The sequence below is a fragment of the Marinobacter sp. PE14 genome, assembly GCF_053566155.1.
Genome location: NZ_JBQXNY010000003.1, coordinates 283,066 through 337,796 on the forward strand (window position 1 = coordinate 283,066; position 54,731 = coordinate 337,796).

59 protein-coding genes (1 of these 59 running past the window's edge) are annotated in these 54,731 nt (G+C 57.1%); 41 read left to right on the forward strand and 18 right to left on the reverse strand.

What is annotated here, in order from left to right; genetic code table 11:
* Positions 1 to 24 precede the first annotated feature (24 nt).
* The gene (locus ACWJ62_RS11980; protein WP_449286386.1) at positions 25 to 906 is read right to left on the reverse strand and encodes a LysR family transcriptional regulator ArgP; all 882 of its coding nucleotides are present in this window, start codon (positions 904 to 906) and stop codon (positions 25 to 27) included.
* Positions 907 to 994: 88 nt separating this feature from the next.
* On the opposite strand from ACWJ62_RS11980, the gene ACWJ62_RS11985 reads away from it, so the two are divergent.
* Together ACWJ62_RS11985 and ACWJ62_RS11990 are read left to right on the forward strand one after the other, a co-directional pair.
* Positions 995 to 1,600, forward strand: coding sequence for a LysE/ArgO family amino acid transporter (locus ACWJ62_RS11985; protein WP_449286387.1), 606 nt, complete (start codon positions 995 to 997; stop codon positions 1,598 to 1,600).
* Positions 1,601 to 1,699: 99 nt separating this feature from the next.
* Positions 1,700 to 2,173, forward strand: a complete 474-nt coding sequence (locus ACWJ62_RS11990; protein WP_449286388.1) for a DUF4442 domain-containing protein — start codon at positions 1,700 to 1,702, stop codon at positions 2,171 to 2,173.
* 20 nt (positions 2,174 to 2,193) lie between these two features.
* On the opposite strand, the gene ACWJ62_RS11995 is transcribed toward ACWJ62_RS11990, so the two are convergent.
* The gene (locus ACWJ62_RS11995; protein WP_449286389.1) at positions 2,194 to 2,694 is read right to left on the reverse strand and encodes a C40 family peptidase; all 501 of its coding nucleotides are present in this window, start codon (positions 2,692 to 2,694) and stop codon (positions 2,194 to 2,196) included.
* 174 nt (positions 2,695 to 2,868) lie between these two features.
* On the opposite strand from ACWJ62_RS11995, the gene ACWJ62_RS12000 reads away from it, so the two are divergent.
* A complete protein-coding gene (locus tag ACWJ62_RS12000) occupies positions 2,869 to 3,897 on the forward strand; it encodes an Acg family FMN-binding oxidoreductase (RefSeq protein WP_449286390.1) in 1,029 nt (342 codons plus the stop codon).
* 14 nt (positions 3,898 to 3,911) lie between these two features.
* Here the strand turns inward: ACWJ62_RS12000 and ACWJ62_RS12005 are convergent, their stop codons facing one another.
* From ACWJ62_RS12005 to ACWJ62_RS12015, 3 genes are all read right to left on the reverse strand, one after another.
* Positions 3,912 to 4,292, reverse strand: coding sequence for a ribbon-helix-helix domain-containing protein (locus ACWJ62_RS12005; RefSeq protein WP_449286391.1), 381 nt, complete (start codon positions 4,290 to 4,292; stop codon positions 3,912 to 3,914).
* 50 nt (positions 4,293 to 4,342) lie between these two features.
* Positions 4,343 to 4,912 (reverse strand): DJ-1/PfpI family protein, encoded by a 570-nt coding sequence (locus ACWJ62_RS12010; RefSeq protein WP_449286392.1) that lies wholly within the window; start codon positions 4,910 to 4,912, stop codon positions 4,343 to 4,345.
* A 77-nt stretch (positions 4,913 to 4,989) separates the two neighbouring features.
* The gene (locus ACWJ62_RS12015) at positions 4,990 to 5,667 is read right to left on the reverse strand and encodes an SOS response-associated peptidase (RefSeq protein ID WP_449286393.1); all 678 of its coding nucleotides are present in this window, start codon (positions 5,665 to 5,667) and stop codon (positions 4,990 to 4,992) included.
* A 72-nt stretch (positions 5,668 to 5,739) separates the two neighbouring features.
* On the opposite strand from ACWJ62_RS12015, the gene arfB reads away from it, so the two are divergent.
* Positions 5,740 to 6,153, forward strand: a complete 414-nt coding sequence (gene arfB / locus ACWJ62_RS12020; protein ID WP_449286394.1) for an alternative ribosome rescue aminoacyl-tRNA hydrolase ArfB — start codon at positions 5,740 to 5,742, stop codon at positions 6,151 to 6,153.
* Here arfB and ACWJ62_RS12025 read toward each other — a convergent pair.
* A complete protein-coding gene (locus ACWJ62_RS12025) occupies positions 6,150 to 7,220 on the reverse strand; it encodes an alpha/beta hydrolase (RefSeq protein WP_449286395.1) in 1,071 nt (356 codons plus the stop codon). The genes arfB and ACWJ62_RS12025 overlap by 4 nt on opposite strands.
* A 106-nt stretch (positions 7,221 to 7,326) precedes the next feature.
* Here ACWJ62_RS12025 and ACWJ62_RS12030 point away from each other — a divergent pair, with 106 nt between their 5' ends.
* From ACWJ62_RS12030 to ACWJ62_RS12065, 8 genes are all read left to right on the forward strand, one after another.
* Complete coding sequence (locus ACWJ62_RS12030) at positions 7,327 to 7,653, forward strand: putative signal transducing protein (protein WP_449286396.1); 327 nt, start codon at positions 7,327 to 7,329, stop codon at positions 7,651 to 7,653.
* Between the two features lie 66 nt (positions 7,654 to 7,719).
* A complete protein-coding gene (locus ACWJ62_RS12035) occupies positions 7,720 to 8,412 on the forward strand; it encodes an SDR family oxidoreductase (protein WP_449286397.1) in 693 nt (230 codons plus the stop codon).
* Between the two features lie 30 nt (positions 8,413 to 8,442).
* A complete protein-coding gene (locus ACWJ62_RS12040) occupies positions 8,443 to 9,201 on the forward strand; it encodes an SDR family oxidoreductase (protein WP_449286398.1) in 759 nt (252 codons plus the stop codon).
* A gap of 4 nt (positions 9,202 to 9,205) precedes the next feature.
* Positions 9,206 to 9,748, forward strand: a complete 543-nt coding sequence (gene thpR, locus ACWJ62_RS12045; RefSeq protein WP_449286399.1) for an RNA 2',3'-cyclic phosphodiesterase — start codon at positions 9,206 to 9,208, stop codon at positions 9,746 to 9,748.
* Positions 9,749 to 9,820: 72 nt separating this feature from the next.
* Positions 9,821 to 11,389 (forward strand): GNAT family N-acetyltransferase, encoded by a 1,569-nt coding sequence (locus ACWJ62_RS12050; protein ID WP_449286400.1) that lies wholly within the window; start codon positions 9,821 to 9,823, stop codon positions 11,387 to 11,389.
* A 23-nt stretch (positions 11,390 to 11,412) separates the two neighbouring features.
* Entirely contained in the window at positions 11,413 to 12,933 is a 1,521-nt protein-coding gene (locus ACWJ62_RS12055) for a YdbH domain-containing protein (protein WP_449286401.1), read from the forward strand.
* A 38-nt stretch (positions 12,934 to 12,971) separates the two neighbouring features.
* Positions 12,972 to 13,154: a YnbE family lipoprotein gene (locus tag ACWJ62_RS12060; RefSeq protein ID WP_014576371.1), complete on the forward strand. Its 183-nt coding sequence runs from the start codon at positions 12,972 to 12,974 to the stop codon at positions 13,152 to 13,154.
* A gap of 29 nt (positions 13,155 to 13,183) precedes the next feature.
* A complete protein-coding gene (locus tag ACWJ62_RS12065; protein ID WP_449286402.1) occupies positions 13,184 to 13,528 on the forward strand; it encodes a YdbL family protein in 345 nt (114 codons plus the stop codon).
* A gap of 27 nt (positions 13,529 to 13,555) precedes the next feature.
* On the opposite strand, the gene rluF is transcribed toward ACWJ62_RS12065, so the two are convergent.
* Positions 13,556 to 14,494, reverse strand: a complete 939-nt coding sequence (gene rluF, locus ACWJ62_RS12070) for a 23S rRNA pseudouridine(2604) synthase RluF (RefSeq protein WP_449286403.1) — start codon at positions 14,492 to 14,494, stop codon at positions 13,556 to 13,558.
* Positions 14,495 to 14,628: 134 nt separating this feature from the next.
* Between rluF and ACWJ62_RS12075 the strand changes: the two genes are divergently transcribed.
* The 3 genes from ACWJ62_RS12075 to ACWJ62_RS12085 all read left to right on the forward strand — a co-directional run bounded on the left by ACWJ62_RS12075 (position 14,629) and on the right by ACWJ62_RS12085 (position 16,702).
* Entirely contained in the window at positions 14,629 to 15,024 is a 396-nt protein-coding gene (locus ACWJ62_RS12075; protein WP_449286404.1) for a hypothetical protein, read from the forward strand.
* Positions 15,025 to 15,072: 48 nt separating this feature from the next.
* Positions 15,073 to 16,059: a CobW family GTP-binding protein gene (locus ACWJ62_RS12080; protein WP_449286405.1), complete on the forward strand. Its 987-nt coding sequence runs from the start codon at positions 15,073 to 15,075 to the stop codon at positions 16,057 to 16,059.
* A 103-nt stretch (positions 16,060 to 16,162) separates the two neighbouring features.
* Positions 16,163 to 16,702, forward strand: a complete 540-nt coding sequence (locus ACWJ62_RS12085; RefSeq protein WP_449286656.1) for a class I SAM-dependent methyltransferase — start codon at positions 16,163 to 16,165, stop codon at positions 16,700 to 16,702.
* On the opposite strand, the gene ACWJ62_RS12090 is transcribed toward ACWJ62_RS12085, so the two are convergent.
* From ACWJ62_RS12090 to ACWJ62_RS12105, 4 genes are all read right to left on the reverse strand, one after another.
* Positions 16,699 to 17,649: a PA2778 family cysteine peptidase gene (locus tag ACWJ62_RS12090; RefSeq protein WP_449286406.1), complete on the reverse strand. Its 951-nt coding sequence runs from the start codon at positions 17,647 to 17,649 to the stop codon at positions 16,699 to 16,701. The two genes, ACWJ62_RS12085 and ACWJ62_RS12090, sit on opposite strands and share 4 nt — an antisense overlap.
* A 59-nt stretch (positions 17,650 to 17,708) precedes the next feature.
* Entirely contained in the window at positions 17,709 to 18,110 is a 402-nt protein-coding gene (locus tag ACWJ62_RS12095; RefSeq protein ID WP_041645035.1) for a PA2779 family protein, read from the reverse strand.
* Positions 18,111 to 18,216: 106 nt separating this feature from the next.
* Positions 18,217 to 19,281 carry a hypothetical protein gene (locus tag ACWJ62_RS12100; protein ID WP_449286407.1) on the reverse strand — a complete coding sequence of 355 codons (1,065 nt, stop codon included), beginning with the start codon at positions 19,279 to 19,281 and terminating at the stop codon, positions 18,217 to 18,219.
* Between the two features lie 19 nt (positions 19,282 to 19,300).
* Positions 19,301 to 20,749 (reverse strand): phospholipase D family protein, encoded by a 1,449-nt coding sequence (locus ACWJ62_RS12105; protein WP_449286408.1) that lies wholly within the window; start codon positions 20,747 to 20,749, stop codon positions 19,301 to 19,303.
* 159 nt (positions 20,750 to 20,908) lie between these two features.
* Between ACWJ62_RS12105 and ACWJ62_RS12110 the strand changes: the two genes are divergently transcribed.
* From ACWJ62_RS12110 to ACWJ62_RS12120, 3 genes are read left to right on the forward strand one after another with little or no spacing between them, the layout of a single operon-like run.
* Positions 20,909 to 22,558, forward strand: coding sequence for a protein kinase domain-containing protein (locus ACWJ62_RS12110; RefSeq protein WP_449286409.1), 1,650 nt, complete (start codon positions 20,909 to 20,911; stop codon positions 22,556 to 22,558).
* Entirely contained in the window at positions 22,558 to 23,313 is a 756-nt protein-coding gene (locus tag ACWJ62_RS12115; protein WP_449286410.1) for a Stp1/IreP family PP2C-type Ser/Thr phosphatase, read from the forward strand. The genes ACWJ62_RS12110 and ACWJ62_RS12115 overlap by 1 nt, the downstream gene beginning before the upstream one ends.
* 10 nt (positions 23,314 to 23,323) lie before the next feature.
* Entirely contained in the window at positions 23,324 to 23,674 is a 351-nt protein-coding gene (locus tag ACWJ62_RS12120) for an FHA domain-containing protein (RefSeq protein WP_064227218.1), read from the forward strand.
* A gap of 21 nt (positions 23,675 to 23,695) precedes the next feature.
* Here the strand turns inward: ACWJ62_RS12120 and ACWJ62_RS12125 are convergent, their stop codons facing one another.
* Both ACWJ62_RS12125 and ACWJ62_RS12130 read right to left on the reverse strand, forming a co-directional pair.
* The gene (locus ACWJ62_RS12125; RefSeq protein ID WP_449286411.1) at positions 23,696 to 24,442 is read right to left on the reverse strand and encodes a glutamine amidotransferase; all 747 of its coding nucleotides are present in this window, start codon (positions 24,440 to 24,442) and stop codon (positions 23,696 to 23,698) included.
* Between the two features lie 37 nt (positions 24,443 to 24,479).
* The gene (locus ACWJ62_RS12130) at positions 24,480 to 25,205 is read right to left on the reverse strand and encodes a YebC/PmpR family DNA-binding transcriptional regulator (protein ID WP_449286412.1); all 726 of its coding nucleotides are present in this window, start codon (positions 25,203 to 25,205) and stop codon (positions 24,480 to 24,482) included.
* Between the two features lie 188 nt (positions 25,206 to 25,393).
* On the opposite strand from ACWJ62_RS12130, the gene ACWJ62_RS12135 reads away from it, so the two are divergent.
* Together ACWJ62_RS12135 and ACWJ62_RS12140 are read left to right on the forward strand one after the other, a co-directional pair.
* A complete protein-coding gene (locus tag ACWJ62_RS12135; RefSeq protein ID WP_449286413.1) occupies positions 25,394 to 26,005 on the forward strand; it encodes a tetratricopeptide repeat protein in 612 nt (203 codons plus the stop codon).
* 176 nt (positions 26,006 to 26,181) lie between these two features.
* Entirely contained in the window at positions 26,182 to 26,616 is a 435-nt protein-coding gene (locus ACWJ62_RS12140; protein WP_449286414.1) for a hypothetical protein, read from the forward strand.
* 93 nt (positions 26,617 to 26,709) lie between these two features.
* Here ACWJ62_RS12140 and ACWJ62_RS12145 read toward each other — a convergent pair whose 3' ends face one another.
* The 3 genes from ACWJ62_RS12145 to ACWJ62_RS12155 form a co-directional block, all read right to left on the reverse strand.
* Positions 26,710 to 27,510, reverse strand: a complete 801-nt coding sequence (locus ACWJ62_RS12145) for an MBL fold metallo-hydrolase (protein WP_449286415.1) — start codon at positions 27,508 to 27,510, stop codon at positions 26,710 to 26,712.
* 147 nt (positions 27,511 to 27,657) lie between these two features.
* On the reverse strand, positions 27,658 to 28,086 hold the full coding sequence (locus ACWJ62_RS12150) for an SRPBCC family protein (RefSeq protein ID WP_449286416.1): 429 nt from the start codon (positions 28,084 to 28,086) through the stop codon (positions 27,658 to 27,660).
* Positions 28,087 to 28,188: 102 nt separating this feature from the next.
* Positions 28,189 to 29,064 (reverse strand): AraC family transcriptional regulator, encoded by an 876-nt coding sequence (locus tag ACWJ62_RS12155; protein WP_449286417.1) that lies wholly within the window; start codon positions 29,062 to 29,064, stop codon positions 28,189 to 28,191.
* 160 nt (positions 29,065 to 29,224) lie between these two features.
* On the opposite strand from ACWJ62_RS12155, the gene ACWJ62_RS12160 reads away from it, so the two are divergent.
* The 5 genes from ACWJ62_RS12160 to mmsB all read left to right on the forward strand — a co-directional run bounded on the left by ACWJ62_RS12160 (position 29,225) and on the right by mmsB (position 34,836).
* Positions 29,225 to 30,718: a CoA-acylating methylmalonate-semialdehyde dehydrogenase gene (locus ACWJ62_RS12160; RefSeq protein WP_449286418.1), complete on the forward strand. Its 1,494-nt coding sequence runs from the start codon at positions 29,225 to 29,227 to the stop codon at positions 30,716 to 30,718.
* A gap of 93 nt (positions 30,719 to 30,811) precedes the next feature.
* Positions 30,812 to 31,978 (forward strand): acyl-CoA dehydrogenase family protein, encoded by a 1,167-nt coding sequence (locus tag ACWJ62_RS12165; RefSeq protein WP_148607961.1) that lies wholly within the window; start codon positions 30,812 to 30,814, stop codon positions 31,976 to 31,978.
* A gap of 10 nt (positions 31,979 to 31,988) precedes the next feature.
* Positions 31,989 to 32,768: an enoyl-CoA hydratase gene (locus ACWJ62_RS12170; RefSeq protein ID WP_449286419.1), complete on the forward strand. Its 780-nt coding sequence runs from the start codon at positions 31,989 to 31,991 to the stop codon at positions 32,766 to 32,768.
* Between the two features lie 35 nt (positions 32,769 to 32,803).
* The gene (locus ACWJ62_RS12175; RefSeq protein ID WP_449286420.1) at positions 32,804 to 33,874 is read left to right on the forward strand and encodes an enoyl-CoA hydratase/isomerase family protein; all 1,071 of its coding nucleotides are present in this window, start codon (positions 32,804 to 32,806) and stop codon (positions 33,872 to 33,874) included.
* Between the two features lie 74 nt (positions 33,875 to 33,948).
* Positions 33,949 to 34,836, forward strand: coding sequence for a 3-hydroxyisobutyrate dehydrogenase (gene mmsB / locus ACWJ62_RS12180; protein WP_449286421.1), 888 nt, complete (start codon positions 33,949 to 33,951; stop codon positions 34,834 to 34,836).
* Between the two features lie 36 nt (positions 34,837 to 34,872).
* Here mmsB and ACWJ62_RS12185 read toward each other — a convergent pair whose 3' ends face one another.
* Positions 34,873 to 35,316 carry a hypothetical protein gene (locus ACWJ62_RS12185; protein ID WP_088557830.1) on the reverse strand — a complete coding sequence of 148 codons (444 nt, stop codon included), beginning with the start codon at positions 35,314 to 35,316 and terminating at the stop codon, positions 34,873 to 34,875.
* Positions 35,317 to 35,646: 330 nt separating this feature from the next.
* Between ACWJ62_RS12185 and ACWJ62_RS12190 the strand changes: the two genes are divergently transcribed.
* The 6 genes from ACWJ62_RS12190 to ACWJ62_RS12215 all read left to right on the forward strand — a co-directional run bounded on the left by ACWJ62_RS12190 (position 35,647) and on the right by ACWJ62_RS12215 (position 43,645).
* Entirely contained in the window at positions 35,647 to 37,767 is a 2,121-nt protein-coding gene (locus tag ACWJ62_RS12190) for a type VI secretion system Vgr family protein (protein ID WP_449286422.1), read from the forward strand.
* A complete protein-coding gene (locus ACWJ62_RS12195; protein WP_449286423.1) occupies positions 37,764 to 38,558 on the forward strand; it encodes a DUF4123 domain-containing protein in 795 nt (264 codons plus the stop codon). The genes ACWJ62_RS12190 and ACWJ62_RS12195 overlap by 4 nt, the downstream gene beginning before the upstream one ends.
* On the forward strand, positions 38,558 to 40,675 hold the full coding sequence (locus ACWJ62_RS12200) for a LysM peptidoglycan-binding domain-containing protein (protein WP_449286424.1): 2,118 nt from the start codon (positions 38,558 to 38,560) through the stop codon (positions 40,673 to 40,675). Before ACWJ62_RS12195 ends, ACWJ62_RS12200 begins: the two co-directional genes overlap by 1 nt.
* A gap of 12 nt (positions 40,676 to 40,687) precedes the next feature.
* On the forward strand, positions 40,688 to 41,647 hold the full coding sequence (locus tag ACWJ62_RS12205) for a formylglycine-generating enzyme family protein (RefSeq protein WP_449286425.1): 960 nt from the start codon (positions 40,688 to 40,690) through the stop codon (positions 41,645 to 41,647).
* 32 nt (positions 41,648 to 41,679) lie between these two features.
* Positions 41,680 to 42,555 (forward strand): hypothetical protein, encoded by an 876-nt coding sequence (locus tag ACWJ62_RS12210; RefSeq protein WP_449286426.1) that lies wholly within the window; start codon positions 41,680 to 41,682, stop codon positions 42,553 to 42,555.
* 841 nt (positions 42,556 to 43,396) lie between these two features.
* On the forward strand, positions 43,397 to 43,645 hold the full coding sequence (locus ACWJ62_RS12215; protein ID WP_449286427.1) for a hypothetical protein: 249 nt from the start codon (positions 43,397 to 43,399) through the stop codon (positions 43,643 to 43,645).
* Between the two features lie 55 nt (positions 43,646 to 43,700).
* Here ACWJ62_RS12215 and ACWJ62_RS12220 read toward each other — a convergent pair whose 3' ends face one another.
* Positions 43,701 to 44,552: a formylglycine-generating enzyme family protein gene (locus tag ACWJ62_RS12220; protein ID WP_449286428.1), complete on the reverse strand. Its 852-nt coding sequence runs from the start codon at positions 44,550 to 44,552 to the stop codon at positions 43,701 to 43,703.
* A 211-nt stretch (positions 44,553 to 44,763) separates the two neighbouring features.
* On the opposite strand from ACWJ62_RS12220, the gene ACWJ62_RS12225 reads away from it, so the two are divergent.
* The 10 genes from ACWJ62_RS12225 to ACWJ62_RS12270 form a co-directional block, all read left to right on the forward strand.
* A complete protein-coding gene (locus ACWJ62_RS12225) occupies positions 44,764 to 45,462 on the forward strand; it encodes a DUF3592 domain-containing protein (protein WP_449286429.1) in 699 nt (232 codons plus the stop codon).
* A gap of 141 nt (positions 45,463 to 45,603) precedes the next feature.
* A complete protein-coding gene (locus tag ACWJ62_RS12230) occupies positions 45,604 to 46,707 on the forward strand; it encodes an AI-2E family transporter (RefSeq protein WP_449286430.1) in 1,104 nt (367 codons plus the stop codon).
* Positions 46,708 to 46,807: 100 nt separating this feature from the next.
* A complete protein-coding gene (locus tag ACWJ62_RS12235) occupies positions 46,808 to 47,950 on the forward strand; it encodes a zinc-binding dehydrogenase (protein WP_449286431.1) in 1,143 nt (380 codons plus the stop codon).
* Positions 47,950 to 48,990, forward strand: a complete 1,041-nt coding sequence (locus ACWJ62_RS12240; RefSeq protein WP_449286432.1) for a proline racemase family protein — start codon at positions 47,950 to 47,952, stop codon at positions 48,988 to 48,990. Before ACWJ62_RS12235 ends, ACWJ62_RS12240 begins: the two co-directional genes overlap by 1 nt.
* 196 nt (positions 48,991 to 49,186) lie before the next feature.
* Positions 49,187 to 50,836, forward strand: coding sequence for an AMP-binding protein (locus ACWJ62_RS12245; protein ID WP_449286433.1), 1,650 nt, complete (start codon positions 49,187 to 49,189; stop codon positions 50,834 to 50,836).
* Positions 50,833 to 51,249: a PaaI family thioesterase gene (locus tag ACWJ62_RS12250; protein WP_202348699.1), complete on the forward strand. Its 417-nt coding sequence runs from the start codon at positions 50,833 to 50,835 to the stop codon at positions 51,247 to 51,249. The genes ACWJ62_RS12245 and ACWJ62_RS12250 overlap by 4 nt, the downstream gene beginning before the upstream one ends.
* A gap of 4 nt (positions 51,250 to 51,253) precedes the next feature.
* Positions 51,254 to 52,057 carry an alpha/beta fold hydrolase gene (locus ACWJ62_RS12255; RefSeq protein WP_449286434.1) on the forward strand — a complete coding sequence of 268 codons (804 nt, stop codon included), beginning with the start codon at positions 51,254 to 51,256 and terminating at the stop codon, positions 52,055 to 52,057.
* Positions 52,058 to 52,135: 78 nt separating this feature from the next.
* Positions 52,136 to 52,939 (forward strand): ABC transporter ATP-binding protein, encoded by an 804-nt coding sequence (locus ACWJ62_RS12260; protein ID WP_449286435.1) that lies wholly within the window; start codon positions 52,136 to 52,138, stop codon positions 52,937 to 52,939.
* A complete protein-coding gene (locus ACWJ62_RS12265) occupies positions 52,936 to 53,658 on the forward strand; it encodes an ABC transporter ATP-binding protein (RefSeq protein WP_449286436.1) in 723 nt (240 codons plus the stop codon). Before ACWJ62_RS12260 ends, ACWJ62_RS12265 begins: the two co-directional genes overlap by 4 nt.
* A 72-nt stretch (positions 53,659 to 53,730) precedes the next feature.
* Positions 53,731 to 54,731: the 5' portion of an ABC transporter substrate-binding protein gene (locus tag ACWJ62_RS12270; RefSeq protein ID WP_449286437.1), read on the forward strand. It continues 211 nt past the right edge of the window; only the first 1,001 of its 1,212 coding nucleotides appear in the window; its start codon is at positions 53,731 to 53,733; its stop codon lies beyond the right edge, outside the window.

Below are 54,731 nucleotides of genomic sequence, written 5' to 3' on the forward strand. Positions count from 1 at the left end.
CAGTCTGATCGTTGCTCCCCCTGTTTACACGTTCGAATTCAACATGGCGGCAGACCGCAGAGCGTTGGTCAGGCGGTCCATTACGCCGCCGCCGTGGCGCCAGAAGTGCCAGTATAGCTGCACTTCCAGGGTTTGTTCAGCCGCGATGCTCACCAGGCGCCCGGCAGAAATTTCCGGGCGGGCCTGCATTTCCGGAATCATGCCATACCCCATGCCGGCCAGCGCCAGTTTTACAAAACCTTCCGAGGAAGGGCAAAGGTGGTGGGGGAAGGTGCCGTGATAGCCGCACTGGGCAAGGAACCGATGTTGCAGCTGGTCATTCGGCCCGAAAACAATGGCCGGGGCATTCTTCAGGCTGGTTTCGCTGAGGCCTTTCCCGAAGTATCGATGCACATAGTCCGGAGTTGCCAGTGGCATGTAGGTCATGGTGCCAATGGGTACGCAGCGGGCACCGGCAACAGGCTGGGGGCTGCTGCACAGGCAGGCAGCTACATCCCCTTCGCGCATCCTGCGAAGGCCAATGTCCTGATCCTCGACCACAAGATCCAGCAGCAGGGTCTCCTCCGCGCAGAAATTGCCTACAGCGGCCGACCACCAGGTGGCCAGGCTGTCGGCATTCAGCGCGATGCGCAGTCTCGCCGTGGGTTCCGAGAGCGCCGGGATGGACTTGGTCAGGTCGCGCTCCAGCAATTGCACCTGCTGAACGTGGTTGAGCAGCCGCTGTCCGGCCGGTGTGGCCCTAAGTGCGGGGCTGCGCACCAGAACCGGTTGTCCGAGCCGGATTTCAAGGGTGCGAATGCGTTGGGAAATGGCCGACTGGCTCAGCCCGAGGGCCAGGCCGGCGCGTTCGAACCCTCCGCATTCAATGACCGTCGCCAGCGCTTCAAGCAATTTGTAATCGATCATAAGAAAAACTGATACAGCATTATGAGTATGAATTTCAAGTATAGATGTAAAGCGGTAACCTTGCGCCAATCATTGAGGAGAAACCAACGTGCTTGAGAGTTACCTGACCGGATTGATTGTTTGTGGCGGCATTATCGTGGCGATTGGAGCGCAGAACGCCTATTTGCTGAGCCAGGCAATCCGCCGGGAACACCATTGGTGGTCAGCCGGCCTGTGTATGGTGGCCGATATCACCCTGTTTACCTTGGGCATGTTCGGCATCAGTGCCGCCCTGATGGCCATGCCTGAGGCCCTGGAGATTCTCCGGTGGCTGGGTGTGGCCTTCCTCGGCTGGCTTGCGATTCAGTCCTTCGTTCGCGCCAGCCGCGGCAGAGCGGCTCTTGAAGCGGGTGAGGTAACCAAACGAAGCCTTAAAGCCGTGGTGTTCACGACCCTGGCAGTCACTCTGCTCAACCCTCAGGTTTATCTGGATACGCTGCTGTTGATTCCTGCCATCGGAGCCCAGCAAGAGGACGCGACCACCTTTGTGGCCGGTGCGAGCAGTGCCTCGATTCTCTGGTTCGGCCTGCTTGCCTGGGGCGGATCGGCGCTGGCGCCCATTCTCTCCCGGCCGCTGGCCTGGCGGATTATCGATGGTGTCATTGGAATCATGATGGCCGCCATCGCCCTGCATCTCACGATCAGTGGTCTTTAGCATTCAAACGATCGTATGAATTTCTTGCATCGGCGCGCGTCGGGTTGGAAGATAGCGTGCTACAGAATTTGCAGTCATTTATACCATCGAGGATGTTTGATGAACGCCACTCTACGTCGCTGGCTTGCCAGTGCCGGGGCCATGCGCCGTGTTCTTTCCACGTTTGCTCCCTATATAGGTGCTGGAATCCGGGTGATCCACATTGCTGAGGACTTTAGCTCGGCCCGGGTGGAAATGGGCCAGCACTGGTACAACACCAATTACGTGGGTACTCACTTTGGCGGCTCGCTCTACAGCATGGTCGATCCCATGTACATGCTGCTGCTGATGCGACGGCTGGGCAATGACTACATCGTGTGGGATAAATCGGCGAGTATCGATTTTATCCGTCCCGGCAAGGGCAAGGTGCTGGCAAGGTTCGAACTGACGGACGAGCGCGTTGAGCAAATCCGCGCTGCGACCGAGGGAGGAGACAAGGTACTTCCGGAATGGGACGTGGATATTGTTGATGAATCCGGTGAGCTGGTCGCGCGTGTCCACAAAGTACTCTATGTGCGCCGGAAAAAGCGTTGAGGTGGGCGATTCAGCCCGGCTCAGTCAAAGCGTCTCGCCTCGGTCAGGCGGCCTTTCCAATAATAGCCGCTGATCGAGGACTGGATAACGCCAGCCGATGTTGATGCGTGGATAAACCGGTCCCCGCCCATGTAGATACCGGCGTGTTGTTCTTTTCCGCCAATCCGGAAGAACACCACATCGCCCGGTCGGATCTCGCCGGGATGAACCACGTCACCACTGGCAAGCATTTGAGTCGTTGTCCTGGGCAATTGTTTGCCCAGGCCTTCCTGGTAGGCGGTAAGAATGAATCCTGAGCAATCGAAGCCGTTGCCGGAGGTGCCACCGTATTCATAGGGGGTACCTCTGTAACGCTCGAACACCTGCCAGAGTTTTTGGGCCTTTTCCGAACTGGATGCGTCGACAGGGACGGTCTGTAGCCCAGGCGTAGAACCCGACTGCAGGTTTCCGTTACTGGCGCAGCCGCCGAGCGCAAGCGCCACGAATGCCAGAAATAAGACGTTTCTGAAGGAATAACGCATCTCAGACCCTGTGCAAGTTTTCACTGTCTTCACTCTAATTGTCGCGCCCGCGAATGTCAGGTTACGGAGCGTGAGATTTTGTTGATGCGGCTCAACGAAGTTGCCGGGCATCACCGGCTATCTTTTCCTTTCACGCAGGAATAGTCTGTCACGAGACCATTTGGGAGAGCTGCAATGAGCGAAGGAACACGCAACACCCCCATACCGCGAGACACCCTGGCGGCCATCCTCGAGAGCGCAACGTTAGCGCCATCAAGCCACAACACCCAGCCCTGGCGATTTGAACTGGGCCAAACCGGGATTTCCCTGTTTGCAGACCGGTTACGGGCCTTGCCGGTCAACGACCCCGACGACCGGGAACTGACCATCAGCTGCGGGTGTGCCCTGTTTAATCTTCGGATTGCCGCCGCCCATGCAGGATTCAATACCGAATGCCAGCTTTTGCCGGACCCGGGCGACGAAGATCTGCTTGCGACCGTCTCGTTTACACCGATATCCGGGGCGGAGGACCGGCAAACCGAATTGTTCCGGGCGATTGCCAGGCGACGCACCTATCGCAAGCGGTTTGAGCCAAAACAGGTGCCCTCCGATGTGCTGAGCATCCTTGAGGAGTCGGCGGAGACCGAAGGAGCATGGTTCCAGGTTCTGGAATCGGAGCATGCCCGTCATCAGGTGGCCGAGCTGGTCGCAGAAGGTGACGCTGCCCAGTGGTCCAACCCGAGCTGGCGACGGGAGCTGGCCGCCTGGATGCACCCCCGCCGCAAGGGCGACGGTTTGACGGTTCCCGGTATGGTCGCGCCCGTGGCCCAGCTGGTGGTGCGTACTTTCGATATGGGGAACGGTGTTGGTGCCAAGGATCGGCAACTGGCGGATGAATCACCGGTGATTGCTGCACTGGGAACGGCCGGGGACGGCGTAGAAGACTGGCTGAAGGCCGGGCAGGCGCTGGAGCGGGTTTTGCTCCGGTCCCTGGGGCAGGGGCTGCAGGCTTCCTATCTGAACCAGCCCATTCAGGTTGCAGTGCTTCGGCCGAAACTCCAACACCTTCTCGGCCGCTCGGGTTTCCCGCAGATTCTGCTCAGGCTGGGTTACCCGGCGACAGATTTGCCGGCGGCTCCGAGGCGTAATCTGCAGGAGGTTGTAGAAACCGCAGACACTCGGGATATCAAGGCAAAGCAGGCGGGCCACGGACGCCAGCGCTGACAGACCGCTCGTAATCAGTGCCTGGCTTTAGTTACCACCTCTGGTGTTGCCGGCTCACCGGATTGGCTGGCAAGGATGCGGTCTGCATCAAGCGAGGCAATTGGAACCCTGGTATCCCGGGGAACGTCGCCGCTCAGCTGGAGCTCAAGATAGCGGAGCGCACAAACCCCAAGGAAGGACGTGAAGTTGCCGAGGTCGTGGCCGGCATCAATGGATTCGTGGTAAAGCCGGGTGATCATCTGGGGCAGGTTCATGCCATCCCGTTCTGCCAGCTCTGCCAGTACCTGCCAGAAGGCGTTTTCCATTCGCACACTGGTCACCATGCCATCAATTCGCAGGGAGTGGGTCCGGCTGACCCAAAGCTCCGGATCGGCGTTAATGAAGAGCTTGCACATGCGGGCCTCCCTGAGAGCGTTACGGGGCCGGAGGGCCGGCCCCTGGTGCATTACTGATCCAGCAGCTTGAAAAACTGCGCCAGCCAGGCCGGATGCGCAGGCCACGCAGGCGCTGTTACCAGATTAGCATCGGTGACAGCCTGATCAACCTCGATACCGGCGAACGTACCGCCGGCCAGTTCTACCTCCGGCTGGCAGGCCGGATAGGCCGAGCATTTGCGCCCCTCCAGAACTCCCGCTGCGGCCAACAGTTGGGCACCGTGGCAGATCGCCGCCACCGGCTTGTTGGTTTCGAAGAAGTGGCGAACCAGATTCTGTACATCCTTGTTAAGTCGCAGGTACTCGGGCGCGCGACCGCCGGGCACTACCAGCGCGTCGTAGTTTGCCGGGTCCAGTCCGTCAAAATCCGCGTTCAGGGCGAACCGGTGCCCCGGTTTTTCGGTGTAGGTCTGGTCACCCTCGAAATCATGAATGGCTGTGGCAACCGTTTCGCCGGCTTTCTTGTCGGGGCATACAGCGTGAACCGTGTGTCCAACGGCCTGCAGTGCCTGGAACGGCACCATGGTTTCGTAATCTTCGGTGAAGTCACCGGTGATCATCAGAATCTTCTTCCCGCTCATGGCTGTCTCCTTGTGATTGTCTTGCCAAGTCTGGGAACAGTAGCAGCGACGATGGTGAGGCGGGTATTAACCGACTACTACAGGCGTGAAGCCTCCAGAATCAGGTCCGGCGTGTTGTGCCTCGGGTTATTCACTTCCGCGGAAACCGGAATGGCTTTCAGCTGTTCAGGATCCAGACGATGGGTCACCGACCGCAACTGTGTCCGGTCGGTGATTTCCGGATTCAGCCAGTCCCTCAGGCAGGTTGGCTCAAGCACAACAGGCTGGCGTTCGTGGATATGTTTCAGGTGCGCACTGGCCGGTTCGGTGATGATAGTGCAAGCCGTGGTTTCATCGCCTTCCCTGGGGGTCCAGAGGCCGGCAAAGAAAATCGCCGGATACTTCCCGGAATCCGTTGGCGTTATGTAGTGAGGTTCCTTGCCATGTTCCGTCTGTTGCCATTCGTACCAGCCATTGGCAGGAATGAGGCAACGGTGTTGGGCAAAGGCGTCCCGGAAGTATGTTGATGTGGCTGCTGTTTCTGCACGGGCATTGATCGGAGCCGGTGCTTTCTGATCCGCCCAGGCCGGCCGAAAGCCCCAGTGGGAGTGGGCCATGATCAGGCTGCCGTTCATGCTCATCCGGATCATGGGAATACCTGTGCCGGGAGGGATGTTGTAGCTGGGGTCAAAATGCCCGTCCACCTCCATACCCTCGGGAAAAAACTCGAGGATCAGGGTGTCCGGTGGGGTATAAAAGGTGAATCGTCCGCACATGGTAACTGGTCCTTCCTCGCGCAAATCCCGGTGCTGAAAGCCCACGGTTCTGTATTCTGTTAACCTTAGCAGATGCTGAAACTATCCAACGCTGTTGAACTTGCCGACTGGGAGATCGAAATCACCCAGATCCGGGCCCAGGGTGCCGGTGGCCAGAACGTGAATAAAGTCGCCTCCGCAGTACACCTGCGCTTCGATATCCCCCACTCCTCTCTGCCGCCGTTTTACAAGGAACGGCTGATGTCGCTCAATGACCAGCGCATCAGCAAGGAAGGCGTGCTGATCATCAAGGCGCAATCCTTCCGCACCCTGGAACTGAACAAGGAAGATGCCCTGGAGCGGTTGAAAGAGCTGATCCAGGAGGCCGTAAAGCCTCGCAAGGCACGCCGGCCCACTAAACCCTCCCGTTCCTCACAGCGAAAGCGTGTGGACAAGAAGACCAAAAAAGGTAAAACCAAGGCTCTTCGTGGCAAGGTACAGGTTTAGATAACGGCCTGTGCCGATTTGTCTGATTCAACCTGTTCCAGGAATTTTCTGATGTCCTCGAAGGCCTCTTCTGCCTCTGGAAGCAATGGGACGAAAATCTGCCATACGTGCACCATGCCGTGCCAGGTGTGCAGGGTCACCGGAGAGCCTGCGGCTTCGGCCCTTGCTGCGTAACGCCGGGCGTTATCCAGCAGCATCTCGGTATCACTGGCGTGAATCAAAGTCGGCGGCAGGTTTTTCAGGTCGCCTCGAAGTGGTGAGGCAACAGGGCTGGTGGGAGAAACCCGAAAAGCTGCAAGTGTTGCCCACCAGATGACCGGCAGGGGGATTTTTGATAGCCCGCCAAAGGCGGGCCCCAGCAGGGGATCCGTACCGATGTTGTTACGGTTGCTCGGTGCGGTCAGGGTCAGATCGGTGGATGGTGAGAAAGCGATGGCGGCATCGGCCTGGCGCAGGCCATTGTCACGAATCCACGCAATCAGTCCAAGAGTATGGCTGCCGCCGGCAGAATCCCCGGCGACCACCATGAAATCAGCCGGTTCGGCGCTATCAGGGCCGTGTTTCAGAAGCCATGTATAGGCCTCGCGGCAATCCCTTACACCGTCCATAAACCGGTTCTCCGGCATCAACCGGTAGTCCAGCGCGAACACTGCGGCTCTGGTTATCCGGGATAGTCGATCGGTAATGGCCCTATGACTTCTGGGGCTACCAGCCGCCCAGGCGCCACCATGAATGTACAGGATGCGGCGGCGGGTATCGCAGCCCGGAGCGAAAACCCATTCGCCGCGGGGTGACTCGCAATGGCGCAGTTCCGAGGCCAGTTCAATGCCTTCACTGAGCCTGTCCATGTGTTTTCGCAGCGCCATCAGCCGCGCCTTGCCGCGCAGGCCTTTTGAAGATTGCCCCAGCTCGCGGATGCGTCCCAGCACTTCCCGGTTGGCTTCGCTTGGTGTTGCGTCTTTGATCGGGTAATCATCCCGATCCAGATGAGACAGATCCTCAAGCCGGAACAGAAGCAGGGTTGCGGCAACGATGAACACGAGGATGGCAAGAATAATCCAGAGCATGGTCTATCCGTATGTTATTGGCCCCACCGGGCAGGTCGAACTATCCTTCAAATGATACTCGCAGATTTGTCCCGGTTCTGCCCGGAACGGTCACAGAAGGAGTCGCGTGTTGCAAATTGCCTATCGGGCCAGAGACATAACCGAAGCCCACATTGTGGCTGGTCTGTTGGAAGCCAACGGTATTGAAGCCCATGTTGGCGGCCATTACCTTCAGGGTGCCTTGGGTGAGATCGGTGCCTCGGGCTTCAGCAACGTGCATGTCGATGATGAGGATCTCTACCGGGCGCGGCAACTGGTTTCCGAGTATGAGCAGACATCATGCAGCAGTGTCAGCCGGGCTGCCAGCGACCACGAGGACCGCCCCGACCACTACGCCCGCTGGTTTCTGTTGGCCCTGGCCATCGTCGCTCTTATCCTGCTGCAGATCTACTGACTGATCGATCTGGTGTCACCGGGCGTAGCCCTACCCACACTTCCCAAGCAACAGGAGAAAAAGCTTATGGCAGATCAACCTGTAATGCTGATTACCGGCGCGTCGTCAGGCATCGGCGCGGAAACAGCGCGAGCGGCCGCGAAACAGGGCTATCGGCTGGTTTTGGCAGCGCGCTCTGAAGACAAACTGAAAGGCCTTCAGCAGGAGCTGGGTGGCGAGGAAAAGGTGCTGACCGTCCAGTGCGACGTCCAGAGCGGTGATGACCAGAAAAACATGGTCGACCAGGCCCTGAAAACCTTTGGCCGAATTGATGCGGTGTTTGCTAACGCCGGACGCGGCGGTGAGCCTGGCGGATTCAGTGGCGCTGACCCTGAGGTATGGAAGGACATGATCCTCACCAATATCTACGGTGTGGGCCTTACCCTCCAGCATTGCATGCCAGCGCTGAAAGAGAGCAAGGGTCACTTGCTGTTAACCGGCTCTGCGGCAGGCCGTGCCACCATTCCCGGTTCCATGTACAGTGCGACCAAGTGGGCGGTAACCGCCATTGGCTATGGTGTTCGTGAGGAGCTTCGTGGCTCTGGTATCCGCGTTACCCTGATCGAACCGGGCATGGTGGACACGCCCTTCTTTGATGAACGTCCAGGCCACGCACTGAAGCCGGAAGACATTGCCAATGCGGTCATGTATGCCGTGGCGCAGCCGCCACATGTCGATGTAAATGAAATTCTTGTCCGGCCCACGCCCAAGGTTGAGTAACCCGAAACGTCGGTTGCAACGGAGGTTATTTTGAGTCAAACCGATCGCGTCGCATTGGTGACCGGCGGCGCTAAAGGCATCGGCCGGGGCCTTGTGCTTCATCTGGCCGACGCTGGCTGGAGGGTGGCGTTCTGTGACACCGACAGGGCCGTCGGTGAGCGGTTGGCCGCCAGTGCTGATCATGAACTGCACTTTCTGCCCGGCGATGTGGCCTCGGAAACCGATGTTGAGCGCATTGTTGCCGAAGCTCTTCGTTGGGGCGGCCGACTGGACGCCGTTATCAACAATGCCGGAATCGCCAACCCTGAGACGGGGCCGATTGAGGAACTGAGCCTGGATCAGTGGCAGCGCCGGCTGGACGTGAACCTGACCGGGCCGTTCCTGGTCACCAAGCATGCGGTGCCGCACCTTCGAAAAACGAAAGGCGCTATCGTAAACATGGCCTCCACAAGGGCGCTTCAGTCTGAGCCGGACACCGAGGCGTACGCCGCTACCAAAGGCGGTATTGTGGCACTTACTCATGCGCTGGCGGTGAGCCTGGGGCCGGATATCCGTGTGAACTGCATCAGTCCCGGCTGGATCGATACCCGGGCCTGGCAGGGTGAGTCAGAGTCGGCCGAACCGCTTTCTGAAACCGACCACCTGCAGCACCCGGCGGGCAGGGTAGGGCAACCGGGGGATATTGCCTCCCTGGCGGCCTACCTGATTTCGCCCCAGGCCTCGTTTATCACTGGCCAGAATTTTGTGGCCGATGGCGGCATGGTGCGCAAGATGATCTACGAGGAATAGGGCGTTGCCACGGCTTTTTTTCGGGCTGGAGGTTCCGCCTGAGATCAAGGCCCGGTTGCTGAAGGTCAGGTCAGCGGGCCCGGGCGCCAAATGGCAGAGTGCGGGGCAGTTGCACATCACGCTCCTGTTTCTGGGTGCGGTGAGCCAGGAAGATCTTGAAGCTTTGGCCGGTTCAGCCCGTGACATCAAGTCAGAGCCCTTCCTGCTCGACGTTGCCCGCGTCGGTTGTTTCGGTCAGCCCGAGAGGCCGAAGAATCTGTGGGCTGGTGTTCAGCCAGAGGAGCCGGTCGCTGCTCTTAACAAGGCTCTCGGGGCCCGTATGGCGACACTCGGTTTTGGCGCTGAACGTCGGGTGTTTCGCCCGCATATCACCCTGGCTCGTTTCAAACGCCAGCCGGGTTCTGTTGAACCGTTGTTGGTTGACTATGGTGACCATGGATTCGGCCAGTTCCAGGTGACTGAATTTGTACTTTTCGAAAGCGAACCTGGCCCGGCCGGTTCCGTGTATTCAGTGGTCGATCGCTTCCCCCTGCGCAACGCCGGATAGCCGATTTGTCTTGACGAATCCCTGTCGTCCCACCAAAGATGAGGGGAAATCAACGCCTTTCCTGAGGTGTCTATGAGCCCCCCGTTTTCCGATCCTGATCAGCGTCTGTTCGTCCGCAATGCCACGCTTGCAGATATCCCTGGCATCATCCAGCTCAGTCGCCGGGTTTATGAAGGCACGGGCATGTACGGCTATACCAAGGGGCCGTTGACCGGGCAGATCAATACCTTTCCCGACGGCCAGTTTGTTGCCATGCTCGGAGACACCGTGGTCGGCTACTGCGCCACGTTCCGGATCGCAGAAGAGATCGCACTCGCTGCCCACGACTGGACCTCCATCACCGGTAACGGTTATGCCTCGCGGCATGACCCGGAGGGGGACTGGTTGTACGGGATGGAAGTCTGTGTTGATCCGGAATGCCGTGGTTACCGCATTGGGGAGCGGCTCTACAACGAGCGCAAGCAGTTATGCCAGGCCCTGAACCTGCAGGGAGTGGTGTTTGCCGGCCGCTTGCCGAGCCTGCGCCAGCGGCTGAAGAAGTTCACGAGCGTCGAGGAATATGTGGAGGCCATTCGAAGCAAGGAACAGAAGGATCCGGTGCTTTCCTTCCAGCTTCATCAGGGCTTCGAAGTGCACGGAATTATTCCGCATTATCTCGATGCCGACCACGATTCCATGGGCTATGGCATTCATCTGGTCTGGCGTAACCCGAAAGTACCCCAGTCCGAGAACAACGGCCGTCGGAAGCGCTACGGTCAACGCATGCGCGATACCGTGCGCATAGGCACGGTTCAGTACCAGCAACGCCCGGTGGGATCGTTCGACGAATTCAGCGAGATTGTCCGCTATTTTGTCGATGTTGTTTCCACCTACAAGGGCGACTTTGTGGTGTTCCCCGAGCTGTTCACCCTGCAACTGCTTTCCATCGAAGCCCGCAAGGGCAGCCCCGCCGAGACCTTTGCCGCAGTCACCCATTACGCAGAGCGTTATCGTGAACTGATGCGGGATCTGGCTCTGCGCCACAACATCAATATTGTCGCCGGCTCAACACCAGTCCGTGAGGAAGACGGCACCATCCGGAACATGGCGTACGTGTTTCTCAGGGATGGCCAGGTGTTCAGCCAGCCCAAGATTCATCCGACGCCGAACGAGGCGTTCTGGTGGAACGTTCAGGGCGGCAACCGGGTCAGCGCCATCGAGACTGACTGCGGCACCATCGGTGTGCTGATCTGCTACGACGCGGAGTTCCCGGAATTGACCCGCCACCTGGTGGACCAGGGCGTGCATATCATCTTTGTGCCTTTCTGTACCGATGAGCGGCAGAGCTACCTGCGGGTTCGCTATTGTTGCCAGGCCAGAGCTGTGGAGAATCAGGTTTACGTGGTGATGTCCGGCAACGTCGGCAACCTGCCGAATGTCCCGAATATGGAAATCCAGTACGGCCAGAGCTGCATCCTGACGCCGTGCGACTTTCCCTTCGCCCGGGATGGCATCGCCGCTGACACCGAGCCCAACGTGGAGACGGTTGCCTTTGCGGATCTGCGCCCGGAAGTACTGATCACTGCCCGCAACAGTGGTACCGTTAAAAACCTTCAGGACCGCCGGCACGATCTGTACAGCGTGACCTGGCGTGGTGAGTAAACCGAGCCGACAGGAGCGTCGTTTTGCCCAGTAGAGGGTCTGTAAAGCCTGAACGCATCGGCCGCGGGTTTCTTTGGGCCGGTGGTATGGCTCTGGTGGCCTGGCCCCTGGCGGTTGCAGGCTGGTCCTTTGCCATTGAACAGAGCTCGGTGGGCATGGCATTGCCGGATATACGGTCCGGCGGATGGGAAGTAACAGGCAGCCGTGCAGATGTCCGGCCTTCTGTGACCGCCAATGGTGATGTCGCAACCATCGATTTTGCCCCTTCGTCTCTTGTTCTGACGGATCATCTCACGTTTGTCGGTGCAGACCAGCCGCTGACGCTCAACAACCTGCGCACGGATCTCAGCAATACAACGGTTACCCTGAACTATGGTGCAAATGGCCCCTGGGCGCAGCGCATTTCCATTGATGGCGACATCAAGGTCGATGCCGCGCGCGTCGAGCATCCGCAATTACTGCCGCAAACGTGGAACTTCCAGGGAAGGGCAAAGGGCCGCCTGGCAGATCTCAGGGTGCAGGGCACCTTGGCTTCCGAGTCCGGCTTTACGGCTGATCTCGATATCCAGCTCAATCCCGAAGGCGGCGTATCCGTCGCCATCGACTCTGTTATCGACGGTAAACAGGGCGTTCAGGCCCTGGCAGAAACCCTGGTCGGATGGCCGGATCTGCTGACAGTGGATTCTGGCAATGCCCGGTTGTCGATGGAAGTTTCGACCGGTCAGGGTGGTGAAGTTGCCGCCAGTGGCAGTGCCGAGCTGCAGGGTGTTGGTGGTGTTTTTAACCGGACCGCAGTCTCCGGACTCACCGGCCAGGTGCGGGGATCGCTGGAAAATTCCCGGATTACGACCCGTTTCAGGGACATGACCGTTGGCGAGATCAATGCCGGCATTCCCGTCACCTCGGTTCTTTTTTCCGGGAGTTACAGCGCGCCGGTCACGGAGCTGCTGGCCGGCACTCTGGAGGTTCAGCAGGCCAGGGCCCGGTTCCTCGAAGGTACCCTCAGAGTGCCTCCTGCCAGGTACGAGTTGGGAGGTGGTTCTGGCCGCATCCCTGTACAGGTTGAGGATATCTCCCTCAGCCGTCTGATGGCGGTGTATCCAGCCGAAGGACTGTCTGGAAGCGGGTTGCTTCGAGGGCGAGTTCCTTTGGGCATCAGTGGCGACGGGGTGCAGGTGAGTGCAGGCAGTATTTCCGCAATAGATCCTGGCGGCCGTTTGCAGTTGCCGGCGGACAAGCTCCAGGCGATGCTCGGTGGCAACCAGGCCATGGACATCGTGGTTCAGGCGTTGCAAAACTTTCACTATTCAGTCCTCAACAGCACGATAGACTACGATGAACAGGGTAAGTTAAGCCTTGGCCTTCGCCTCGAAGGTAAAAATCCGGACCTGAGGGGTGGGCAGCCGGTGGTACTCAATGTCAATCTTGAGGAAGACATCCCCGCGCTGCTCACCAGTCTGCAGTTGAGTGGCAGGGTCAATGAAGCTGTTACCAGGCGCGTCCGGAAATTGCTGCAGGAATCCGGTGAGGAGAAAGCACCATGATAAAACCCTTGCGGCCCTGGTGGCCTGAAAGGTCGCCCATGGCAAGAACACTGATGATACTGATGCTTCCTCTGGCGATGGCTGCCTGCACGCCTACAGTGCAAATGGCGGCGCCAAAGGAGCCGATTACGGTCAACTTGAACGTGAAAATCCAGCACGAAATCTACGTGAAAGTGGATAAGGAAGTGGATGACCTGTTCAGCGAACAGGGCTTGTTCTGACTGTGTCCGGAAAGTTTGAGGGGTTGAAGATGAAACGATTGATACAGATGTTTGCGCTGGTCCTGGCGTTTGGTATCAGTGCTTCTGTGCTTGCAATGGGGCTGGACGAAGCCAAGCAGAAACTGGACTCGGTCAAGCAGCAGGGGCTGGTTGGAGAAACGCCGACAGGCTACCTGGATGTGGTGAGTGCCGAAGGGCAGGCGAAGGAAGTGGTGGAAGCCATTAACAGCGCACGTCGGGATGAGTACAAGCGCATTGCCGAAAAACACAACATTCCGGTGACCCAGGTGGAGACCGTTGCGGGCAAAAAGGCCATTGAGAAGACTCCGTCCGGCCAGTATGTGCAAATGGGCGGCAAGTGGGTGAAAAAGTAGCCCGACGCGGCCAGGTGCAAGCCCCGCTTACCGTTTAACGCTCTTTTGCCTTGGCTTGCCGCCTTTTGGCCGTTTGCCCGATGCCTGCTTTTTGCCAGGCGCGGGCTTGCCTTTCGGGCCGGGACGCCTTGCGCCACCGGGCTTACCTGGTGCGGATGCAGAGCCAGGCTTGCGATCAGGCTTTGGTTTGGCCTTCGCCCCGGGCTTCTTTTTTGCCGGCTTGCCAGCGCCAGGTGGTGCTTCGGAAGACGAATCCCGGATGGCATCGAACAGCCCGGCCAGCTCTGTCTCGTTCAGGTCTCGCCACTGGCCCACCGCAAGCCCTTTCAGACTCACGTTCATGATCCGGATACGTTCGAGTTTGGTAACCTCGTAGCCAAAATACTCGCACATCCGACGGATCTGGCGATTGAGGCCCTGAACCAGGGTGATCCGGAAGACAAATCGTGACTCCCGCGACACCTTGCACTTTTTCGTCATGGTTCCGAGGATTGGCACACCATTGGCCATCCCCTCCACGAATTCCCGGGTCACGGGCTTGTCGACGGTAACCAGGTATTCCTTTTCGTGGTTATTGCCCGCCCGTAGTATTTTGTTGACCAGGTCGCCGTTGCTGGTCATGAAGATGAGGCCCTGGGAGTCCTTGTCCAGGCGTCCGATCGGGAAGATGCGTTCGCTGTGACCCACAAAGCGCTGGATATTGTGTTTCTCCGCGCTGTCTGTGGTGCTGACAATCCCTACCGGCTTGTTCAGTGCAATGAACACGAGGTCTTCTTCAGCCCGTGGTTCGATCACCTGGCCGTTCACCTTGACCGTGTCACCCGGAAGCACCTGGTCGCCGACAGTCGCCCGTTTACCGTTGATGAAGACGTTGCCTTGCTCGATATAGCGATCAGCCTCCCTGCGGGAGCACATGCCGCTTTCGCTGATGTATTTGTTGAGCCGGGTGGAATTGCCAGTGGTCATCGGGTGTCCGGTTGCCAGTGAGAATGTCGGGCATCATATCAGTCTGGAACCCCGGTCGCAGCAGGGGTGGTTCTTTCCGGGCGTCTCTGCCATTCTTTGCGCCTATCCATAAAACCAACAAACCCTGAGCTGCCATGGAAAAGACACGCATCACCATTGTTGCCGTTACCTGCATCGCCCTGTTCTTCCTGACCAACTACCTGTTCCGGTATCTGATCGGATTTACCGGTTTGCTGGCGTCACTGGTCATTGCGGCCCTGATTGCCGTCTACATGAGCTTCTCAATCGCTCGGGCCCTTGAGCGTTTGCCGATGCCGGAGGAGCGCTCACGGGCGCTGTGGATGTATGGCGGTTTTCTGGGTGCCCTATTCGTCGCTTTTGGGGCCTGGATGTTCCTCGACGCCGGCATGGATGCAGTCACTCTTGCCACACTGTTTGTTCACTATCTGCCCTATCCGGCACTTGCTCATGCCCTGCTATCAGATAAGGCCGTCGGACTGTTCCTGAAACAGGATCGTTCTGGCGGATAAATTGTTATGGTATAACATTTTGATTCCTAGAGGAGTGCCTCCGGCGCCATGGCCCAACCTATTCCTACCAGCCTGATACTTGGTTTTCTGGGTGTCGGTAAAACCACCGCCATTCTGGATCTTCTGAAAAGCAAACCTGAAAACGAAGTCTGGGCGGTTCTGGTCAACGAATTCGGCGAGGTAGGCATTGATGGCGCCATGCTGCAAACGGAAGGTGCCTTCATCAAGGAAATACCCGGCGGCTGCATGTGCTGCGTTGCCGGCCTGCCGATGCAGATAGGGCTCAACCAGCTGATTCACAAGGCAAAGCCGGATCGTCTTTTGATTGAGCCGACCGGACTCGGTCACCCCTCTCAGATTCTGGACACCCTGACCAGCGAGCACTACCAGGATGTGCTCGCCATGGGTCCTGTGATCTGTCTGGTGGACCCCCGGAGGCTCGAAGAGCCGAAGGTTCTCGGCAATGTGCAGTTCCGGGACCAGGTGGCCGCCGCTGATATTCTCGTTGCCAACAAGACCGATCTTTGCACGCCGGAGCAATTAACTCATTTTGATGAGTGGGCCGCACAACTGGAACCCGCCAAGCGGGCAATCCACCACACGCGGTTTGGGCAGCTGGCACCGGGCTGGCTGGATGGCGAGTCAGATGCCCTGCCGGTGACCGATCCGGAAGCTCACCATCACCACCATCACAGGACTGCATCGCCGGCACCCGCCATTGATGACGAGCCCTGGCAACAGATCACCAATCAGGGACAGGGGCATTTCAGTGTTGGCTGGCGCATACATCCGGAACTGATACTCGATGAGAACGCATTGCTGGTGATGGCCATGGACTCAGCCTTCGTGCGCTTCAAGGCTGTCGTTCAGACCGTCGACGGCTGGCGGGCGATCAATGTGGTAGATGGAGCCCTGACCGTTATTCAGGGTGAACCGCAAGCCTACAGCCGGGCAGAGATCATAGCGTCCGATCAGATTGACGTCCGGGAACTCGATGCCCGCATGAGGGCGGCCGCGGGACTTGATACGAGGTGAGGGCGTGAGTCTTTGTCCGGTGTGCGAGCAGGGCAGTCTCTCGGATTTCCGTGTGGTGAAGGCCCAGCGTTACCTTCGATGTGATGTCTGCGAGGCAACGGTGATGGATGCGTCCTGCCGGTTACCGCCTGAGCAGGAGCAGGAGATTTATCAACTCCATGACAACGATCCGTCCGATCCGGGATACCGGACATTTCTCTCGAAACTGACAGAACCTCTGCTTGAGCGTCTGCCATTGGGGGCGATTGGCCTAGATTTCGGGTGCGGCCCCGGCCCCGCACTGGCGCAGATGCTTGAGGCGGAAGGCATGGCAGTCAGTCTCTACGATCCCTACTTTTATCCCTCAGCAGTGGCCCTCGATCAAACCTACGATTTCATAACCTGTACCGAAGTGGTGGAGCATCTTTACGCGCCGGCTGGCGTCTTCAGGGAACTCGACCGAATGCTGAACCCCGGTGGCTGGCTGGGCGTGATGACCTGTTTCCAGACCGACGATGACCGGTTCGACAACTGGCATTATCGACGTGACCCGACCCATGTGGTTTTTTACCGGGAATCTACCTTTAAGCTACTCGCCAACCGGTTTGGCTGGCACCTGGAAATACCGAGAAAGGATGTGGCGCTGTTCCGAAAGCCTGCCTAGGGTTCTTCCCTTGGACACTCGGGAAGTGCAGGACACTGTTCTGCGGATGTGGTGTCCTCATGTTCGAGCAATTCCGATTCACCGAAGCGGTCCGGTGCCAGTGCGGCGGCACATCTCGCCGCCTGGGCTGCAGTGTTTGCGCAGCCGCTCGCCTGCAGCGCGAAAGCCAGGTTGTTCCAGCCCTCGGCGAACTCCGGAAAACGTTTCACTGTGCGCAGGAAATGCTCTTGTGCTTCGCTTTGGTGGCCCAGCTGCCAGGCAAGGTTGCCTCTGGCCATAGTGGCCGTAGGTTGGTCCGGCCAGGTCATCTCGGCTGTCTTATAGGCAATGCCAGCGGCTGTTGTTCGTCCGGTTGTCTCGAGGTTATGGGCGGATTGCAGAAAACGAAGCGGTACTGCGGTAGCTGGAACCCGATCCGGTGGCAAAATAGTGGCGGCCCAGTTGTCGGCCCGCCCCCAGGTATTGGTGAAAACTTCCAGATCGATCGCTTCACGCTTGCGGGTATCGGTATGGAGTATCAGGTCTCGCTCGCCGGCGTCATAGCCGATGACAACCGCAAAGTGCCATTGGGGCCACCAGCCAAACCTCAGATTCTGCATCACCAGTACCGGGTTGCCCGAAGCTACTTCGTTCAGCAGGCTTTCAAGCTCTCCGTCCAGAGGATAGACCAGCATGCCGTGAGCCCGGGCGGCGGCCACCATTTCGACCTGCAGCGATCCTTCACGGCCGGGAATATAAACGAGCTCTTTCAGGATTTCAGGGTCGGTCTGCAAGCCCTGGCTATTGAGCATCATGGCCAGTGAGGCAGGCCCGCATTGGTACCTTTCCTGGGGGTAGAAGGGCACGTCGTCCAGCACAACCCGGTCGGGCAGCATGGCCTGGTGAGTTTCGGACGCTGGCCATTTGGGGGCGCTGGCGCAGCCTGCCAGCAGGCTGACCAGTAACATCAGGATCAGCCTGCTGGATGTCGCTTTTAGTGTGGGAAAAATGACGGCCATTGCCCCCGCTATCGAATGCAGTTCACGAACGGGAAGACGTTTGTAGCACAGAGCATATCGGTGATAATGAAAACCAGCAGGAACAACACGATGATGCCGACGACATCCTGTCCTGCCGGAGCTTCGGCGAGCTGACGCTCAAAATCCGCCAGTTCAGCGGGCGTGAGGTTCTGGATGCGTTCCTTGACCTGATCCTGGCTGACCCCAAGGTCTGCCAACTTGGCCTGCACATCCTGTCTGTCGAGCATGCTGATCAGTTCCTGCCGGTCCAGCTGAACCTGTTGTTGCCCGATCATCTCGCCGGTTCCAACCATGCCGGCGGTAGCGGTGGCCGACCAGACGGAACCAAGGGCCATCATCATGGCCATAAAAAAGGAAACGTACCTCAAGTGCTTGCGAATGCCTGACATGGGTCACTCCTGTTCGTTGGCTACTTCCGGTGTAGCGGATTGTTAGTCACTTTGCACTAACCGGACGATAAAACAGTCGGTTGCGTTCCCTCAAGATACGAATCGTTCAGGATTCACAAACCTGCAGCTTTCGCTCCGGCCAATGGAGTATAGCCGAGCGTGCAACCATTCTGCTGGCAAGGTCTGGGTACGCCTGCCGGATAACGTTGGCGCCGAACTCGGCCAGGAACGCCGATTTCAGTTCTGCCCGGGCCTTCTGAGTGCCCGGTTCCTGGTAGGGCGCGGAGCAGAGCAGCAGGAAACCATCGTCCGGGACACGGCCACTGTCCATGTTGCTCTTTATGATCCCGGCAGCCTGGCGGATGGGATGGGACAGATCCGGGCTGTAGGGGCCGATGATCAGGGCTACGTTGGGTGCGTGCAGGAAATCGAACCCCCTGCCAAGGCAGATGACCCACTCCCGATGTTCTATGTTCAGTTCCCTGTCAAAGCGCCGAATCTCGTTCACGTGCCGGATATTGCCCTCAACCAAGGGCAGCAGATCACGCTGAACCGGTTCCGGCATATCCGGACAAAGGGACGCGATTTCGGAGGCCATATCGGCAAGTCTCGACACAGGAATGGTAGACAGATCCAGCGTTCGCTCCTCGCTACCGTGCATAACCAGTGCATCCTCGTCGCTCTCGAAACCACATACCAGGGGATAGACCGTTCGGTGGCCGTTTCCGAACAGTTTTTCAACCTGGCTCCGGATCTGGAACGCATGTCGCATGGCGGCCTCACGGTCGCAGTCAAAGCCGGCGCAACCGCGCTCCCGGGAGCCTTTTGAGTAGTGGTAGGTAATGATGATCAGTACCCGCCGGCCCTGGGTTACGGCTTGCTGGACCGTATCCGCCAGCATGTCGCCAAGGTAGGGCCAGCCCAGCTCGAATATGCCGCCAAGGTTCCTAAACGGGTGAATGACACCAAGAGGCGTCTGGGTCACGTAGGGCAGGTGGATCCGGCCATCCATGCACTTCATGGCGATGATCTGGGTATTGTGCTCTGCCAGGTAGCGCTGCCTGGCCAGATGGTTTTCCGGGCTGCAGAAACTGGCCGAATGGGCCCGGCTGAGCTCCATCAGCCAGTCGATACGCTCTGCGATAGGGCGCGCATGCACGGGTGTTGTCATGGCTCTTGTCCTGTTCTGTTCAGAAGGTCGACAGGCCGGTCGCCTCCATAATCCGGTAGCGCCAGTAGCGAAGTCTGGATTCGTCGGCCCAACGTTCGTAGGGAAGGCTCATCACCGGATCGTCGCCAGGGCCTTTTTGCCATTGCTCATCAAAAAAACGCCGGGCTCCGCTCGCAACCTGTGACTGCTCCACCACCGATACCCAGACATCGGTTTCGAGATTCAGATCGTCGAGATTGCGCCGGGTAAAATTGGCCGAACCCAGGAGCAGTTCTGTTGCGCCGTTTCCTTTAGCCAACATCAACAGTTTAGTGTGGCATTGCTCACCCAGGGTATTACACCATCGTACCGGAACGCCCGCGCGAACCAGTTCCATGGCGACCTGCCTGTTAGGAATGCCACTCTTCTGGTGGCCGAAGGCCTCGTTGTTGGCATCGAGCAGTACTCGTAGTCTTACGCCCCGTCTGGCGGCGTCAGTCAGCGCTCTAACCATTTCGCGATGGGAGAGATAGAACATGGCCAGGTCCAACTGGTCGCCAGCTGAGGCCTCTTGAATCATGGACAGAGCCTGATCCCGGATTTCCGATTCGGTCAGCACCGCGACCCGGGACCTTTCGGGTTTGTCGGCTTCCGCAGTGACTTCGGAAGCCTGGCTGATCCGTTCATCGATCAGCTTGGTGTCCGCTCCTGACATGGCGAGAACGGCCCGCTCGCTTTTCAGCAAATCAATCACTGCCGGCCCCTTGAAGCTCAGCCCCAGGTTGCTGTGCCGGCTGCTGCCGTCGTGGGGGTTGGCCGAGGTAACAATGGCTCTCGGGGAACCCGCCTCATCCGCGATCACAAGCTTGCGATGGTTGGCCTTGAAGTTCAGCAGTGCGAGATAGCTTCGAAGGGTAACAGGCTTGGTGCCGAGGGCATTGTCCAGCCAGCCTCCGTCCCGTTTGTTACCGAACCACTGACAACACAGCCGCCAGATCGAAGACCAGGTCGGGTTACTGTCCCGTAGCGGGCGGAGTGCCGTCTCCACAACCGGAATGCCGCCATTGCGCAGGGCTTCAAACCAGGGCGAGGTCGTGCCGCCATACATGGTGTTCAGAGGGTCGGAGATGACCGTAACGGATAGCTCCGGTTTCTCCGCTTTCCTGGCCAGCAGGGCTTCTGTCAGCTGTTGAGCCAGAGGGCGGTGGGCTACATCCTCCGCCCCGGTGCTGTTGAACAGAAACATGTCGACGAGAATGAACTCGTCGGCCTGTCCGATAAGCCGGAATACCTCATCGAAGATTTCATGGTCTCGCTCTTCCCGGCCGTCCTGATAGTGACGGGTGACATCTTTCAGCAGGACGGGTTCCTCCAACGGCACCGCGGTTCCCCGATAGCTGATGCCTGGCGGCAGTGGCTTTTGAGTGTGGTAAAGGCCGATGCCGGCCAGGGTGATCAACAGCAGGAGAATCAGTAACTTCAGTGTCATGTGTGTATTTCCATCATCCCTGAGGTAAACGACGGCATAACTATACGTGACCTCTCTCTCAGGTAAACAAACACTTACAAAAAACACTCCGGTCGTTGTATCGAAGTTCCGCCACGCTTTCTAAACTAGTCAGATCAACCATTTATAACAAAGTTGCCTGTGAACGCCATACTCTCATTCATACCGCGCCTGTTCAGTCTGCGGGCCGTTATTCTCGTTCTGGCTGTTGTGTTTGCCCTCACGGGGGACCAGCTTGCCCTCGTTGGCTGGGCGGACCGTGCGCTGTTCAGCATTCTCGGCGTGCCAGAGGGCGCTACCCCGGCCACGATTGTCCCGCAGGAAGCATTCGGGCCGGCCATGGCTGATCGGGGGCTTTCGGAGCCGCTCTGGTCAGATATGGCCGTTACCGCCGGGCTGGCCATTGCGGCACTGTATCTGGTGCTTGCAATTCCAGCGATGGGCGCAGCCGTTTCCCTGCCTGTCACTCTTTTGCTTGGTGGCTCGCTCGTGGTGATCCAGGCGGCTTTGATGTTCTACCGCAACGCCTGGGTGCCGTTTGGCGTGGTGCTCACTTTGCTGGTGGTCGGTTATGTGGTGATGCTGTTCTGGCTGCAGCCCCGCAAACACATCCGTCTACTGACAGACAATGTCCGTGATGCGCGGCTGAAGCTGGCCAGGGTGTTTCTGCAGCAGGGTCACACCGACGATGCCCTTGAGGCGCTCAATCGTTGCCCCGACTGCGAGAGTGCGCTTGAACTGCGCTACGACGTCGCTATCCAGCAGGAGCGCAAGCGCCAGTACGACAAGGCGGTCAGCACCTACCGCAGTATTCAGGAGCGCAAGAAAGGGTTTCGGGATACTGCCGCCAGGCTGGCGGCACTGGAAAAGCTCGCACCGGATAACTCATTGATGCAGGGCGGGAGTTTCGACAATACCCGCACCCTGTTGATGCCCGAGCCTGCCGTGAGTCGCCCGACCCTCGGAAGATACGAAATCGAGCGGGAGATTGGCCGTGGTGCCATGGGCGTAGTCTATTTGGGCAAGGATCCGAAGATTGCCCGCACCGTTGCCATCAAGACTCTCAGCTACCAGGCATTCGATGATGGACAGCTTCAGGATCTCAAGGAGCGATTCTTCCGGGAGGCAGAAGCCGCTGGCCGCCTGAGTCACCCGGCAATCGTCACCGTATATGACGTTGGCGAGGAGGCAGACCTCGCCTACATTGCCATGGACTATGCGAAAGGGCGTCCGCTCAGTGAATTCGGCAGAACCGGGCGGTTATTGCCCCTGACCAAGGTGCTGGATATCGTTGCCCGCGTGGCGGACGCACTGGCCTACGCCCACAGCCAGAAAATCGTCCACCGCGACATCAAGCCCGGGAATATCATCTTTAATCCCGACAATGGCGACATAAAGATCACCGATTTCGGCATTGCCAAGATCTCCGATGACTCGCGAACGCGCACCGGCGCGGTGATGGGCAGCCCATTGTATATGTCGCCGGAGCAGTTGAAGGGGCAGAAGGTAACCGGTGCCTCCGATATCTACAGCCTGGGCGTAACGCTTTACAAGCTGGTGAGCGGCGAAACGCCCTATCAGGGCGATACCCTGGCCAACCTGACCTACCAGATTCTCAACAAGCGCCCACGCAGCGTCCGCGAGTTTAACGCCGATCTGCCAAACGGCGTGGTCCGTCTGATCAACAAGGCTATCCAGCGCGAGCCTGACAAACGCTTTGCCAGTGCCGCCACCATGGCCGAGGCCGTGCGTCGTCTCGCCGTTCGTGAAGCCGGCCAGGAGGTCTCCTGATGCGATATCACGTTGCCGGCCAGAGTCATCGCGGCGCCGTCCGGGAATCAAACCAGGACGTGGTGGACTGGCGGATCAATGATGCGGGAGACCAGGCGCTGCTGGTTGTTGCCGACGGTATGGGCGGTCACCAGGGGGGCGAGGTTGCCAGTCGTCTTGCGGTTGATGCCATCATCGACTCCCTTGAACCGGAAATCGCCGATGCCTCGACCCGCACCACGGATGAGGATATCCGGGAACACCTGGATCGGGCCTTCAGGTTGGCCAATGAGCGGATAGCGAGTCGCCGTGCAGAGGATCCAAGACTTGAAAAGATGGGCACGACACTGGTGGTGGCCTGGGTGAGTGGCAATCAGGCGCATATTGCTCACATTGGCGATTCCCGGTGTTACAGCCTGCGTGGCAGCCAGGCGCTGTGTCTCACGCGGGACGATTCCGTGGTCCAGAACATGCTGGAAGACGGCGACATTACCGAGGCTGACGTGCCCAATGTACCGTTCCGGAATGTACTGACCAGAGCGGTGGGCGCGGAAGAGCAGGCAGGCCCCAGTTATCGCCGCGAAACGCTTGATGAAGGAGATGTGCTGCTGCTGTGTTCCGATGGGTTAACCGAGTCGGTCCCGGAATACCGTTGGCTTGAAATCCAAAAGGAAAGTGACGGCATGGAGCGCACGGTTCAGGCACTGATTGATGCCGGCCTGGCAAACAAGGCCGGTGACAATGTGTCTGTGGTATTACTGACGTTGGAGTATTGAGGAAACTGACATGGCTTCGCTTTCGCAACTGGTGGATAACGTTGTTGTTAACACCTTTGAACTCGGTCGGCCGGAAACCCGCATTGGCAGGCGCCCGGATAACGACATCCAGATCGATGAAATTTCTGTGAGCGGCCAGCACGCCCTGATAGAAGCGGTGCCCAATGCCTACCTTGAAGGGACGGTGGATTACTACATCACCGACAGCAACAGCACCAATGGAACCTTTGTGAACGAATTGCGGGTTGCCGACCGACAGCGCCTCAACAGCAACGACATGGTGCGCATTGGCTGGAATGAGTTCCGCTTCATCGATGAAGAAGAGCAGGCACTGGAAAAAACCGCCTACATCCTCGATTGACTGTAACGGTTGGCCCGCGAATTACCGGATCCGATCCTGAACAAACCTGCTGAAACGGATAAGCAGCGAGGACGCATCCGGCGCTGGCTTCACGCCGGCGATAAGGGCCTCTGCATTGAGCCCCTCCCGGATCAGATCGGGCGCCTGCACTTTCAGGTAGGCGCTCATGATGGTGTCCGTGAATTCCGGATGGAATTGCACGCCCCAGGCGCAGGAGCCAATTCTGAAAGCCTGGTGGGGTTCGAACTGGTTGCGTCCCAGCAACACCGCTCCTTCAGGCAGGCGCAGCACGGATTGCCGATGTGTCAGCTGGGCCGGAAATTTTTCCGGTAGCTCCCGGAACAAGACATCGGAGGCGGCCTCGGGAAGGAGCTCAACCTCGTGGGTGCCGGTTTCCCGGCCATTCGGATGGTAACCAGCTTCGCCGCCCAGCGCGTGGGCCAGCAACTGGTGGCCATAGCAGACACCGAGCACCGGCACTTCGCTTCTGACAGCTTTTACCAGCCAACGCCCAGCGTTCTCGCTCCATTCCGCCCGGTCGCTCACCATGGCAGGGGAGCCAGTCACCACGATGCCGTCCCAATCTTCCGGATTCCCCGGCAGTTCACCGGCTTCGGCATTGGCAACGGTAATATCCAGCTTGTCTGACAACCCGCGCAGGAACCACTCGTCAAAATCGCCAAACTTTGCCCGAAGGTCCGGGTAGGTGGTGCCTGTTTTCAGGACCACCACACGCGCCTTGCGGTTTGTGGGAGCGTTCTGTTGCATGGTGCTATCTTCCTGCGCGGCCTGAGGGCCGGGTTGTTTACTGGTCTGGCAGTTCGGCGTTGTGGAACACGTTCTGCACGTCGTCCAGTTCGTTCAGCATGTCGAGGAATTTCTCGAACATCGGGATGTCGTCGCCTTCCACCAGTGTGGTGGTTTTAGGCAGGAACTGGATTTCATCCACTTCAAAATCGATGTCTTCAATGGCGTCCACCAGGGCCTGGCGAGCCTTGGCGTATTCGGTGTTCGGTGTGAACACGGTAATCAGGCCATCTTCGTTCTCGATGTCGGTGACATCGACATCCGCTTCCATCAGTGCCTCAAGGACGGCTTCTTCATCTTCGCCCTTGAACGCAAAAATAGCGCTGTGGTCGAACATGTGAGACACGGCTCCGGGCGTGCCGATCTTGCACTTGGTCTTGGTGAATGCCAGGCGCACGTCGCCAAAGGTGCGGTTCGGGTTATCGGTCAGGCAGTCTACGATCACCATGCAATTACCCGGTCCGTAGCCTTCGTAGCGAGCCGCGGCATAGTCTTCGCCGGCGCCGCCCTTGGCCTTGTCGATGGCCTTCTCGATGACGTGTGAAGGTACCTGGTCTTTCTTGGCCCGCTCGATCAGTCCGCGCAGGGTGAGGTTGGCCTGAGGATCGGGGCCTCCGGACTTGGCGCTCATGTAAATCTCGCGGCCGTATTTGCTGTAGACCTTGGTTTTCGCCGCAGCCGTCTTGGCCATGGACTCTTTGCGGTTCTGGTAGGCTCTGCCCATCTGCGCTGCCTCTTGGTTCTCTGGAAAAGGCCGGATTTTACTCAACATTACCGGTTTGGGACAGGCCTATTTGGCAACCTCAGCGGCCTGGCAATACCAAAGTCCAGCTCCGTCAGCACTTTTGAAGCACAGACTCCACGCCGTTGGCCCTGTTAGCGTCGGAACGTGGTTTAAGCCCGGGAGGCGATATGTTTCAGGTGAGTGCCATGACGATGGCGGCAAGACTGCTGGTGCTGTCTCTTTTGTTGCAGTTTCCGCATGCTATGGCGGACCAAGACGAAAGCCAGAAAGAGATCGCCCGGGATATGATCCGGGTGCTCAACGCCTATGTTGTATACAAGATGGGGCAATACGACGACGCATTCGACCAGTATCTGAGTCTGGCGGAGGAGGGTAGCCGGCAGGGTATGCTTAATGTTGCCAATATGTACGCGCAGGGGCAGGGGGTTGAGCAGAGCGATGACCGGGCCTTCTACTGGTATCAGCGCTCTGCCGAGGATGGGGATGTTATCAGTATGGTGGAAGTTGCACGGGCCTATGATTCCGGACGTGGTGTTCAAAGGGATACCGCCAAAGCTTCGGAATGGTTGCTGCGGGCTGCAACGGCCGGTAGTGAAGATGCCCAGTGGGAAATTGGCAGTCGACTGTATGATCAGGGTAACCAGCCTGACGGACTTTGTTGGATCAGACTGGCGGCTGTGGAAGGCGGTCAGCCTGCAGCGCAGCAGTTTCTTTCAGGATTAAAAGAGGAAGAGCCGTCCGCACGACCCCGCATCAGTGAAACGTGTCCGCAGTATTAAAGACTCGTTACATTGTTGTCAGGGAGCATAGAAATTGATCTCTGACAGGTTTTTCTGAGTCAACAAGGGAGTATGCTGAAATCATAGATCAGGGATGCCTCTAAAGGTGTCGACTGGTTTCTATAGAGCAGTTCCTGAAGCCGGGGATGGTCGGGCTGATGATGGAGGCTACTTCAATGAAACAGATCGTGATCTATTCTGCAGCGCTTGCACTGGCGCTGACGTTACCGCTCTCAACTACCTATGCTGCTGACCAGGACCAGGATCGTGACCAGACGCAATTGCAGGACCAAACGCGGCTAAAGGACCGTGACGGGTATCCAATTTCCGGTTACGACATGATGACCGATCAGGAGCGAGCGCAATTTCAGGACCAGATGCGTTCCATGGATTCCATGGCAGAGCGCCAGGCCTACCGTGAGCAACATCATGAGAGAATGATGGAACGAGCCCGCGCCCAAGGCATTGATGTTGAAAATCTGCCCCCCACCGCCGCGGGTCGACCCGATGATAAGGGTATGATGGACGAGGATAAGATGGGGCCCGAAGGCATGGGCAGTGGAGGCATGGGTGGTGGAAGCCACGGTGGTGGCCAGGGTGGTAGTAAATAAAACTGGCTCCTCCTACCCACCGGCCCTGCCCTCTGCAGGATGGGGTTTGAAACACAGAAGCGGCAGCCGTGAGGCTGCTGCTTCTTGTTGGTGTTAAACGTAGTCTACCGGCCGTCGGTAGCTGTCCTGTGTAACCAGATCAATCCCGCAATCCATCTCGCTCACCCAGTTCAGGAAACGATCCACCATAACGGGGCCCTCAAAGCGCTTTCCGTGCTGGGGGACGATCATGGCTACGTCCATGTCGCGAATCATGTTAGCCCACAGCTGACACACCTTCTTTGAGGCGATATATCGACGGTGGAAGCCAATCATGCTGGGTATGTGCTTGTCGAAATCCTTCACTGGCAGGTGATCGTCCTCGCCACCCATAGAGGCTCCAAGGTCACCTGAGAACAAGATTTTCGAGACCGGGTCATAGAACTGCAGGTTGCCCACGGAGTGCATGAAGTGGGCTGGCAGGCATTGCAGATAGGATTCCCCGAATTTCACATTGGCGCCGGCATCCGGAACGCTAACGATGCGGTCGTAAACGCTGCCGCTGAGCTGGTTGGTCACGTAGCTGGAAACCAGATGCGGAAGAAACCTGGCCCAGAGTTTCGAGGTTACGATCTTCGCGCGGGTATGAACGATCCAGCGGTCGATGGCACCGATGATGTCCGGGTCCTGGTGAGAGGCGAACACGTAGTCCATGTCGCGGATGTTCATGTAGCGTGATGCGGCCACCGAAAGCGGCGTGTAGGTGAGATCACCGCCTGGATCGATCAATGCCTCGTGTTTGCCATCGACAATCAGGAACTGGTTGGACTGGACGCCCTCGCCGGTTACCAGGGAATCGAACATCAGGCATTTGTGGTGTCCGTTATCGAACAGGACAATAGGCTCGGCTGCCATTTCGGTCTCCCGCAGAATACAGTTTGGTCCGGCCGGAATGGCCGGATATTGCAAGCTGCGCGGAGATTACAAAATTGACAAAAGCCAACTCTTGCCTCAGGTCAATTCTCTGATATTCCTCAAGTAACGATTTGTTGTTGCCGATTTTCAGGCCAGCCTGGGTACCCGTTTGATCCCGCGGCGAATGCCCTGCTCCAGGGCGCTGCTGACGACCTTCCCGGTGAACGGTACGATGTCTTCAAAGGTGATGGTGTAGTTCACCCGGGTGTGGCCTTCCGGTGTGTCCTCGAAACGGATTCTCCCCAGATGGTTGCGGATCGGGCTCATGCTGGTGATGGTGTATTCGATCAATGAATCCGGCTCGAAGCTGGTCACCGTTTCTTCCAGGCCGACCGGCCCGATGCCGATCTTGCGAACCGAGCCGATGCCGTTGGGATCAGCCTGATCGCTGTCCTTGATTCGTTTGACCGGCGCTCCCAGCAGTTTTCCGAAACGGTAGTGGTCGGCGAACAGGGCGAAAACCCGTCGTCGGGGGACGTCAAAGGTTTCATCAATTTCAATGGTGTACATGGCCATGGGCTCACTCTTTTTGTGATTTGATGCCCCCAGCCTAACCCCTTGGCTCCTACAACAAAAGTCGTAGAAGGCGGCAGGTTTCAATCTGGCCCGGGTTGAGTTTCAGTGTCGGGCGGTATGCCGGTAGTCCCGGGGTGACTGGCCCATTACCTTTTTGAAAAGCCGGGAAAAATAGTAGGCGTCGTCGTAGCCCAGGCGTCGGCTGATGTCAGCAAAACTCAGGCTGCTGGTGTCCAGCATCTGGCAGGCCCGTTCAACCTTCAGGTGAAGGAAATGCTGGATCGGAGAGGTGCCGGTTTGTTCACGATAGCGGGTCGCAAAATGAGCAGGTGAGAGGCCAGCAAGATCCGCGAGTTGCTCCAGGCTGATACGCTCATCCAGGTGCTCCCGCATATAGTTGTGGATGGTCTCCAGTTCCGCTTGCCGCTCGTGGCCTGTCTCGTCGGCGTTGATCGGAACCGCCGCCATTAATTGCCGAAGCCGGTTGGCGGCGTGGATCAGGCCGCGGGCCCGAAAGCCGGTCTGTCGAACCGACAGCAGGCCATTGAAGTCCACCAGGAGGCGAGGTTGACGTCCCAGGTGGCGGATACGGTTCGGGCCGTCAAAGCCCATGTAATTGCGAAAGTCTTCTGCCAAGGGACCGGTGTAGTGCACCCAGTGGATGGTCCAGGGGTTCTCCGGGTCGGCGGTATAGCGATGATTGGCTCCGGCTGGCAGAAGCAGGAGGTCTCCGGCCCCCACGGTGTAGGGTTCGCCACCGACATTCAGGAACGCCCGGCCTTCTGTGCAGTAGATCAAAAGATTGTCGCGATGGTGCTCCCGGTGCATATGGTGGCCGACGGCGCGGCGGTAGTGGCCGAATGCCAGAGGGTATAGGTCCCGGGTGAGTGGGTGGCTCGCGAGTAGTCGAATGATCGGTTCAGGCACCACATAGCGAATGCTGTCTTTGGGCACCGGCCATTGAGAGGTTTGGGTCATTGTGGTCTTGTTTGTTTGAGCTTTATCGAAAGATAGTCCATCACGGGCGAAATTTAGTCAATCACCCCTTTGGCGATCCCGTGCTAGCCTTTGATAAAACGTGGCCGCAATCCCATGGTTCCGGCCGGCTTCCCGCACAACAACAAACAGGGACATCAACATGAAAAATGTACCGCTGTATCTCGCAGGTGAGTTTGTCGATAGCCAAACCAGTGAATGGATCGACGTCACCAACCCCGCCACCAACGAAGTGATCGCCAAGGCTCCGTGCACCACGGACGCGGAAATGCGCAAGGCCATCGAAAGCGCTGGCGAAATGTTCAAGACCTGGAAAGAAGTGCCAGTTTCCGAGCGTGCTCGTGTGATGCTTCGATACCAGGCCCTTCTGAAAGAGCATCATGACGAGATCGCCGAAATCCTGGCCCAGGAAACCGGCAAGACCTTTGACGACGCGAAGGGCGATGTCTGGCGCGGCATTGAAGTGGTCGAGCACGCGGCCAACGTTGCCTCCATGATGATGGGCGAGACCGTTGAAAACGTGGCCCGCGAAGTAGACACCCACTCCTGGATCCAGCCATTGGGCGTGTGCGCCGGTATCACCCCGTTCAACTTCCCGGCCATGATTCCGCTGTGGATGTTCCCGATGGCCATTGCCTGCGGTAACACCTTTATCCTCAAGCCGTCCGAGCAGGATCCGCTGACCCCGACGCGCCTTGCCGAGTTGTTTGAAGAAGCTGGTGCTCCCAAGGGCGTTCTGCAGGTGGTCCACGGTGGCAAGGAACAGGTTGATGTCCTTCTGACCGATCCCGCCATAAAAGCGGTCTCTTTCGTTGGTTCTGTACCGGTGGGCCGTTACATCTACGAAACCGGCACTCGCAACATGAAGCGTGTGCAGAGCTTTGCCGGTGCGAAGAACCACATGGTGGTCATGCCGGATGCCGACAAACAGCAAGTGCTCAACGCCCTCGTCGGTGCCTCCGTGGGTGCTGCCGGACAGCGTTGCATGGCAATCTCCGTGGCAGTATTCGTGGGCGAAGCCCAACAGTGGATTCCAGAGCTGAAAGACGCCATGGCGAAAGTACGCCCCGGTGCCTGGAACGATTCCGGTGCCAGTTATGGCCCTATTATCTCCGCCAAGGCGAAAGACCGTATCGAGTCCCTGATTGCGACCGGCGAAGCCCAGGGCGCCAATCTGCTGCTGGACGGCCGCGGTTGCACGGTGGACGGTTTACCGGATGGCAACTGGGTTGGTCCGACGCTGTTTTCCGGTGTGACCACTGAGATGGACATCTATAACGAAGAAATCTTTGGTCCGGTGCTGGCCTGCGTGGAAACCGACACGCTCGGTGATGCTATCGATCTGGTTAACAAGAGCCCGTATGGCAACGGTGTCTCCATCTTCACCAGTTCCGGTGGTGCCGCGCGTCGCTTCCAGCATGAGATTGACGTAGGCCAGGTGGGTGTGAACATCCCCATTCCAGTGCCCCTGCCGTTCTTCTCGTTCACCGGCTGGAAGGGTTCCTTCTACGGTGATCAGCATGCCTACGGCAAGCAGGCGGTTCGCTTCTACACCGAAACCAAAACGGTTACCTCCCGCTGGTTCTCCAGCGAAGCGACCAGCACAGAAGCCAACTTCTCTATCCAGTTGCGTTAATTGCGTTGAAGGTGGGGTATTTGGGCCGGAACCCGTTTCCGGCCCCTTGTTTTTCCCACCCAATGCCAAGCCCTATCTATCTGGAGCGTAACGATGGACTTTAACCTCTCCGAAGATCAGCTGGCGTTTCGCGAGGCAGCGCGGGCGTTTGCGGAAAAATCCATGGCGCCCCACGCCGCGAAGTGGGATGACGAGCATATCTTTCCGGTCGATATGATGAAGGAAGCCGGCGAGATGGGCTTCATGGGTATGTACACCCCCGAAGCGCTGGGCGGCATGGGTCTGTCCCGACTGGACACCTCGGTCATTGTGGAAGAACTCGCAGCGGCGTGTCCTTCCACCGCTGCGTTTATCACTATCCACAACATGGCCACCTGGATGGTAGCCAGTTTTGCCTCGGACGATCTCAAACAGGAAATCGTGCCGAAGCTGGCCAGCGGCGAGTGGCTTGCCTCCTACTGCCTGACCGAGCCAGGTGCCGGCTCAGATGCGGCCAGCCTTCGTACCAAGGCGGTGCGCGATGGTGACAGCTATGTGATCAATGGCAGTAAAGTATTTATCTCTGGCGCCGGAGCGACCGACATCCTGGTGTTGATGGCCCGGACCGGAGCGCCGGATTCCGGTTACAAGGGTATTTCCACCTTCGTGATTCCCGCGGATGCCGATGGCGTTTCCTACGGCAAGAACGAAGAGAAAATGGGCTGGCACAGCCAGCCAACCCGGATGATCAGCCTCGAGAATGTCCGCATTCCTGCCAGTAACCGTGTCGGGGAAGAAGGCGACGGGTTTGCCATCGCCATGAAGGGTCTCGATGGAGGTCGCCTGAATATCGCCACCTGTTCCCTCGGTGGCGCCCAGGCCGCGCTGCTGCGCGCTCGCAACTATATGCACGAACGTGAACAGTTCGGTAAACCGCTGGCGGCTTTCCAGGCTTTGCAGTTCAAACTGGCCGATATGGCCACCAATCTGGTCGCAGCCAGGCAGATGGTTCGTCTGGGTGCCTTCAAGCTCGACAACGCCGATCCGGAAGCAACTCTGCACTGTGCCATGGCCAAGCGTTTCGCCACCGATGCCTGTTTCGAGGTGGTCAACGAAGCGCTGCAACTGCACGGTGGTTATGGCTATATTCGCGAATACCCGCTTGAGCGCTACCTGCGCGACCTGCGAGTGCACCAGATCCTGGAAGGCACTAACGAAATCATGCGTCTGATTGTGGCCCGTCGCCTGCTCGATGACGGCGTGGCTGAAGCGATTCAATAAGGAGATCCCCATGAGCGATCTTATCCAACTCGAAAAACGCGGACACATCGCGGTACTGACCATCAACAATCCGCCGGCCAACACCTGGACTAGGGATTCACTGATTGCCCTGACGAACATCATCAAGGAGCTTAACGAAGACCGGGATATCTTTGCCCTGGTCATGACGGGGCAGGGCGAAAAGTTTTATTCCGCCGGTGCTGACCTGAAAACGTTCGCCGATGGCGATAAAGCCCGGGCCAATGAGATGGCGCAGCTGTTTGGCGAGGCGTTCTCCACGCTGGGTCGTTTCCGCGGTGTATCCATCGCGGCCGTGAATGGCTATGCCATGGGTGGCGGCCTCGAGTGCGCCATGGCCTGCGACATCCGAATTGCCGAGGAGCATGCACAGATGGCATTGCCCGAGGCAGGCGTGGGCCTGCTGCCCTGTGCCGGCGGCACCCAGAACCTGCCCTGGCTGGTAGGCGAGGGCTGGGCCAAGCGGATGATTCTTTGCGGAGAGCGGGTGAAAGCCGATACCGCATTGCGAATCGGCCTGGTTGAAGAGGTGGTGCCAACCGGAAAGAGCCTTGATAAGGCCCTCGAACTGGCTGAAATGGCCTGCCAGCAGAGCCCGTCGTCCACCGCCCGTTGCAAGACCCTGGTGATGAGCGCCCGCGATGGCCGCAGCCACGACGACAGCTGGCGCATGGAGCGGGAGCTGTTTGTTGAGCTGTTCTCTACTGAAGACCAGAAAGAAGGCGTGAACGCGTTTCTCGACAAGCGCAAGCCGGAATGGAAAAACCGCTGAAGCCGGCCCGAAGCAAGCTGGCCCAAGGACCTGTTATGAGTGATCAACCCATTATCTTTGAAGAGTGGAAAACCGGCGGTGGCGCGCTGATCGCCGTGGCCAGGCTGAATACGCCCAAAACGCTGAATTCGTTGTCTCTGGAGATGATTCGGTTGCTGACGCCGCAACTGAAGCGCTGGGCGGAAGATCCTGCTATCCAGGCCGTCTGGCTGGAATCCGAAGGCGACAAGGCGTTCTGCGCCGGCGGCGACATCGTCGCCTTGTATCGCAGCATGACCGAGCCTCAGGGCGCCAGTGAAGGCGAAGCATTCTTCAATGAGGAATATGAACTGGATTACCTGATCCATACCTTCCCGAAACCGATTGTGTGCTGGGGGCATGGTATTGTGATGGGAGGCGGCATGGGCATTATGGAAGGGGCCTCCCACCGGGTGGTCACGGAAGCCTCGAAACTTGCCATGCCCGAGATCACAATCGGCCTCTACCCAGACGTGGCCGCCGGCTGGTTCCTCAATCGGACCCCCGGTCGCACCGGTCTTTTTCTGGGCCTGACCGGTGCCCGACTCAACGGTGCCGATGCGGTCTTCACTGGCCTTGCGGACCGATTCATTCGGCACGAGCTGAAGGCCGAGGTTGTGGCTGAGCTATGCAAGCGCGATTGGCAGGGTGAGGACGCCCATGCGGTGGTTGGTAGCGTGCTTCGCCAATACGAGCGTGAGAGCACCGATGCCATGCCGGCATCACCGGTTCGCACTCATTTCGATGAGATCAACCGGGTTACCGATGCCGACTCCCTGGAAGCAACGGTTAACCAGCTGAAAGAGCTGTCCGGTGGCGACGGATGGGTGGCGAAGGCGACTCGTTCCCTTGCTAGCGCCTCGCCGACCTCCCTGGCTCTGGTCTGGCGCCATCTGCACGGTTGCAAACACGACAGCCTCAAGGAAGTTCTCGACAAGGAATTGGTGCTCTCCACCAAGTGCCTGACCAAGGGGGAGTTCGCGGAGGGCATCCGAGCGCTTCTGATCGACAAGGACCAGCAGCCCCGCTGGCGGTATGCGTCCCTTGCCGAAATGGACAGCGCCTGGATTGACGATTTCTTTAAATGATGGCTGGCCTGGTTGTCGGATTACGCTTCGCTAATCCGACAAACACCCGAAATATAAGAACAAGGAGAATGAACATGGCAACAATTACCTTTATAGGCCTCGGTAACATGGGCGGCCCCATGGCCAGTAACCTGGTGAAAGCGGGCCACGAGGTCACCGTATTCGACCTGTCCAAAGATGCTGTAGCTGCGCTGGTGTCCGAAGGCGCAAAAACGGCAGACACGGCCCACGAAGCCGCCAATGGCGCTGAATGTGTCATCACCATGCTGCCTGCCGGGCAACACGTGGAAGCGGTCTACCTGGGTGACGATGGCCTGCTGGCCAAACTGCCGGCTGGTACCCTGGTTATCGACTCCTCCACCATTGCCCCGGAAACAGCGAGGGGCGTGGCCGAAGTGGCACGAGCCAAGGACATCCCATTCCTCGATGCGCCAGTCTCCGGCGGTGTTGGCGGTGCCAAGGCCGGAACGCTGACCTTCATTTGTGGCGGCTCGGAAGAAGCCTTCAACAAGGCCAAGCCGATCCTAGATGCGATGGGCAAGAACATCTTCCACGCCGGTGACCATGGTTCCGGTCAGGTGGCCAAGATCTGCAACAACATGCTCCTGGCCATCCTTATGTCCGGAACCAGTGAAGCGCTGGCATTGGGTGTGAAGAATGGGCTGGATCCGGCAGTTCTTTCGGAAATCATGAAGCAGAGTTCCGGTGGCAACTGGGCGTTGAACGTCTACAACCCGTGGCCCGGGGTAATGGAAGGCGTACCCGCGTCCCGTAACTACGAGGGCGGCTTCCTGGTCAATCTGATGACAAAGGATCTGGGGCTGGCGTTCGACAACGCCGTCAAAAACCAGGCCTCCATCCCCATGGGTTCTCTGGCTCGCAACCTGTTCCAGCTTCACGCCGGACAGGGCAATGGCAGCCTGGACTTCTCCAGCATCCAGCGGCTTTACAGGCCCGAGTAAGTCAGAGCGGGCGCGGTTCTTCGCCGCGCCCGCCTCTCAGAGCTCGCTCACGTGTTCCCCGAAATACCAAACCTTTCTGAATGGTCCCTTGTTCTTGTCTGATATGGCGCGGATATTGTCGATCAACACATCATCCGAAAGCAGCGTTCGGCCGACGTTGTAGATAAGGAGTTCGATTGGTTCGCTCACAGCGTACCGCTTGGCTATCTTCTTTTTGTAAGTTTCGGAGGTGTAGTCAATAGCGCGAGCCAATCCCGGGTCGTTCATACTGCGGGGATTCGCGATTGCCTTGGCGACGTCTTCTGAGCAAGCTTCCGTCAACTCGAAAAAGATGACTTCGCCATCGATCAGGCATTTCAGATCGGGTTTTCCATCCTCGGGCGATTGCTTTTCAACATATTCACAATTTAAACCTGCTGCGGCTGCAAACCGCTTGAATATGCTGATCTCAACTTTCCCTTTTTCTTCTTCAGACGCCATAGTTTCGCGGGATCGCCCTTGTGTTCAGAAACCCTGTGGATTGGAGTGCTGCAGTGGCTATTTTCCGATAGATTATCGCACGTTACCCTCTCTCATCCTGAAGAGTAAACCGGAAGCTCACAGTTGTCAGTAATCTACGGCACACTGGTGTCTGATGGTCATTGAATCGGGTGGTACAGTTTACGGTCGGAGACACAGTTCATTGATTCTCCTGTAGACTACTGGTAACTTTCCCAACTGATTTTGCAGGCGATGTGACCAAGGATCTGGTTGCAATACAAAGCCCTGCAATAAACGATGATAGAAACCATACCTTCAGGGATTGAAGATATGCCCCAGGCAAGTGGATTGCAGTTTACCGCCCGTGTTGGCGGACTCCCCTCTGATCTATTTTCAGTGGTTGGCTTCACACTGACAGAGCGCCTTTCCGAGGTGTTTCATAGTCATCTTGAGCTGGCCAGTACCGACCCATCGATTCAGGCAGCGGAGATCCTGGAGCAACCGGTGGATCTCGTTGTCTGGCAGGACGGCGTGCCGCTAAGGCGTTTCACGGGTGTGGTCAACGAATTCGTTCGAGGCGATGCTGGTCATCGGCGCACCCGTTACGAACTGAATATCCAGTCGCCGCTCTGGCGTCTGGGGCTGATGCACAACAGCCGGATTTTTCAGACCCAAAGCAGCGATACCATTGTGCGTACCTTGCTGGAAGAGCGCGGCATTATCGACTCGGTTTTCGATCTGAAACGCACCCCGGAGCAGCGGGAGTATTGTGTTCAGCATCGAGAAAGCGACCTGGCCTTCCTCGAACGCCTCGCGGCTGAAGAGGGTTGGCATTACAGGTATGAACACGGGAGCGTGGACGGAGACACCCAACCGGCTCTGAGCATCGCCGATCACCATGGCGATGCGCCGAGATTGCCACCCGCTGAGTACAACAGCAAAGCAGGCGGCAGCACCCAGCGCCCGGCGGTGTATCGCTTTCGCTACGAAGAGCGGGTGCGGGTGGCCTCCGTGGCCATGAAGGATTACACCTTCAGAAATCCCGCCTATGCCCTGATGCATGAGCATGCTTCTGGCGATCTGAAGCACCGGGAAGACTACCAGCACTACGACTACCCCGGCCGGTTCAAGGCCGACGCCAGTGGCCAGCCTTTTACCGAAGCCAGACTCCAGTCCCTGCGCAACGACGCCAGTACCGCATCCGGTGAGAGCAACCGCCCGGATTTCAGCGCCGGTGCGAAAGTGGAACTTACCGAACACGACAGTGATAGTCTGAATCGGGATTGGCTGTTAACGTCGATCACCCACACCGGCACCCAGCCCCAGGCACTGGAAGAGGAGGGTGGCAGCGAACCTACCACGTACCACAACAAGTTCAATGCCATACCTGCAGACCTGACCTGGCGCCCCCATACGCAGGACCGCCCGCTGATGGACGGCCCGCAAATCGCGATTGTCACCGGTCCGGAAGGTGAAGAGATTCACTGCGATGAATATGGCCGGGTAAAAGTCCGTTTCCCCTGGGACCGTTACTCAAAAAATGACCAACACAGCAGCGCCTGGCTCCGAGTCAGCCAGGGCTGGGCCGGCGGCCAGTATGGCTTCATGGCCTTGCCAAGAATCGGCCACGAAGTGATTGTCTCTTTCCTGGACGGCGACCCTGATCAACCCATCATCACCGGCCGCACCCATCACATCACCAACACACCTCCCTATGGGCTACCGGAGCACAAAACCCGCACCACCCTGAAAACCAAAACCCACAAGGGCGAGGGCAGCAACGAACTGCGGTTTGAGGATGAGGCCGATCAGGAACAGATCTACGTCCACGCCCAGAAAGACCTGGACCTGCTCACCGAGAACAACCGCACGGAGGTGATTCGGAACGACAGTCACCGCACGGTCGAAAACAACGATTTCAGTCACGTCAAAGGCAATGAGCACCGCACTGTCGATGGCGAACAGCGTGAGTCGGTCGGAAGCGATTACAGCCTCTCCATCGGTGGCAGTCTTCACAGCAAACAGGGCAAAAACCAGCTCGTTGAAGCTGGCACCGAGATCCACCACAAAGCGGGTATGAAAGTCGTAATCGAGGCGGGCGCCGAACTCACGCTCAAAGCAGGTGGTAGCTTTCTGAAGCTGGATCCCAGTGGCGTTACGGTCTCCGGGCCTTCGGTGCGCATGAACTCTGGCGGTGGGCCTGGGAGTGGGAGTGGAGTCTCCACCAATGGGCCTGCACTGCCACGAAGCCTGAGTGAAATTGCCGATACGAATGAACCGGCACAGCTTGCTGAAACCGACACCCGGGCTTTAGCAGGTCCGACTCCAAGTTCGGTGCAGGCCCTGAAAACGGCGGCCAGGAACGATGTTGCACTGGTCAAGCAGTGCGGGCGCAAGCCGGATGGCACCTGCGCCCTCTCATCCTGTTCATGCGAGGGTGTGACCGCATGATAGGGCTGGATGAAACAACCAGGGCGAAGGCCTACATTCTTTTCGACGGTGCATTGTTTGATGCACCGCGCTTCACCTACGAGCATGATGATCAGCCCGAGCTGGAATATCTGTTCTTGGGCACACCACATGAAGCGGCTATGGAAGTAACCCCTTGCCTGGTCAAACCCTCCGAGGGTACACGGCTTTGGCGTGCCCAGTCGGAGTGGCAGGATAAAGCCATTATCCTTTTATCGGATCAAAGCCTCCCCCTTGTGGCGGGCCATTTGCGCAGTTTGCTCAGTGTGCAGATGCCGAATGGGGGATTCTCCTACCTGCGCTATTACGCACCCAAGCAGCTCACGCGGCTGATGTCTGCACTGAATGAGCAGGAACGCGCTCGCTTTAGCGGGCCAGTTAGAGAGTGGCTGGCCTTCCAGCCGAACGGAGAGCTATCCCGGTTCGATTCAGATGGCTCGCAACACTTCAGGAAAGCGGTTGAGGAAGGCTGGTTTCTCCTCACTGAAAATCATGTGGCAGTGCTGTCACAGAGCGCCAGGCATGAATTCGTCGAGAAGTTGGGCCGTTTTCTCGACATCACGGATCGAGCACGGTTGGAGCAACTCATCAATGAGGCAACCGCGCTGGGTTTTCGAACCGAAAAGGAGGTTAGCCGTTACGCCGAGCTGGCTGTGGTTCACGGGGAGCGGATCGAGCTTGCCGAAATCCGCACCATTCTGTCTGACTCTGAGCTCTCGGCTGGCTCACGTCTGAAAGCAGTGGATAACCATTTGGCATACGGAGTTGCCTGATGAATTCTGAATACACCGTTCGCTCCGGCGACACCCTCAGTGTGATTGCACAACGGCATCAAACCACCCTGAGCAGCCTGATGCGGCTTAATCCTGAAATTGAGAACCCGGATCGTATCTTCCCGGGACAGCCGTTCAAGCTGCCAGCGGCCAACGTGGCTGAATTCTCCAACTGCGAAGTGGGATCTGTTGCTCAGGAGCCTTCCTGTTCCGAAGAAATCGTGGAAGTTGTCCATGTAACCGGGTCTGACGAACTGATTCTTCTGACTGAGGCGGAATTGGCGGATTGGGTCGATGAAGAGGAGTTTGTTTGTGGTCCCATCACTGAATTTTACGGGAAGCTTGACGGGCTTGATGAGGGTGAGACCGACTCTGAACTGGGCGTGACTGAGGGCGAAGGGCGGTTGCTGTCGGAAGTACAGGAGGAGAAAGAACGGCTGATAGACGAACTTGAGGCGCGCTCAGTCCTGACCAACGACATGCAATCCATTCCTCCGGTTACTGAAATAAAGCGGTTGGCCGGCAATAAGCACTTCACATTTGTGCGCTCTGACAAGATCGCGAACCACCCTCGCCGGTATTCGATGGCATCGCGAGACAGGGGGCGCAGTAAGGGTTGGCTAACCGAGAACGGCGTAGATCCGGCTAAGCTACGAGATGCTATCCGAAGCGAACTTAACATCAAGTTCAACGCAACCCTCTGGGAGCCGGATAAAAATGGCGCGCTTATGACGACGTTGAACAAGTTTTACGATGAGGCATCCTGGTCCATCTGGGGAGACGCGGAAGCCAGGCGGGAAGCGGTCGATGAAACCGGGTTTGATGCCTCCGCAGAAGCACAGTTCATGCGCTTTGCTGCCGGTGCGGCAGCTTCGGGTGAATTTGATCCGCGCAAGGGGAAAGTGCATTTCCAGGCGAAAGCGGAAGCGCAGTATGCGCTGGCGCAGGGCAAGGTTGGTGTTGAGCAGGCGTTTCCGGTGAATAACCGGTCCGAAATCCGGATTCCTTATCGGGTTGGAGGCTGGGATGGCGAGCGCAAGATTGCGTCGCTCGGCCATTTCCAGGCAGCGATCAACGCCTCGCTGACCGGATTTGCCGGCGCCTCGGCTCTTATTGCTGGAAATGTTCACGTGTCCACCAAGGACGGCCTCCCCACTCTGAAGGGCATTGCTTCGAGGAATAACGGGCAGAAGGCGGGGGCTGAGGCTGGGGTATTCGCAGGCATTCGTGGCGGATGTGAGGTGGCAGGTGAGCTGCGTTGGAAAGACGTACTGACCGAGAAGCGAGAGTGGGAAAGGCTTTGTCGGGTAGGTAAGAAGGTCGAGGCAGCGTTGGGGGCTGGGGCAGAGGCCGAACTCAGGCTGTTATTCAGCCCGGAGACTGGCAAATTTTATGTAAACGCACACGCTGGGCTTGTGCTAGGCGTGGGGCCATCCGGAAGCTTTCTCTTGGAGATCGAGACTCAGAAAGTCATTCGGATGCTCCATTTCGTCTACAACGCACTATTGGATGTGGATTTCAGGTATTTAGAGCTCTTTGATCAAAGTACCGACGCTTTCGAGTGGTATAAACGAATGGGGCTATATGCTTTGGCGAGAGGGTTGTCGGCATTTGAAGTGGCTAACGAGTTTGCTGGTTCTATCGCAAATGAGCTGGCTACATACGCCCAGGAGGTTTTTGTTAATCGTTACCGAGAAAAACAAAGCACTGACATCGCGCAAAACATACTCACTGATCTGCAATTGAAGGAGAATTCCGTTTTCTTGCATGCCCCACCTGAGGTCAAAGGTACGGTTCTGGACAATATTCTTTATGACTGGTGGGTGACACCCGATTTGTGGGATGACGATGACATCAAAATTACGGCTGTTAAGCAGATAATGGAAACTTTCCAGGGGTGGCGCGATTTCGAGGAAACCGTTGTGCGAATGAATCCTGAAGGTTTTGCAATGCAAGAGGAGTTTGACTCGAACGTTGAACGACTTTTTGCGTTCATTGGAAAAAACAAAGCGGATCAGCGCATGTTCATGCTCGGGCTTCAGGGTCAAACAGCAATAGCGGGAAGGCCTGTGAGAATGGATCCTTTCGACGTCTGCCGTATTTGTAGGATTGGCTAAGGAAAACCACATATGGTTCTGAACAATGGTTTGCAGTTGGGGTTGTTGGTGTTGCTTGCAACCTCATTATCTGCTTGTGAGAGGTTTGGTAACGGCTCGGCCGATGCGGTTTCTCGAATCAAGCAAAAAGCGATTGAAAATCTGGTCTTTGTTGACGGAGGTACTTTTAAGTTGGGTGATGTGGGACACCCGAATGGCTCGCCTTATGTAGTTTTAACCGATCATGCTCGGCCTGCTGTCGAGGTTAGTGTCGATAGCTACTCAATCTCCAAATACGAGACAACTTGGGGAGAAATGCATGTCTATTACGAAAAACTTGGACGCTTTTCCTTGTATGAGGGCTCTGTCTATGACGAGAAATTTATCGCCGAACCAAGTGAAGATCCCTTTTCTCCTTATTTTTATCTTAAACCTGCCAGAACGCCAAACTACCAAGAAGCAGAAGGTTACTGCGCCTGGTTAGGCGATCAAACCGGCTTGCCTTTTGCTCTCCCTACGGAAGCGCAATGGGAATTCGCTGCCCGAAGCAGGGGCAGTAATGTTCCCTTCGCCACAAATACTGGCGTTGCAGATAACGATACATATTTGCAGAGGCCCAGGCAGTATATTGATCCAAGTATCCCGCCTTCCGGCAATATGCTTAGCCATTCTTCTCTAGTCATGGAGAGGAGACCTGTTGGTAGTTATCCGCCCAATCCGATAGGACTTCATGACATGTCGGGGAATGTTGCGGAATGGACACAGGACTGGTTTCAGAAGGACTATTATCAGCATGCGCCGCGTAACAATCCCAGAGGTCCGCTGAAACCCATTGACCCAGATAGTCCCGAGAAAACTGTAAGAGATTGGGCTGGCCACGGAGACCACGTAGGTGGCAATGCTACTGTGTTTGCGCGATCCGGTGTGCCTGTTTCCGCTGGCGGCAACGGCTTCCGCTGTGTCGTTAATCATCCGAAGCCAATCAATCGATAAGCTTAGTCATATGAACAGGGAAGTTAGGCTAGATGCAGTATATTGCAGCTTTTTTACTCATACCTTCGACTCTCATTCTTATTAGCTACATTGGAGTTTCGGTTTTTGAAGGTGCCGAGGCATCCTTTCTAGAAATTGAGAATGGAATCCTGAACGTTGGGTTCATGATCGTATTTGCCGTTAGCACCCTGGCCGGTTGGTTGGCGGTTCTCTTCAGTGTTCCTTTCCGGGATAACAATCGAATTACTCTTGTGGGAAAAGGGGTGTCTCTGGGCTTTTTGACCTGGCCTTGGGTTTTTGTTTGGTTATTTTTTGCCGAGCGGATTGCTCTGGCGGCGTGTTTGCTTTCGGGCTGGGTCGGTTTGCTTACTCTGGCAATGCCAGCGTTGAGCGACTCCTCGAATCAGCGATTACCTGCTTTCGGTCTGGTCGCTCTCATGGCGTCTTTTCCGATTGTGGTTAGTCCGCTTTTATGGGCCGATCCACAACCCGATGGGCTGAAAGAGGCTAATTGGGGAGTCTATCACCCGGACTATGAGGTGGAAGAGGGTGAGGAGTTCGTAGCACACTACCAAGAGCATGGGCGGCGCTTTAACAAACAGGCGAGGCTCATCATATCGAAAACGACCATGTTTATGGCTAACCTACTCGGGCAACCTCTCTCCAATACCTTCAATTTTTGTGATTATAACGACAACTATGCGCTGTTCATGAGCTCCTTTGGTGATGGGTGTGCCAGCCAAAAATCGAATAACAGAGGGACTTTGCTTGAAATTGAGTTTTACGAACCTGGCAAGTTGCGTTGTATGAATTGCCGAAAATTCGGTAAGCCGAAGCACTGGGTTATGGTTCAGAGCTTGAGGCAATGGTATTCCTCGATGGAGCCACCAATACCCTATCCTGAATGACGGTTGCTTTCTTGAAGGAACCCGACCACCAATAAAGAATGGGGGTCTGGATTTACCAGACCATTTCATTTCCAAGGTACGCAGGTTTCATCATGGAAGAGTAATTAAAAATTGTGAGTCGGCAGGTGAGAGCAAGCGCCCGCTGATTTCATCGGACCTTGCCACGCCGATATACGGCTTGTTCGGCCTGGGGACCCTGTACACCCAGTACGTGGCTAATCAGATTGTTCTGCGCATCATTCTCGCGGTAATGACCAGCCCGCTACGCTCGCCTCTGGTCAAGAAGGCATACGTTAAGTGGCGGATTCCCCGGATGATCAGTTCTCTTCCGGGTTGGAGGCTAGGATGGGGTGCGCAAGATTGCGTCACTCGGTCATTTTCAGGCTGTGTTTAGTGCCTCGCTTTCGGGTTTCGCCGGTGCTTCGGCTCTCATTGCCGGAAATGTTCACTTGTCCACAGCCGATGGCCCTCCCACCCTGAAGGGAATTGCCTCGAGGAAGAACGGGCAAAAAGCGGGGGTGAGTCAGGCGTATTCGCAGGCATTCGTGGTGGATGTGCGCTGGAAGGTGAGCTGCGCGTGCAAGACGTACTGAGCGAGAAGCGCGAGTGGGATAGGCTTTGTCAAGTGGGGATGAAGGTCGAGGCAGCGTTGGGCGTTAGGGCTGAAGCTGAGCCCAAACTTTTATTCAGTCCGTAGACTAGAAAATTCTACGTAAACGCTCACGCGGGGCTTGTGCTAGGCGTGGGACCATCCCGAAGCTCTCTCTTCATCCACTCATCGTTAGAAACAGAATGGCGACCGCTAGGCTCTCATCCTCCGAATCCACTCGGTATACACGATATGGTAGGTAACGTCTCGGAGTGGACCCGGGATCGATACTATTCCGGATTTGGTCACCTGGGTACCGTTAATCCCGTTGCAGCTGAGCCGAACGAGTCCGAAGCGGATAAGAAAACTGTCCGCGATCGCGCCGGTTACGGCGATCACTCGGGTGGTTTGGCAACGGTCTACGGTCGAAGGGCTGTGAGTATTGACTCTCCAAACCAAGGCTTCCGCTGTGTCGTCAATCATCCAGAACCGATAAATTGAGCGCCCTACAAATGTGGGGAACATTTGAAAAGGCAAGCGTCCTGGGTTCCGGCAGTTAAATTTTTAAGAGGGAGCACCGAAAACCGGTGGATTCATTTGTTGCCCGTTCTATCGCTTTGCGTCTTGTGACTGTTGTGTTCCCTGAGAAGTCTCTAAAATCGCCGCCTCGGAGAATCCTGTAGGGGTCTTCGCTCCACCTTTCTATAACTGGGCTCTCGGGTCCCATCGGGTTATTTATGGGGGAGCGCTCATAGTAATCGGCGTGATAATAATCTCTTGCCCATTCAGCAGCATTGCCCGACATGTCGTACAGGCCAAGCAGGTTCGCGGGGTAGCTTCCTGGCGGTTCAGGGAGTAGCTTTCTTTGCTCTCGGAACCGTGATGGACGCTCCGCCATCGTTACGCCCTCTTCCGCATGTCCGTTTGCAGTCGCATAGCGCAACATTTTGCCGCCGCCTCGGGCTGCATATTCCCACTGTGCCTCGGATGGAAGTCGAATATTTTCATCAGTTTGAGAACCTAACCATTTGCAAAATTCCGATGCATCCATCCACGATACGACTGCCGGGAAGTCTGATTGGAAGCGATCCGGAGCATTATCTCTAAGGTTTTCGTAAGAACTGTTAGAGTGTTCGTAATCGGTCATCGCCATAAACAGCTCAAAGTCCCCCTGAATAACCTCGTACTTCTGAATGTAGAAATCGTCCAGAACTACTTTATGCGGTGGCCAGCTATCCTTGCTTCCGTCCCACCCCCCAGGATTCCCCATCATAAACTCCCCACCTTCGACAAAAACCATGGCGTCCATCTGACGCTGAATCATGTCTTTTGCCTGGGACTCGTAATAAAGGCTACAACCGGAAAGGGCAGAAGTGACAACAAGAGAAGAAAAAACGAGGTAACGCATGCTTGCTCCGTGCAATGGGGTTAACACTCCATGTGTTGGGGATATTCTATCAACTTGCTTGGAGCAACAGAATTACCATAGAGATGGTTTGTATGGATTGGAGGAACCGCGTCTCATCTTGTGACTTTCAAGCCTTGTCGATTCGAGTATAATTCCGGCTTCCGAAAACAGGGCGTTTTCGGGCAAGGAAGCATTCTTCAAAGGAACTGATATGAAAACCTTCAACGCGCTGCGGGTGATTTTTTCACTCGTGGGTGTCGGCATGCTTGTCGGCGCCTTTTTCTCTTTCCAGAGCACTTCAACCTTTCTTGAAACCGCGACAGCCAAGCCAGGTGTTGTTACCGACCTGATTCGATCACGATCCAGTGATTCCAATGCCTACTATCCACTCGTCCGCTTTGAAGACGATCAGGGCAGGCTTACCGAGTTTCTCTCGTCCAGCGGCAGCAATCCTCCCAGCTACAGTCGAGGTGAGACGGTTCGTGTGTTGTTCATGCCCGGCAATGCGGAATCTGCGAGAATCGACGGATTCTTTTCGCTGTGGGGAGTTTCCCTGATCGTAGGCGGTTTGGGCGGCGTTTTCTTTGCCGTTGGAGCGGGTATGTTCGTTGTGCCGGCTGTCAGAGACAGTGGCGCGGCCAAGCTTCGCAAAACCGGGCAGCTGGTTCAGGGTATGTTTCAGGGTGTCGAAAAGAACCAGATGATCGTAATGAACGGAAAAAGTCCCTATCAGATCGTGTGTCAGTGGCAGAATCCGGTCACTTCCGATATTCATGTCTTCAGGAGTGGCAACCTCTGGTTTGACCCATCGGAGCATATCCAGAGCGACTCGATTCCTGTCTTTGTCAATCCGACAAACCCCAAGCGGTATTGGGTGGATACCTCCTTTTTGCCAAAGATGGCGAGCTGATCGGGCGCTGAATACGACTCAAGTGAACCCCGCGTAACCCTCTCCCGGGTGCGCTCGCGCCATGGTGAAGGTAGACTGACCGTTTTTAACACTGGCCTGGAGTTACCGGGCCAGCTTTTTTCACGGTATACAGGCTTCATCATGGACGACCAATCCACAAATAAGGAACCGGCGGGCGAGAACAAGCGCCTGCTGATTTCATCGGATCTTGCCACGCCGATATACGGTTTGTTCGGCCTGGGCATCCTGTACACCCTGTACGTAGCTCACCAGATCGTCCTGCCGATCATTCTCGCGGTAATGACGAGCCTGCTGCTCTCGCCCCTGGTCAAGAAGGCATACGTTAAGTGGCGGGTTCCCCGGATGATCAGCTCCCTGGTGTTTGTGCTCCTGGTGCTCGCCGGCATCGTCGGAATTACACTGGCGGTCGCGACGCCTGCCCTCAAGTGGGTTGAGGAAGTGCCCCAGGGGATATCGAGGCTGCTGGTCGGCGAGAGCGAAATCAGTCGCCAGATCGCCAGAGTCTCGGAGTCTGCGGAACAGGTTGAAAAGTCCGTTGAGGAGCTTTCGGAGTCAGAACGGCAACAGCCAACGGCGGTTGTTCTGCAGACGGACTCCTGGCGCAATCAGTTGATGACCAAAGCCCGGAACGGCATCGCTGGCCTGGCGCTGGCACTGGCATTGACCTATTTCCTGTTGGTGAGCGGTGATCGCCTGATCAAGAATTTCGTGCGTCAGCTCCCCATTGACCAGCGGAAAACAGTGTTGCGGATAACCCATGATTCCCAGCACCAGATCGCTCAGTATCTTGGTGTTCTCGGGCTGAGTAATCTCGCCGTGGGTACCACTACGGGATTGATATGCTGGGGTGTCGGGTTGCCGGATCCAGCGGTCTGGGGACTGGTGGCAGGTCTTGCCCGCTTTATTCCCTACCTCGGCAATATCCTCTCGATATCCCTGCTCACCATAGTGTCGGCAGTCAGCCTGGACGAACTCTGGATGATGGCTATTGCCCCTCTGGGATTCCTCGGTTTGACCACGCTCGTGGGGTTGTTCATTGAACCCTGGATTCATGGCTTTCGAATGGCGATCAATCCGGTGATCATCTTCGTCTCGATCTTCTTCTGGGGCTGGCTCTGGGGGCCTGTAGGTGTGCTTCTGGCGGTACCCCTGATGACGGTCATCCAGGTGGTACTCAAGCAGATTCCCAAGTTGCGTCCGGTTTATAAAGTGATTGCCAGGTAGTCTGGTAATGGATACCCGCAACACGAACTGACACGCCCGGTAAACTCACCTATCCTCTCTGAATACCCGCAATTCAGCAGACAGGGAGGATCGCCTGCCCATGATCCCGCATACCATGAAAGCCATGGTTCTTACCGGTCACGGTGATGTCGATAAACTCGACTATCAGGATGTGCCTGTTCCTGCGCCCGGAGCCGGCCAGGTGCTTGTGCAGGTTACGGCAACGGCGAAGAACAACACCGACCGCAAGGCACGGGAAGGGCTATATCCCACCAAGAAGGGCGAAATGACATCCTTTCAGATGGGGGGCAAGCCCACGCTGGTTTTTCCACGGATTCAGGGTGCGGACATAGCCGGGCGTGTCGTGGCCTGTGGTGACGGTGTGGACGAGTCTCGCATCGGAGAGCGTGGACTGCTGGATTTCAACATCTACGCCAACGACCGGCGGGACATAAACCTCACGCCCGATTACTTCGGCCACGGTGCCGACGGCGGTTACGCCGAATATGTGGCGCTCCCGGCAGATCAGTTCCATCACATTCCAAACGCCGAACTGGCGGACGCCGAAGTGGCCTCCATGGGGATGTGCTCCTACCAGACCGCCATGCACATGGTCACGTCGGCCAATATCAAAGCCGGCGAAAGGGTGCTGGTTACCGGTGCCAGCGGCGGTGTTGGCACGGCTTTGATCCAACTATGCCGGATCATGGGGGCCATTCCCTACGCTTTAAGTAAGCAGGACAAGGCGGCAGCTCTTCTGGCGTTGGGCGCTGAGGCCGTGCTGGATCGGTCCGATATGGACAGCTTTGTGGATCGTGTGAAAGTGGAAACCGGTGGCAAGCCTATCGATGCGGTCATGGACCTGGTTGGCGGTGAGATGACCGATGTGTTCATCGACACCATGATCTTTGATATGAACGCCCGCAGCACCTACCCGCGTCTCAGTATTGCCGGGGCTAGCGGCGGCAACATCAGCGAAATCCTTTGGACCCGGATCTACCTCTACCAGGTACAGATTTTCGGAGTATCCCATGGTACCCGGGAAGAGGCGGAACAACTGATGGCATGGATCCGGGGAGGGCAACTGAAACCGGTCCTGCACGGCGCTTTTCGGCTCTCTGATCTGCACCGGGCAGAAGAATATTTTGTGAACCGGGGTAGTAATTATCTCGGCAAGATCGTGATCGTTCCCGACTCACAATGGGAAGAACACGGCCAACTCTGGTCCCTGGAGAGCGCTTGATGAAACCCGAACTGACCATTCAGCTGATGGATACCCATGCCGGCGGTGATGTCAGCCGGATCGTGACTGGTGGCATTGATCCGTTGCCGGGCGATACCGTTCGGGCGCAGATGGAGTACCTGCGGGATGATGCCGATGGCTTGCGCCGACTGCTCTTGGAGGAGCCTTACGGTGTGCCGGAGATGTCCGTGGATTTGCTGGTGCCGCCAACCGATCCCCAGGCCGCCGCTGGTTACATCATCATGGAGGTGATGGGCTACCCGATCTACTCGGGCTCCAATACCATTTGCACGGCCACCGCAGTACTCGAGTCGGGCATTGTTCCGAAAAAAGAGGGTAAACAGAACTTCATCCTGGAATCTCCCGCGGGCCTGGTTCAAATCGAGGCGACGGTGCACGACGGCGTGGTGGAAGCCATCACCTGTGAGGGGCTGCCCAGCTATATCCACACCTACAAGGCGACCATCGACGTTCCTTCGCTTGGCGAGATCACCTACAGTGTTGCTTACAGCGGCGGCTTTTATGCCCTGGTTGATGCAGCCAGCATGGGCTTCGATCTGACCCTGGACGAAGAGCGCAAACTGGCTGAAACCGCCCACGCCATTGTCGAGGCCATTCGGGCCGAAGGGGGCTTTTCCCACTACACCCTAGGTGATGTCGGGCCCTTGCCGTTCCTACACTTCATGGGCCCTGTGGAACAGGTCGCCGAGGGCTATTACAGGTCCCGGTCCGCAACCTATGTGCACCCGGGCGTAATCTGCCGGAGCACAACAGGCACGGGCACCTCGGCCCGCCTGGCGTTGATGAACTACGAGGGCAGCATAAAGCCGGGCGACAAACTCGAAACCGTTTCCCTGAGAGAGACCGGTTTTATCGGGGAATTCACCTCCGTCGAGGAAGAGGGCGAGTACCAAGTGATCAAGAACAGCATCACTGGCAAGGGCTATGTCATTGCCCGCTCCGATATTGTGGTCAACTGCGATGATCCCATGGTTGAGTGCGGATCATTGCACCACATTCTGTCCAGCCGCCATACCTGAAAAATTAGGCCCCCCAATCCTGAGGTCCTTTCCGGATCGCTTTTCCGTGCGCGGCGGGCCCGCTGCGCCCGGTTTTTCACCCCATAAAACCAGGCAGATTTCTTCCTTTTTGGTCTAAAGTTTACCTTTACGTAAAGTGAAGCCTGTGCTAAACCTTGACCCGTGCTTTCAATGATAAAAACAACAGGAGTTGAGAATGAGCCTTCCGGAATATACCGACGTTTACAACAACTTCGATCCTGCTGCTCTGGAAGCGGACATCCTGGATGGACGTCTGGATAGCGGGCTCAACGTATGCCACGAAATCTGCGACAAGTGGGCAGATGACCCTAGTCGGGTTGCGCTGTACTACGAAACCGAAGATGGCGGTGACGGCACTCTGACTTTCGCCGAGCTGAAAGAGGCCTCTGCGCGTTTTGCCAATTATCTGAAATCCCAGGGCATCGGAAAGGGCGACCGGGTGGCTGCACTCCTGCCGCGCACTCCGGAGCTGCTGATCGTTATCGCCGGAACCCTCCGTGCCGGCGCCGTGTATCAGCCACTGTTTACTGCCTTTGGTTCCGGTGCGATTGAATACCGGTTTGAGCGGGCCAGTACCAAGCTGGTAGTGACCAACCCGGAAAACTATCCCAAGCTGAACGATGTCAAAGTCTGCCCGCCGGTTGTGGGTGTAAACGCCAGTGAGATTGGCGCTGACGTTCCCGATTTTCAGGAGACCCTGGCAGCCCAGTCCAGCGACTTTGAGCCTGTGATGATCAAGGGCGATGATCCGTTCCTCCAGATGTTCACCTCCGGAACCGTGGGTAAATCCAAGGGCGTTGCTGTCCCCGCCAAGGCGCTGCTGGCGTTCTATGTCTACATGAAGTACGCCATCGATCTGCAGGACGGTGACAAGTTCTGGAACGTAGCCGATCCCGGTTGGGCTTACGGCCTCTACTACGCTGTGGTGGGCCCTCTGCTGATGGGCCACGCCACGCATTTCAACCCGGGCGGATTTACCCCGGAATCCACCTACGACATGATCCGGAAATACAAGATCACCAACCTGGCGGCGGCGCCCACGGCGTACCGCCTGCTGAAGGCCAACGATCACGTGCTGCCGGAAGGCGAGAACCTGGGCTTGCGTGTTGCCAGCAGTGCCGGCGAACCTCTGAACCCGGAAGTGGTGAACTGGATTCGCAACCGTCACTTCTGCCCGGTGAAAGACCACTACGGCCAGACCGAGACCGGCATGACCTGCTGCAACTTCCACGGCCTTGCGCATCCGGTCCGTGAAGGCTCCATGGGCTATGCCTCCCCGGGCCACAAGGTTGTCGCACTGAACGAGAAAAACGAAGAAGTGGGCGAGGGTGAAGTTGGTCAGCTGGCTGTTGACGTAAAAGCCTCCCCGCTTTTCCACTTCGACGGTTACACCTGGGGTGAAAAGGACCCGTTCGTTAACGGCTACTACCTCACCGGCGACATGGTCATCAACCACGGCAATGGCAACTTCTCCTTCAGTGGCCGGGATGATGACATCATCACCACGGCCGGCTATCGGGTGGGCCCGGCAGACGTCGAGAGCACACTGCTCGAGCACGCCGCTGTGGCGGAATCAGGTGTTGTCGGCAAGCCGGATGAAAAACGCGGTTCCATCATCAAAGCTTATGTGGTGATCAAGGGCGATTACGCTCTTGGAGACGAGCAGGCCCTGAAAGATGAACTTCAGGAACTGGTGCGTCGCAGGCTCTCTACTCACGCCTTCCCGCGGGAAATCGAGTTTGTTGATGAGCTGCCCAAAACACCCAGCGGAAAAATCCAGCGGTTCGTTCTGCGTAATCAGGCCAAGGAAGAAACCGGCGCATGATCATTACGTTTGAAGAGCTGCAGGCCTTCCTTGATGAACAGTTTCCGCAGGGGGAAGCCTACGGCACCCTGCAGAAGCTCGGGGATGGCTGGGCGGAAATGAAGCTGGACGTGGATGAGGCGCATCTGAGGCCCGGGGGAACCGTATCCGGGCCAGCCATGATGGGGTTGGCGGACGTCACCCTGTACGCGGCGCTGTTGAGCAAGATTGGCCTGGTGCCGCTAGCCGTGACCACCAATCTGAACATTAATTTTCTGCGCAAGCCGGTGGCACATCAGCCTATCTGGGCCCGTGCCACCATGCTGAAAGTCGGCCGTACAATGGGCGTGGGCGAAGTATTCGTTTACTCGGAAGGTGCGGAAGAACCGGTGGCCCACTCCACCATGACCTATTCAATTCCGCCAAACCGGTAACGCCATGCAGATTCGTGACATGATGGTGCCGGTAGGCGACGGTGTTGAGCTGGAAGTCAGGCGGATCCAGCATGCGGAACCGAAAGGTCCGGTGCTGGTTTTTCTCCATGAATCCCTGGGTAGCATTGCCCTGTGGCGTAAGTTCCCGGAAAAGCTCGCGAAAGCCACCGGCTGCGACGCGCTGATCTACAATCGTCAGGGCTATGGCCATTCTTCCTATGAGGAGCTGCCGCGCCCGCATGATTACCTTGAGACAGCTGGTGAACAGTGGTTGCCCCGTCTTCTGGATAAGCTGGAAATCAGGGATGTGGTGCTGGTAGGGCACAGCGACGGTGGTTCCATTGCCCTCGTGGCTGCCGGCGCCATGGGTGATCGCTTAAAGGCGCTGGTGACCATGGCCGCGCACATTTATGCTGATCACCTGACCCTTGCCGGTATCGAGGAAATGGCCATGCGCTATCGGGAGACAGATATCCGGGATCGTTTGGCACGCTATCACGGCAACCGGACCGACGATATTTTCAACGCCTGGCAGACAGTCTGGCGTGACGAAGGGTTCCAGGCGGCGATGGATTTCAGTCGCTGGCTGGCGGCAATCAAATGTCCGGCTATGATCATTCAGGGGGAGAACGACGAGTACGGAGTGCCGGAACAGGTCACGGACATCGTTGCCGGCATCGGGCCAAGCGCCCGGGGCGTCCTTCTTGAGGATGCAGGGCATTCGCCTCACCTGGAAAAGCAGGACCAGGTAGTAGAACTTCTATACGACTTTTTGCGTAGCGAGAGTGTACTTAAAAACTGCAATTAACTGTTGACGTTTACGTATACGTCAATCTAATCTGGTAGACAGATAAAACGCACAAAAATAACAAAGGTAGATTGGCTCATGAGTGAACAGTTCGTTCTGGAGACCCGTAACCTTGTCAAAGAATTCAAGGGCTTTGTTGCGGTCGACGACGTGAATCTGAAGGTTCAGAAAGGCCATATTCACGCCCTGATCGGTCCCAATGGTGCCGGCAAGACCACGGTCTTCAATCTGCTCACCAAATTCCTGATCCCGACCCGGGGTCAGATCCTGTTCAAGGATCAGGACATCACCACCATGAAGTCCGCCGCCATTGCCCGCCAGGGCATTGTTCGCTCGTTTCAGATCTCAGCCGTATTCCCGCACATGACCGCGCTGGAGAACATCCGGGTAGCCTTGCAGACTTTCGAGGGTACCTCCTTCAGTTTCTGGAAATCCGGCAACTCCCTGCACAAGCTCAACCAGCGTTGCATGGAGCTTCTGGATGCTGTGGGCCTGGCTGAATTCGCCAACACCACCACCGTTGAGTTGGCGTACGGGCGCAAACGGGCGCTGGAGCTGGCCACCACGCTTGCCATGGAGCCCCAACTGCTGTTGCTCGACGAACCGACCCAGGGCATGGGTTCGGAAGACGTTGACCGCGTTGTAGAACTGGTACGCAAGGCTGCGGAGGGGCGAACTGTCCTGATGGTTGAGCACAACCTCAGCGTGGTCAGCAAGTTGTGTGATCGCATCACCGTGCTGGCCCAGGGCGCCGTTCTGACCGAAGGCGACTACGCGGCGGTTTCCAGCGATCCACGGGTTCGCGAGGTTTATATGGGTAGCGCCGGTAGTGGAGAGCGCGGCACCACCGCCGACAGTGATCAGGCGGAGGCAGCGCAATGACCACGAAATCCGATCGCGAGTACGAACAGCTTCGTCTGTCCGGATTGCATGCCTTTTACGGCGAGTCTCACATTCTCCACGGCATCGACATGGTGGTGAACCGCGGGGAACTGGTGACTTTGTTGGGCCGCAATGGCGCGGGCCGCAGCACAACGCTCAAAGCCATCATGAATATGGTCGGCCGGCGAACCGGCTCCATTATGATCAATGGTGAGGAGACAATGTCCTGCGCACCTCATCATATTGCCAGGTTGGGTGTCGGGTATTGCCCCGAACATCGGGGCATTTTTTCCTCACTCAGTGTCCAGGAAAACCTGACACTACCGCCGGTTGTACGTAGCGGGGGCATGAGTCTGGAAGAAATCTACAACATGTTCCCCAATCTTTATGAACGTCGCTTCAGCCAGGGCACCAAGCTGTCCGGCGGCGAGCAGCAGATGCTGGCCATGGCGCGCATTCTGCGCACCGGCGCCAATATGCTGCTTTTGGACGAGATTACCGAGGGCCTGGCACCGGTTATTGTAGAAAAACTGGGAGAGGTCCTGATTGCCCTGAAGAAAAAGGGCCTGACCATTGTCCTGGTTGAACAGAATTTCCACTTCGCAGCACCGTTAGCCGACCGTCATTACGTTGTTGAGCACGGTCAGATTGTGGAAGAAGTCAGCGCCAACGAACTGAGTGCAAAACAGTCGGTGCTGGATGGCTATTTGGGGGTCTGATCCCGGATAGGACGAGAGCAAGAAAAGTAACAACAACCCGAACCAACGCAAGACAGTAGCGGAGATACAACAATGACAATGATGAAAAAGCTTCTGACATCAGCCGTTGCATCAGCCATGATGGTAGGCGGAGCCCAAGCGGCCATTTCCAACGACACGGTCAAGATCGGTTATCTGGCGGACATGTCCGGCACCTACCGCGATCTGGCAGGACCGAACGGGCTGAAAGCCCTGGAAATGGCGATTGCCGATTTTGGCGGACAGGTAAACGGTGCCAAGATTGAAGTGGTCAGCGCCGATGACCGTAACAGCCCGGATACCTCATCCAGCACCGTTCGTCGCTGGGTTGAGAACGAGGATGTAGACCTCGTAGCGGGTATGGTGGCTTCCTCTGTTTCCATCGCAGTGAGCAAGATTCTGGAAGAGCACGATCGCCTCGGTATCATCTCCGGTTCAGCGGCTTCCAGCATCACCAACGAGCACTGTACCCCCAACCACATCCACTATGTTTACGACACCTATCCGCTGGCCAACGGCACTGCCAGTGCGGTTGTTAAAGAAGGCGGCAAAACCTGGTACATGCTGACTGCGGACTACGCTTTCGGTCATGCCCTTGAAGGCGATGTGACTCGCGTTGTTGAAGCCAACGGTGGTGAAATCATTGGCGCTGTGCGCCATCCGTTCCCCACTCAGGACTTCTCATCGTTCATCCTGCAGGCTCAGGCATCCGGTGCTGACGTTATCGGTCTGGCGAACGCCGGCGCCGACACCACCAACGCCATCACCACCGCCAGTGAGTTCGGCGTAACCCAGTCAGGCCAGACTCTGGCGGCACTGCTGCTGTTCCTGACTGACGTGCATGCGCTTGGCGCTCAAACGGCCCAGGGCATCCAGCTCACCACGGGTTGGTACTGGGACATGAACGACGACACCCGTGAGTGGTCTGATCGCTTCATGGAAGAAACAGGCGTGCGTCCGACCATGGTTCACGCAGGTATCTACTCCAGCGCCATGCAGTACCTGAAAGCCGTAGAGGCCACCGGTTCTGACGATGCCCAGACTGTGCGCAAGCA

Excerpts from the sequence above, each read along its gene's own strand:
- ACWJ62_RS11980 (WP_449286386.1), bottom strand. The coding sequence starts at position 906 with ATGATCGATTACAAATTGCTTGAAGCGCTGGCGACGGTCATTGAATGC.
- ACWJ62_RS11990 (WP_449286388.1), top strand. The coding sequence starts at position 1,700 with ATGAACGCCACTCTACGTCGCTGGCTTGCCAGTGCCGGGGCCATGCGC.
- ACWJ62_RS11995 (WP_449286389.1), bottom strand. The coding sequence starts at position 2,694 with ATGCGTTATTCCTTCAGAAACGTCTTATTTCTGGCATTCGTGGCGCTT.
- ACWJ62_RS12000 (WP_449286390.1), top strand. The coding sequence starts at position 2,869 with ATGAGCGAAGGAACACGCAACACCCCCATACCGCGAGACACCCTGGCG.
- ACWJ62_RS12005 (WP_449286391.1), bottom strand. The coding sequence starts at position 4,292 with ATGTGCAAGCTCTTCATTAACGCCGATCCGGAGCTTTGGGTCAGCCGG.
- ACWJ62_RS12010 (WP_449286392.1), bottom strand. The coding sequence starts at position 4,912 with ATGAGCGGGAAGAAGATTCTGATGATCACCGGTGACTTCACCGAAGAT.
- ACWJ62_RS12015 (WP_449286393.1), bottom strand. The coding sequence starts at position 5,667 with ATGTGCGGACGATTCACCTTTTATACCCCACCGGACACCCTGATCCTC.
- arfB (WP_449286394.1), top strand. The coding sequence starts at position 5,740 with ATGCTGAAACTATCCAACGCTGTTGAACTTGCCGACTGGGAGATCGAA.
- ACWJ62_RS12025 (WP_449286395.1), bottom strand. The coding sequence starts at position 7,220 with ATGCTCTGGATTATTCTTGCCATCCTCGTGTTCATCGTTGCCGCAACC.
- ACWJ62_RS12035 (WP_449286397.1), top strand. The coding sequence starts at position 7,720 with ATGGCAGATCAACCTGTAATGCTGATTACCGGCGCGTCGTCAGGCATC.
- ACWJ62_RS12050 (WP_449286400.1), top strand. The coding sequence starts at position 9,821 with ATGAGCCCCCCGTTTTCCGATCCTGATCAGCGTCTGTTCGTCCGCAAT.
- ACWJ62_RS12060 (WP_014576371.1), top strand. The coding sequence starts at position 12,972 with ATGGCAAGAACACTGATGATACTGATGCTTCCTCTGGCGATGGCTGCC.
- ACWJ62_RS12065 (WP_449286402.1), top strand. The coding sequence starts at position 13,184 with ATGAAACGATTGATACAGATGTTTGCGCTGGTCCTGGCGTTTGGTATC.
- rluF (WP_449286403.1), bottom strand. The coding sequence starts at position 14,494 with ATGACCACTGGCAATTCCACCCGGCTCAACAAATACATCAGCGAAAGC.
- ACWJ62_RS12075 (WP_449286404.1), top strand. The coding sequence starts at position 14,629 with ATGGAAAAGACACGCATCACCATTGTTGCCGTTACCTGCATCGCCCTG.
- ACWJ62_RS12080 (WP_449286405.1), top strand. The coding sequence starts at position 15,073 with ATGGCCCAACCTATTCCTACCAGCCTGATACTTGGTTTTCTGGGTGTC.
- ACWJ62_RS12085 (WP_449286656.1), top strand. The coding sequence starts at position 16,163 with ATGGATGCGTCCTGCCGGTTACCGCCTGAGCAGGAGCAGGAGATTTAT.
- ACWJ62_RS12090 (WP_449286406.1), bottom strand. The coding sequence starts at position 17,649 with ATGTTACTGGTCAGCCTGCTGGCAGGCTGCGCCAGCGCCCCCAAATGG.
- ACWJ62_RS12095 (WP_041645035.1), bottom strand. The coding sequence starts at position 18,110 with ATGTCAGGCATTCGCAAGCACTTGAGGTACGTTTCCTTTTTTATGGCC.
- ACWJ62_RS12100 (WP_449286407.1), bottom strand. The coding sequence starts at position 19,281 with ATGACAACACCCGTGCATGCGCGCCCTATCGCAGAGCGTATCGACTGG.
- ACWJ62_RS12105 (WP_449286408.1), bottom strand. The coding sequence starts at position 20,749 with ATGACACTGAAGTTACTGATTCTCCTGCTGTTGATCACCCTGGCCGGC.
- ACWJ62_RS12115 (WP_449286410.1), top strand. The coding sequence starts at position 22,558 with ATGCGATATCACGTTGCCGGCCAGAGTCATCGCGGCGCCGTCCGGGAA.
- ACWJ62_RS12120 (WP_064227218.1), top strand. The coding sequence starts at position 23,324 with ATGGCTTCGCTTTCGCAACTGGTGGATAACGTTGTTGTTAACACCTTT.
- ACWJ62_RS12125 (WP_449286411.1), bottom strand. The coding sequence starts at position 24,442 with ATGCAACAGAACGCTCCCACAAACCGCAAGGCGCGTGTGGTGGTCCTG.
- ACWJ62_RS12130 (WP_449286412.1), bottom strand. The coding sequence starts at position 25,205 with ATGGGCAGAGCCTACCAGAACCGCAAAGAGTCCATGGCCAAGACGGCT.
- ACWJ62_RS12135 (WP_449286413.1), top strand. The coding sequence starts at position 25,394 with ATGTTTCAGGTGAGTGCCATGACGATGGCGGCAAGACTGCTGGTGCTG.
- ACWJ62_RS12140 (WP_449286414.1), top strand. The coding sequence starts at position 26,182 with ATGAAACAGATCGTGATCTATTCTGCAGCGCTTGCACTGGCGCTGACG.
- ACWJ62_RS12145 (WP_449286415.1), bottom strand. The coding sequence starts at position 27,510 with ATGGCAGCCGAGCCTATTGTCCTGTTCGATAACGGACACCACAAATGC.
- ACWJ62_RS12150 (WP_449286416.1), bottom strand. The coding sequence starts at position 28,086 with ATGGCCATGTACACCATTGAAATTGATGAAACCTTTGACGTCCCCCGA.
- ACWJ62_RS12155 (WP_449286417.1), bottom strand. The coding sequence starts at position 29,064 with ATGACCCAAACCTCTCAATGGCCGGTGCCCAAAGACAGCATTCGCTAT.
- ACWJ62_RS12160 (WP_449286418.1), top strand. The coding sequence starts at position 29,225 with ATGAAAAATGTACCGCTGTATCTCGCAGGTGAGTTTGTCGATAGCCAA.
- ACWJ62_RS12165 (WP_148607961.1), top strand. The coding sequence starts at position 30,812 with ATGGACTTTAACCTCTCCGAAGATCAGCTGGCGTTTCGCGAGGCAGCG.
- ACWJ62_RS12170 (WP_449286419.1), top strand. The coding sequence starts at position 31,989 with ATGAGCGATCTTATCCAACTCGAAAAACGCGGACACATCGCGGTACTG.
- ACWJ62_RS12175 (WP_449286420.1), top strand. The coding sequence starts at position 32,804 with ATGAGTGATCAACCCATTATCTTTGAAGAGTGGAAAACCGGCGGTGGC.
- mmsB (WP_449286421.1), top strand. The coding sequence starts at position 33,949 with ATGGCAACAATTACCTTTATAGGCCTCGGTAACATGGGCGGCCCCATG.
- ACWJ62_RS12185 (WP_088557830.1), bottom strand. The coding sequence starts at position 35,316 with ATGGCGTCTGAAGAAGAAAAAGGGAAAGTTGAGATCAGCATATTCAAG.
- ACWJ62_RS12190 (WP_449286422.1), top strand. The coding sequence starts at position 35,647 with ATGCCCCAGGCAAGTGGATTGCAGTTTACCGCCCGTGTTGGCGGACTC.
- ACWJ62_RS12195 (WP_449286423.1), top strand. The coding sequence starts at position 37,764 with ATGATAGGGCTGGATGAAACAACCAGGGCGAAGGCCTACATTCTTTTC.
- ACWJ62_RS12200 (WP_449286424.1), top strand. The coding sequence starts at position 38,558 with ATGAATTCTGAATACACCGTTCGCTCCGGCGACACCCTCAGTGTGATT.
- ACWJ62_RS12205 (WP_449286425.1), top strand. The coding sequence starts at position 40,688 with ATGGTTCTGAACAATGGTTTGCAGTTGGGGTTGTTGGTGTTGCTTGCA.
- ACWJ62_RS12210 (WP_449286426.1), top strand. The coding sequence starts at position 41,680 with ATGCAGTATATTGCAGCTTTTTTACTCATACCTTCGACTCTCATTCTT.
- ACWJ62_RS12215 (WP_449286427.1), top strand. The coding sequence starts at position 43,397 with ATGGTAGGTAACGTCTCGGAGTGGACCCGGGATCGATACTATTCCGGA.
- ACWJ62_RS12220 (WP_449286428.1), bottom strand. The coding sequence starts at position 44,552 with ATGCGTTACCTCGTTTTTTCTTCTCTTGTTGTCACTTCTGCCCTTTCC.
- ACWJ62_RS12225 (WP_449286429.1), top strand. The coding sequence starts at position 44,764 with ATGAAAACCTTCAACGCGCTGCGGGTGATTTTTTCACTCGTGGGTGTC.
- ACWJ62_RS12230 (WP_449286430.1), top strand. The coding sequence starts at position 45,604 with ATGGACGACCAATCCACAAATAAGGAACCGGCGGGCGAGAACAAGCGC.
- ACWJ62_RS12235 (WP_449286431.1), top strand. The coding sequence starts at position 46,808 with ATGATCCCGCATACCATGAAAGCCATGGTTCTTACCGGTCACGGTGAT.
- ACWJ62_RS12240 (WP_449286432.1), top strand. The coding sequence starts at position 47,950 with ATGAAACCCGAACTGACCATTCAGCTGATGGATACCCATGCCGGCGGT.
- ACWJ62_RS12245 (WP_449286433.1), top strand. The coding sequence starts at position 49,187 with ATGAGCCTTCCGGAATATACCGACGTTTACAACAACTTCGATCCTGCT.
- ACWJ62_RS12250 (WP_202348699.1), top strand. The coding sequence starts at position 50,833 with ATGATCATTACGTTTGAAGAGCTGCAGGCCTTCCTTGATGAACAGTTT.
- ACWJ62_RS12255 (WP_449286434.1), top strand. The coding sequence starts at position 51,254 with ATGCAGATTCGTGACATGATGGTGCCGGTAGGCGACGGTGTTGAGCTG.
- ACWJ62_RS12260 (WP_449286435.1), top strand. The coding sequence starts at position 52,136 with ATGAGTGAACAGTTCGTTCTGGAGACCCGTAACCTTGTCAAAGAATTC.
- ACWJ62_RS12265 (WP_449286436.1), top strand. The coding sequence starts at position 52,936 with ATGACCACGAAATCCGATCGCGAGTACGAACAGCTTCGTCTGTCCGGA.